Origin of the sequence: Mitsuaria sp. CC2 (assembly GCF_048957715.1) — a bacterium.
In the GTDB taxonomy this organism is placed as follows: Bacteria; Pseudomonadota; Gammaproteobacteria; order Burkholderiales; family Burkholderiaceae_C; genus Roseateles.
Map to the genome: position 1 here is coordinate 288,358 of NZ_JARVXN010000027.1, position 54,821 is coordinate 343,178.

Annotated in this window: 57 protein-coding genes and 1 pseudogene (1 of these 58 running past the window's edge); 20 read left to right on the forward strand and 38 right to left on the reverse strand. The window is 69.2% G+C overall.

All coding sequences use genetic code 11. The features are described 5' to 3' along the window. Together PV762_RS19005 and ileS are read left to right on the forward strand one after the other, a co-directional pair. Positions 1-13, forward strand: the end of a protein-coding gene (locus PV762_RS19005; RefSeq protein WP_421036561.1) for a bifunctional riboflavin kinase/FAD synthetase. It extends 1,064 nt beyond the left edge of the window; only the last 13 of its 1,077 coding nucleotides appear in the window; its start codon lies beyond the left edge, outside the window; the stop codon is at positions 11-13. A gap of 125 nt (positions 14-138) precedes the next feature. Then, a complete protein-coding gene (ileS, locus tag PV762_RS19010) occupies positions 139-2,982 on the forward strand; it encodes an isoleucine--tRNA ligase (protein ID WP_421036562.1) in 2,844 nt (947 codons plus the stop codon). Here ileS and PV762_RS19015 read toward each other — a convergent pair. The 6 genes from PV762_RS19015 to PV762_RS19040 form a co-directional block, all read right to left on the reverse strand. After that, positions 2,949-3,800, reverse strand: a complete 852-nt coding sequence (locus PV762_RS19015) for a hydroxypyruvate isomerase family protein (RefSeq protein WP_421036563.1) — start codon at positions 3,798-3,800, stop codon at positions 2,949-2,951. The genes ileS and PV762_RS19015 overlap by 34 nt on opposite strands. Positions 3,801-3,980: 180 nt before the next feature. Continuing rightward, positions 3,981-4,181 (reverse strand): YbdD/YjiX family protein, encoded by a 201-nt coding sequence (locus PV762_RS19020; RefSeq protein ID WP_421036652.1) that lies wholly within the window; start codon positions 4,179-4,181, stop codon positions 3,981-3,983. Positions 4,182-4,221: 40 nt separating this feature from the next. Further along, positions 4,222-6,300 (reverse strand): carbon starvation CstA family protein, encoded by a 2,079-nt coding sequence (locus PV762_RS19025; RefSeq protein WP_421036564.1) that lies wholly within the window; start codon positions 6,298-6,300, stop codon positions 4,222-4,224. 146 nt (positions 6,301-6,446) lie between these two features. Beyond that, on the reverse strand, positions 6,447-7,394 hold the full coding sequence (locus PV762_RS19030) for a hypothetical protein (RefSeq protein WP_421036565.1): 948 nt from the start codon (positions 7,392-7,394) through the stop codon (positions 6,447-6,449). Positions 7,395-7,598: 204 nt separating this feature from the next. Then, the gene (locus PV762_RS19035) at positions 7,599-8,309 is read right to left on the reverse strand and encodes a response regulator (protein WP_421036566.1); all 711 of its coding nucleotides are present in this window, start codon (positions 8,307-8,309) and stop codon (positions 7,599-7,601) included. Next, positions 8,306-9,724 carry a cache domain-containing protein gene (locus PV762_RS19040; RefSeq protein ID WP_421036567.1) on the reverse strand — a complete coding sequence of 473 codons (1,419 nt, stop codon included), beginning with the start codon at positions 9,722-9,724 and terminating at the stop codon, positions 8,306-8,308. Before PV762_RS19040 ends, PV762_RS19035 begins: the two co-directional genes overlap by 4 nt. A 154-nt stretch (positions 9,725-9,878) precedes the next feature. On the opposite strand from PV762_RS19040, the gene lspA reads away from it, so the two are divergent. Both lspA and PV762_RS19050 read left to right on the forward strand, forming a co-directional pair. After that, entirely contained in the window at positions 9,879-10,376 is a 498-nt protein-coding gene (lspA, locus tag PV762_RS19045) for a signal peptidase II (RefSeq protein ID WP_421036568.1), read from the forward strand. 302 nt (positions 10,377-10,678) lie between these two features. Continuing rightward, positions 10,679-12,400 carry an ATP-binding protein gene (locus PV762_RS19050; RefSeq protein ID WP_421036569.1) on the forward strand — a complete coding sequence of 574 codons (1,722 nt, stop codon included), beginning with the start codon at positions 10,679-10,681 and terminating at the stop codon, positions 12,398-12,400. On the opposite strand, the gene PV762_RS19055 is transcribed toward PV762_RS19050, so the two are convergent. Further along, positions 12,380-13,363 carry a quinone oxidoreductase family protein gene (locus tag PV762_RS19055; RefSeq protein WP_421036570.1) on the reverse strand — a complete coding sequence of 328 codons (984 nt, stop codon included), beginning with the start codon at positions 13,361-13,363 and terminating at the stop codon, positions 12,380-12,382. The genes PV762_RS19050 and PV762_RS19055 overlap by 21 nt on opposite strands. Before the next feature lie 95 nt (positions 13,364-13,458). Between PV762_RS19055 and PV762_RS19060 the strand changes: the two genes are divergently transcribed. Next, positions 13,459-14,376, forward strand: a complete 918-nt coding sequence (locus PV762_RS19060; protein ID WP_421036571.1) for a DMT family transporter — start codon at positions 13,459-13,461, stop codon at positions 14,374-14,376. 30 nt (positions 14,377-14,406) lie between these two features. Here PV762_RS19060 and PV762_RS19065 read toward each other — a convergent pair whose 3' ends face one another. Together PV762_RS19065 and PV762_RS19070 are read right to left on the reverse strand one after the other, a co-directional pair. Next, positions 14,407-15,195 carry an SDR family oxidoreductase gene (locus tag PV762_RS19065; protein ID WP_421036572.1) on the reverse strand — a complete coding sequence of 263 codons (789 nt, stop codon included), beginning with the start codon at positions 15,193-15,195 and terminating at the stop codon, positions 14,407-14,409. A 13-nt stretch (positions 15,196-15,208) separates the two neighbouring features. Beyond that, a complete protein-coding gene (locus tag PV762_RS19070; RefSeq protein ID WP_421036573.1) occupies positions 15,209-16,147 on the reverse strand; it encodes a DMT family transporter in 939 nt (312 codons plus the stop codon). A gap of 394 nt (positions 16,148-16,541) precedes the next feature. Here PV762_RS19070 and PV762_RS19075 point away from each other — a divergent pair, with 394 nt between their 5' ends. Beyond that, positions 16,542-17,567, forward strand: coding sequence for a GGDEF domain-containing protein (locus PV762_RS19075; RefSeq protein WP_421036574.1), 1,026 nt, complete (start codon positions 16,542-16,544; stop codon positions 17,565-17,567). Positions 17,568-17,634: 67 nt separating this feature from the next. Further along, complete coding sequence (locus PV762_RS19080) at positions 17,635-19,188, forward strand: ATP-binding protein (RefSeq protein ID WP_421036575.1); 1,554 nt, start codon at positions 17,635-17,637, stop codon at positions 19,186-19,188. A 47-nt stretch (positions 19,189-19,235) separates the two neighbouring features. On the opposite strand, the gene PV762_RS19085 is transcribed toward PV762_RS19080, so the two are convergent. The 6 genes from PV762_RS19085 to PV762_RS19110 form a co-directional block, all read right to left on the reverse strand. Beyond that, a complete protein-coding gene (locus PV762_RS19085; protein ID WP_421036576.1) occupies positions 19,236-19,457 on the reverse strand; it encodes a hypothetical protein in 222 nt (73 codons plus the stop codon). A 147-nt stretch (positions 19,458-19,604) separates the two neighbouring features. Continuing rightward, positions 19,605-20,225, reverse strand: a complete 621-nt coding sequence (locus tag PV762_RS19090) for a hypothetical protein (RefSeq protein WP_421036577.1) — start codon at positions 20,223-20,225, stop codon at positions 19,605-19,607. A gap of 269 nt (positions 20,226-20,494) precedes the next feature. Next, entirely contained in the window at positions 20,495-22,177 is a 1,683-nt protein-coding gene (locus PV762_RS19095; RefSeq protein ID WP_421036578.1) for an MFS transporter, read from the reverse strand. Positions 22,178-22,420: 243 nt separating this feature from the next. Further along, the gene (locus tag PV762_RS19100; RefSeq protein ID WP_421036579.1) at positions 22,421-23,062 is read right to left on the reverse strand and encodes a 2-hydroxychromene-2-carboxylate isomerase; all 642 of its coding nucleotides are present in this window, start codon (positions 23,060-23,062) and stop codon (positions 22,421-22,423) included. A gap of 11 nt (positions 23,063-23,073) precedes the next feature. Further along, on the reverse strand, positions 23,074-23,340 hold the full coding sequence (locus PV762_RS19105) for a DUF1289 domain-containing protein (protein ID WP_421036580.1): 267 nt from the start codon (positions 23,338-23,340) through the stop codon (positions 23,074-23,076). Beyond that, positions 23,337-23,942 (reverse strand): YbaK/EbsC family protein, encoded by a 606-nt coding sequence (locus PV762_RS19110; protein WP_421036581.1) that lies wholly within the window; start codon positions 23,940-23,942, stop codon positions 23,337-23,339. The genes PV762_RS19105 and PV762_RS19110 overlap by 4 nt, the downstream gene beginning before the upstream one ends. A gap of 8 nt (positions 23,943-23,950) precedes the next feature. Here PV762_RS19110 and PV762_RS19115 point away from each other — a divergent pair, with 8 nt between their 5' ends. Both PV762_RS19115 and PV762_RS19120 read left to right on the forward strand, forming a co-directional pair. Further along, complete coding sequence (locus tag PV762_RS19115) at positions 23,951-24,271, forward strand: aldolase/citrate lyase family protein (protein ID WP_421036582.1); 321 nt, start codon at positions 23,951-23,953, stop codon at positions 24,269-24,271. A gap of 99 nt (positions 24,272-24,370) precedes the next feature. After that, positions 24,371-24,856 carry a thioesterase family protein gene (locus PV762_RS19120; protein ID WP_421036583.1) on the forward strand — a complete coding sequence of 162 codons (486 nt, stop codon included), beginning with the start codon at positions 24,371-24,373 and terminating at the stop codon, positions 24,854-24,856. A 4-nt stretch (positions 24,857-24,860) separates the two neighbouring features. Here the strand turns inward: PV762_RS19120 and PV762_RS19125 are convergent, their stop codons facing one another. The 3 genes and pseudogenes from PV762_RS19125 to PV762_RS19135 form a co-directional block, all read right to left on the reverse strand. After that, positions 24,861-25,487, reverse strand: a complete 627-nt coding sequence (locus PV762_RS19125; RefSeq protein ID WP_421036584.1) for a helix-turn-helix transcriptional regulator — start codon at positions 25,485-25,487, stop codon at positions 24,861-24,863. Beyond that, a complete protein-coding gene (locus PV762_RS19130; RefSeq protein ID WP_421036585.1) occupies positions 25,484-26,797 on the reverse strand; it encodes an MFS transporter in 1,314 nt (437 codons plus the stop codon). Before PV762_RS19130 ends, PV762_RS19125 begins: the two co-directional genes overlap by 4 nt. A gap of 911 nt (positions 26,798-27,708) precedes the next feature. Continuing rightward, positions 27,709-28,116 (reverse strand): annotated as a pseudogene (locus PV762_RS19135) (VOC family protein); the annotation flags it as partial. 113 nt (positions 28,117-28,229) lie between these two features. Here PV762_RS19135 and PV762_RS19140 point away from each other — a divergent pair. The 3 genes from PV762_RS19140 to PV762_RS19150 are packed head-to-tail and all read left to right on the forward strand — an operon-like array spanning position 28,230 to position 30,253. Then, complete coding sequence (locus PV762_RS19140) at positions 28,230-28,706, forward strand: protein-tyrosine phosphatase family protein (protein WP_421036586.1); 477 nt, start codon at positions 28,230-28,232, stop codon at positions 28,704-28,706. A 33-nt stretch (positions 28,707-28,739) separates the two neighbouring features. Then, positions 28,740-29,411 (forward strand): RluA family pseudouridine synthase, encoded by a 672-nt coding sequence (locus PV762_RS19145; protein WP_421036587.1) that lies wholly within the window; start codon positions 28,740-28,742, stop codon positions 29,409-29,411. A gap of 44 nt (positions 29,412-29,455) precedes the next feature. Further along, positions 29,456-30,253, forward strand: a complete 798-nt coding sequence (locus PV762_RS19150) for an SDR family NAD(P)-dependent oxidoreductase (RefSeq protein ID WP_421036588.1) — start codon at positions 29,456-29,458, stop codon at positions 30,251-30,253. 12 nt (positions 30,254-30,265) lie between these two features. Here the strand turns inward: PV762_RS19150 and PV762_RS19155 are convergent, their stop codons facing one another. From PV762_RS19155 to rpsP, 6 genes are all read right to left on the reverse strand, one after another. After that, positions 30,266-31,255 (reverse strand): CobD/CbiB family protein, encoded by a 990-nt coding sequence (locus PV762_RS19155; protein ID WP_421036589.1) that lies wholly within the window; start codon positions 31,253-31,255, stop codon positions 30,266-30,268. A 69-nt stretch (positions 31,256-31,324) separates the two neighbouring features. Further along, complete coding sequence (locus PV762_RS19160) at positions 31,325-32,107, reverse strand: NUDIX hydrolase (protein WP_421036590.1); 783 nt, start codon at positions 32,105-32,107, stop codon at positions 31,325-31,327. Between the two features lie 133 nt (positions 32,108-32,240). Continuing rightward, a complete protein-coding gene (gene rplS, locus PV762_RS19165) occupies positions 32,241-32,609 on the reverse strand; it encodes a 50S ribosomal protein L19 (protein ID WP_421036591.1) in 369 nt (122 codons plus the stop codon). Positions 32,610-32,814: 205 nt separating this feature from the next. After that, positions 32,815-33,603, reverse strand: coding sequence for a tRNA (guanosine(37)-N1)-methyltransferase TrmD (gene trmD, locus PV762_RS19170; protein WP_421036592.1), 789 nt, complete (start codon positions 33,601-33,603; stop codon positions 32,815-32,817). A 30-nt stretch (positions 33,604-33,633) separates the two neighbouring features. Further along, positions 33,634-34,230 carry a ribosome maturation factor RimM gene (rimM, locus tag PV762_RS19175; RefSeq protein ID WP_421036593.1) on the reverse strand — a complete coding sequence of 199 codons (597 nt, stop codon included), beginning with the start codon at positions 34,228-34,230 and terminating at the stop codon, positions 33,634-33,636. 18 nt (positions 34,231-34,248) lie between these two features. After that, complete coding sequence (gene rpsP, locus PV762_RS19180) at positions 34,249-34,524, reverse strand: 30S ribosomal protein S16 (protein WP_088405407.1); 276 nt, start codon at positions 34,522-34,524, stop codon at positions 34,249-34,251. Positions 34,525-34,794: 270 nt separating this feature from the next. Here rpsP and PV762_RS19185 point away from each other — a divergent pair, with 270 nt between their 5' ends. After that, complete coding sequence (locus PV762_RS19185) at positions 34,795-35,418, forward strand: GNAT family N-acetyltransferase (protein WP_421036594.1); 624 nt, start codon at positions 34,795-34,797, stop codon at positions 35,416-35,418. Then, on the forward strand, positions 35,415-35,885 hold the full coding sequence (locus PV762_RS19190; protein WP_421036595.1) for an NINE protein: 471 nt from the start codon (positions 35,415-35,417) through the stop codon (positions 35,883-35,885). The genes PV762_RS19185 and PV762_RS19190 overlap by 4 nt, the downstream gene beginning before the upstream one ends. 10 nt (positions 35,886-35,895) lie before the next feature. Here PV762_RS19190 and PV762_RS19195 read toward each other — a convergent pair whose 3' ends face one another. The 9 genes from PV762_RS19195 to murJ all read right to left on the reverse strand — a co-directional run bounded on the left by PV762_RS19195 (position 35,896) and on the right by murJ (position 44,226). Further along, a complete protein-coding gene (locus PV762_RS19195; RefSeq protein ID WP_421036596.1) occupies positions 35,896-36,906 on the reverse strand; it encodes an inorganic phosphate transporter in 1,011 nt (336 codons plus the stop codon). A gap of 21 nt (positions 36,907-36,927) precedes the next feature. Then, positions 36,928-37,575 (reverse strand): DUF47 domain-containing protein, encoded by a 648-nt coding sequence (locus PV762_RS19200; RefSeq protein ID WP_421036597.1) that lies wholly within the window; start codon positions 37,573-37,575, stop codon positions 36,928-36,930. Positions 37,576-37,739: 164 nt separating this feature from the next. Beyond that, positions 37,740-38,093 carry a DMT family protein gene (locus PV762_RS19205; protein WP_421036598.1) on the reverse strand — a complete coding sequence of 118 codons (354 nt, stop codon included), beginning with the start codon at positions 38,091-38,093 and terminating at the stop codon, positions 37,740-37,742. Between the two features lie 42 nt (positions 38,094-38,135). After that, entirely contained in the window at positions 38,136-38,630 is a 495-nt protein-coding gene (gene folK / locus PV762_RS19210; protein ID WP_421036599.1) for a 2-amino-4-hydroxy-6-hydroxymethyldihydropteridine diphosphokinase, read from the reverse strand. A 24-nt stretch (positions 38,631-38,654) separates the two neighbouring features. Beyond that, positions 38,655-40,316 (reverse strand): polynucleotide adenylyltransferase PcnB, encoded by a 1,662-nt coding sequence (gene pcnB, locus PV762_RS19215; RefSeq protein WP_421036600.1) that lies wholly within the window; start codon positions 40,314-40,316, stop codon positions 38,655-38,657. Further along, positions 40,316-40,984: an HAD family hydrolase gene (locus PV762_RS19220; RefSeq protein ID WP_421036601.1), complete on the reverse strand. Its 669-nt coding sequence runs from the start codon at positions 40,982-40,984 to the stop codon at positions 40,316-40,318. Before PV762_RS19220 ends, pcnB begins: the two co-directional genes overlap by 1 nt. Positions 40,985-41,035: 51 nt before the next feature. Next, entirely contained in the window at positions 41,036-41,710 is a 675-nt protein-coding gene (gene hda / locus PV762_RS19225) for a DnaA regulatory inactivator Hda (RefSeq protein WP_421036602.1), read from the reverse strand. A 108-nt stretch (positions 41,711-41,818) separates the two neighbouring features. Next, complete coding sequence (locus PV762_RS19230; protein WP_421036603.1) at positions 41,819-42,595, reverse strand: SirB1 family protein; 777 nt, start codon at positions 42,593-42,595, stop codon at positions 41,819-41,821. A gap of 56 nt (positions 42,596-42,651) precedes the next feature. After that, positions 42,652-44,226 (reverse strand): murein biosynthesis integral membrane protein MurJ, encoded by a 1,575-nt coding sequence (gene murJ, locus PV762_RS19235; protein ID WP_421036604.1) that lies wholly within the window; start codon positions 44,224-44,226, stop codon positions 42,652-42,654. Positions 44,227-44,429: 203 nt separating this feature from the next. Between murJ and rpsT the strand changes: the two genes are divergently transcribed. Next, positions 44,430-44,726, forward strand: coding sequence for a 30S ribosomal protein S20 (gene rpsT, locus PV762_RS19240; RefSeq protein ID WP_067269869.1), 297 nt, complete (start codon positions 44,430-44,432; stop codon positions 44,724-44,726). Between the two features lie 71 nt (positions 44,727-44,797). Here the strand turns inward: rpsT and PV762_RS19245 are convergent, their stop codons facing one another. The 3 genes from PV762_RS19245 to PV762_RS19255 all read right to left on the reverse strand — a co-directional run bounded on the left by PV762_RS19245 (position 44,798) and on the right by PV762_RS19255 (position 47,131). Then, positions 44,798-45,604: an alpha/beta fold hydrolase gene (locus tag PV762_RS19245; RefSeq protein WP_421036605.1), complete on the reverse strand. Its 807-nt coding sequence runs from the start codon at positions 45,602-45,604 to the stop codon at positions 44,798-44,800. Further along, a complete protein-coding gene (locus PV762_RS19250) occupies positions 45,601-46,671 on the reverse strand; it encodes a M14 family zinc carboxypeptidase (protein WP_421036606.1) in 1,071 nt (356 codons plus the stop codon). The genes PV762_RS19245 and PV762_RS19250 overlap by 4 nt, the downstream gene beginning before the upstream one ends. 124 nt (positions 46,672-46,795) lie before the next feature. Further along, the gene (locus tag PV762_RS19255; RefSeq protein WP_421036607.1) at positions 46,796-47,131 is read right to left on the reverse strand and encodes a DUF3579 domain-containing protein; all 336 of its coding nucleotides are present in this window, start codon (positions 47,129-47,131) and stop codon (positions 46,796-46,798) included. A gap of 248 nt (positions 47,132-47,379) precedes the next feature. Here PV762_RS19255 and PV762_RS19260 point away from each other — a divergent pair, with 248 nt between their 5' ends. Both PV762_RS19260 and argF read left to right on the forward strand, forming a co-directional pair. Next, positions 47,380-48,600, forward strand: a complete 1,221-nt coding sequence (locus tag PV762_RS19260) for an aspartate aminotransferase family protein (RefSeq protein ID WP_421036608.1) — start codon at positions 47,380-47,382, stop codon at positions 48,598-48,600. Then, positions 48,597-49,559, forward strand: coding sequence for an ornithine carbamoyltransferase (argF, locus tag PV762_RS19265; RefSeq protein WP_421036609.1), 963 nt, complete (start codon positions 48,597-48,599; stop codon positions 49,557-49,559). The genes PV762_RS19260 and argF overlap by 4 nt, the downstream gene beginning before the upstream one ends. Before the next feature lie 73 nt (positions 49,560-49,632). Here the strand turns inward: argF and PV762_RS19270 are convergent, their stop codons facing one another. Beyond that, a complete protein-coding gene (locus PV762_RS19270; RefSeq protein ID WP_421036610.1) occupies positions 49,633-50,421 on the reverse strand; it encodes a transporter substrate-binding domain-containing protein in 789 nt (262 codons plus the stop codon). Positions 50,422-50,772: 351 nt separating this feature from the next. Between PV762_RS19270 and PV762_RS19275 the strand changes: the two genes are divergently transcribed. From PV762_RS19275 to PV762_RS19285, 3 genes are read left to right on the forward strand one after another with little or no spacing between them, the layout of a single operon-like run. Beyond that, entirely contained in the window at positions 50,773-51,531 is a 759-nt protein-coding gene (locus tag PV762_RS19275) for a metallophosphoesterase family protein (RefSeq protein WP_421036611.1), read from the forward strand. Beyond that, positions 51,437-53,077 carry a serine/threonine protein kinase gene (locus PV762_RS19280; RefSeq protein WP_421036612.1) on the forward strand — a complete coding sequence of 547 codons (1,641 nt, stop codon included), beginning with the start codon at positions 51,437-51,439 and terminating at the stop codon, positions 53,075-53,077. Before PV762_RS19275 ends, PV762_RS19280 begins: the two co-directional genes overlap by 95 nt. Positions 53,078-53,082: 5 nt before the next feature. Next, positions 53,083-53,424, forward strand: coding sequence for a YkgJ family cysteine cluster protein (locus PV762_RS19285; RefSeq protein ID WP_421036613.1), 342 nt, complete (start codon positions 53,083-53,085; stop codon positions 53,422-53,424). Between the two features lie 47 nt (positions 53,425-53,471). On the opposite strand, the gene PV762_RS19290 is transcribed toward PV762_RS19285, so the two are convergent. Continuing rightward, on the reverse strand, positions 53,472-54,707 hold the full coding sequence (locus tag PV762_RS19290) for a tetratricopeptide repeat protein (RefSeq protein WP_421036614.1): 1,236 nt from the start codon (positions 54,705-54,707) through the stop codon (positions 53,472-53,474). Positions 54,708-54,821: the final 114 nt, after the last annotated feature.

Sequence of the window (54,821 nt, forward strand, 5' to 3'; positions counted from 1 at the left end):
CGACCGAATTTGAAGGGCTGAGCCTCCCTCGATCGCTCAGCCGGCGCGCGGCCCCCGCTCTCCCGCTTCCCGCCCAGCGCGCCACCCCTCTTCTCTCGCGGCCTCATCCTGCGGCCGCCTCCTTCGATTGCCGCCGCCATGACCGACGACTCCAAGTCCGACTACCGCTCGACGCTCAACCTGCCCGACACCCCGTTCCCGATGCGCGGCGACCTGCCCAAGCGCGAGCCGGGCTGGGTGAAGGAATGGGAAGACCAGGGCATCTATCAGCGTCTTCGTGTCGCGCGCCAGGGCAAGCCGAAGTTCGTGCTGCACGACGGGCCTCCCTACGCCAACGGCCAGATCCACATGGGTCACGCGGTCAACAAGATCCTGAAGGACATGATCGTCAAGGCGCGCCAGCTCGAGGGCTTCGATGCCGCCTACATCCCGGGCTGGGACTGCCACGGCCTGCCGATCGAGAACCAGATCGAGAAGACTTTCGGCCGCGGCCTGCCTCGCGACGAGGTGCAGGCCAAGAGCCGCGCCTACGCCGGCGAGCAGATCGACCAGCAGCGCGTGGACTTCAAGCGCCTGGGCGTGCTGGGCGACTGGGACCATCCCTACCGGACGATGGACTTCAAGAACGAGGCGGGCGAGCTGCGCGTGCTGAAACGCCTGTTCGAACGCGGGTTCGTCTATCGCGGGCTGAAGCCGGTGTACTGGTGCTTCGACTGCGGCTCCTCGCTGGCCGAGTTCGAGATCGAGTACGCCGACAAGGACTCCCCGGCGGTCGACGTCGCCTTCCTGAGCGCGGAGCCGGACAAGCTGGCCGCCGCGTTCGGCCTGCCCAAGCTCGACAAGGAAGCGTTCACCGTCATCTGGACGACGACGCCGTGGACCATCCCCGCCAACCAGGCGCTGAATCTCAACCCCGAGCTGCCCTACGCGCTGGTCGACACCGAGCGCGGCTACTTCGTCGTGGCCGAGGCGCTGGTCGAGAAGTGCCTGGCGCGCTGGGGCATCGAGGGCAAACAGGTCGCGGTCACGCCGGGCAAGTCGCTTGAACTGCTGAAGTTCAAGCACCCGCTCGCGCACGTGCATCCGGGCTTCGACCGTGAGAGCCCCGTGTACCTGGCCGACTACGCCACCGCCGACGACGGCACCGGCGTGGTCCACTCGGCCCCGGCCTACGGCGTGGACGACTTCAACTCGTGCATCGCGCACGGCCTGGCGTTCAAGGACATCCTGAACCCGGTGCAGGGCAACGGCGTCTACGAGGCCGAGCTGCCGCTGTTCGGCGGCCAGCACATCTGGAAGGCCAACCCGGTGATCGCCGCGGCGCTGCAGGACGCCGGCCGCCTGATGGCGCACAGCAAGATCCGCCACAGCTACCCGCACTGCTGGCGCCACAAGTCGCCGGTGATCTACCGCGCGGCGGCGCAGTGGTTCGTCCGCATGGATGAAGGCGACGGTGTGTTCACCGTCGACAAGGCCGACAAGACCCTGCGCCAGCTGGCGCTGGACGCGATCGAGCAGACCAGCTTCTATCCCGAAAACGGGAAGACGCGCCTGCACGACATGATCGCCGGCCGCCCCGACTGGTGCATCTCGCGCCAGCGCAGCTGGGGCGTGCCGCTGCCGATCTTCCTGCACAAGGACAGCGGCCAGCCGCATCCGAAGACGCTGGAATTCATCGAGCGCGCCGCCCAGCTGGTCGAGGCCGGCGGTATCGAGGCCTGGTCCAAGCTGGATCCGGCCGAGTGGCTGGGCGCGGAGGCCGAGCAGTACTCCAAGGGCCAGGACATCCTCGACGTGTGGTTCGACTCGGGCTCCACCTTCCAGCATGTGCTCAAGGGCTCGCATGCCGGCGCGGCGCACGAGACCGGCCCGGAAGCCGACCTCTACCTCGAAGGCCATGACCAGCATCGCGGCTGGTTCCACTCGTCGCTGCTGATCTCCTGCGCGATCAACGGTCGCGCGCCGTATCGCGGCCTGCTGACCCACGGCTTCACCGTGGACAGCAAGGGTCGCAAGATGAGCAAGTCGCTGGGCAACGGCGTCGACCCGCAGGAAACCAGCAAGAAGCTGGGCGCCGAGATCATCCGGCTGTGGGTGGCGGCGTCCGACTACTCGGGCGACATCGCCGGCGACGAGAAGATCCTGGCGCGCGTCGTGGACGGCTACCGCCGCATCCGCAACACGCTGCGCTTCCTGCTGGCCAACACCTCGGACTTCGACGCCGCGACGGACGCGGTGCCGCTGGACCAGTTGCTGGAAGCCGACCGCTACGCGCTCGCGCGCGCCGCGCAATTCCAGGAGGAGATCCTGGCGCACTACCAGCGCTACGAGTTCCACCCGGTCGTGGCCAAGCTGCAGGTGTACTGCTCCGAAGACCTGGGCGCGTTCTACCTGGACGTGCTGAAGGACCGGCTGTACACGAGCGCGCCGAAGTCGGCCGCGCGCCGCTCGGCGCAGACGGCGCTGTGGCACATCACGAACGCGATGCTGCGCTGGATGGCGCCGTTCCTGAGCTTCACCGCCGAAGAGGCGTGGAAGGTCTTCGCGGGCAAGCAGGCCGGCGACACCATCTTCACCGAGACCTACTGGTCGGTCGGCATCGCGCACGACGACGGCCTGATCGCGAAGTGGAACCGCATCCACGAGATCCGCGATGCGGTGAACAAGGCGATCGAGGAAGTCCGCACCACCGGGGCGATCGGTTCGTCGCTGCAGGCGGAAGTGGCGCTGGGCGTGAATGCCGAGGACCTCGCGCTGCTGCAGAGCCTGGGCGACGATCTGAAGTTCGTGCTGATCACGTCCGCGGCGAGCGTCGCGCTGGCCGGCGAGTTGAGCATCACGGTGACGCCGTCGTCGCACCAGAAGTGCGAGCGCTGCTGGCACTACCGCGCGGACGTCGGCGTCAACCCGGCGCACCCGACGATCTGCGGTCGCTGCGAGAGCAACCTCTACGGCGAGGGCGAGACGCGCGTCATCGCCTGATTCGAAGCGGCCACCATCGCCGTCATCCAGCCAAGGCCGGCGCTGGTTCCTCCCGGAACCGCGCCGCGCCGGGGCCGGTATTCGCAGCCTATCCAACCGCCCCATCCCGTCGCCGACGCGATCTCATCGATCGCCGCGCATGCGCCCCGCCAGTCGAGCGTCCCCTCGTCCGGCTCGTGCCTATCCGGTACGCCGGCGATCTGGAAGTGCCCGACATGCCCCGTCGGCAGATACCGGCGCACCTGCGCGACCACGTCGCCCTCGACGCGTTCGCAGTGGTACAGGTCCATCTGGACCTTCAGGTTCGCGGCACCCACACGCTCGACGATCGCACGCGCCTCGTCCTGCCGTTGCAGCAGGTAGCCGGGCATGTCGACAGGGTTGATGGGCTCGATCATCAGGTCGATGCCTGATCGGGCGGCCAGCGACGCGGCCCAGTGCAGGCGCTCCTCGTAGCGCGCAAGCGCCGCGTCGCGCTGACCGCCGTTGGGCAGCAGGCCGGCCAGCACATGCACGCGCGCCGACGCCACCACCGAGGCATAGGCGAGCGCGCGCTCGATCGATTCGCGGAAGTCCCCTTCCCTACCTTCCACGGAGGCCAGACCGCGTTCCCCTGCCGCCCATTCCCCCGGCGGGGCGTTGATCAGCACGATGCTCAAGCCCAGCGCAGTGGCGCGGGCGCGCAGTTCCACCGCGGGCACGTCATAGGGGAACAGGCATTCCACGCCGGCGAACCCGTCCCGGGCCGCAGCATCGAAGCGTTCGAGGAATGGCAGCTCCTGGTACAGGAAGCTGAGGTTGGCAGCAAAGCGAAGCATCGCCGTAGTGTCACCGAGCCCGGCACAAGATCGCCCCGGGGCCGGCGGAGTGGCCGAGCCGGGGCGCCAACTCGCGCCGCTCACCTGCGGTTCGCTCTGCTCGAACAGACGGCGCCCCAAGTCAGCCCAGGGCTCGGCCACTCCGCCGGCCCCGGGCGATCTCGCGCCTCTCGCAAGAACTCAGCAGCAGCGACCCGTGCTCGCGTTGTACCTCGCCTCCTGACGCTCGCGGAAAAAGGCCTCGTAGCTCAGCGGCGCCTGGTCGGGATGCGTGCGGCCCATGTGCGCCAGGTAGGCCCCATAGTCCGCACCGACCAGTTGCTGGCGCACGCCGCGGGCCATGTAGCGGCCCGCCTGCAGCACGTCGGAGGCCGTCGACAAGGCGGCCTGCGCCGCTTGCGCCGCCACCTCCGCCGCCTGCTTAAGCATGACCGCCCGCCGTCGCGCCTTCAGGCATGCGCTCGAACGGCGTCTCGCTCACCGAGGGCTTGCGCTCCGCACGTGCCTTCAGCACCGCCTTCACGCTGTACACGAGCACGCTCACGACCACGAACATGAACAGCGCGCACAGGCCCGCGTCCAGGCGGTCGTTGAAGATCACGCGCTCCATCGCCTCCAAGCTCTTGGCCGGCGCCAGCACCTTGCCCGCCGCCAGCGAGTCCGCGTACTTCGCAGCGTGCGCCAGGAAACCCACCTTCGGGTCGTCGCTGAAGATCTTCAACCAGCCCGCCGTCATCGTGCAGACCAGCAGCCAGCCCGCCGGCAGGATGGTCGTCCAGGCGTAGCGGTCCTTCTTCATCTTGAACAGCACCACCGTGCCCAGCAGCAGCGCCACCGCGGCCAGCATCTGGTTGGCGATGCCGAAGAGCGGCCACAACGTGTTGATGCCGCCCAGCGGATCCACCACGCCCTGGTACAGGAAGTAGCCCCACGCCGCCACGCACAGGCCGGTGGCGATGAGGTTGGCGGGCAGCGATTCGGTGCGCTTGAGCGCCGGGACGAAGGTGCCCAGCAGGTCCTGCAGCATGAAGCGGCCGGCGCGCGTGCCGGCGTCCACGGCGGTCAGGATGAACAGCGCCTCGAACAGGATCGCGAAGTGGTACCAGAAGGCCATCATCGCCTTGCCGCCGATCACCTGGTGCAGGATGTGGGCCATGCCCACCGCCAGCGTCGGCGCGCCGCCGGCGCGCGCGAGGATGGTGTTCTCGCCGACATCCTTGGCCGTCTGCACCAGCATCTCCGGCGTGATGACGAAGCCCCAGGTGGACAGCGTCGCGGCCACCTGGTCCGGGGTCGAGCCCACCAGCGCGGCCGGGCTGTTCATCGCGAAGTAGATGCCCGGCTCGATGCAGGAAGCCGCCACCAGCGCCATCACCGCGACGAAGGATTCGGCCAGCATGCCGCCGTAGCCGATGAAGCGGGCGTTGACCTCGTTGTCCAGCATCTTGGGCGTGGTGCCGGAGCTGATCAGCGCGTGGAAGCCCGACACCGCGCCGCAGGCGATGGTGATGAACAGGAAGGGGAACAGGTTGCCCGACCACACCGGGCCGTTGCCCGCCGCGAACTGCGTGAACGCGGGCATCTGCATCGGCGGAGCCACGATCACGATGCCCACGGCCAGCGCGATGATGGTGCCGATCTTCAGGAAGGTCGACAGGTAGTCGCGCGGCGCCAGCAGCAGCCACACCGGGATGCTGGCCGCGACGAAGCCGTAGCCGATCAGCATCCACGTCAGCGCCTTGCCGTCGTAGGTGAACAGCGGGGCCCAGGCGGGGCTCTCATGCACCCACTGGCCGCCGATGATCGCCAGCATCAGCAGCACGAAGCCGATGATGGAGACCTCGCCGATGCGGCCCGGGCGGATGAATCTCAGGTACACGCCCATGAACAGCGCGACCGGGATGGTCGCCGCCACGGTGAAGGTGCCCCAGGGCGAACCGGCCAGCGCCTTCACGACGATCAGCGCCAGCACCGCCAGGATGATGATCATGATCATGAACGCGCCGAACAGCGCGATCACACCGGGCACCGTGCCCATCTCCTGCTTGACGAGGTCGCCCAGCGAGCGGCCGTCGCGGCGCGTCGAGATGAACAGCACGATGAAGTCCTGCACCGCGCCGGCGAAGATCACCCCGGCCAGGATCCAGAGCAGGCCGGGCAGGTAGCCCATCTGCGCGGCCAGCACCGGGCCGACCAGCGGTCCGGCGCCGGCGATCGCGGCGAAATGGTGGCCGTACAGCACGTACTTGTGGGTCGGGACGAAGTCCAGGCCGTCGTTGTGCTTCCAGGCCGGCGTCTTGCGCGTGGGGTCCAGGCCCAGCACCTTGGTGGCCAGGAACAGGCTGTAGTAGCGGTAGCCGATCAGGTACACGCAGATCGCCGCGACGACGACCCACAGCGCGCTGACCGCTTCACCGGTGGCCAGCGCCACGGTGGCCAGGGCGAAGGCCCCGAGGATGGCCACGCCCGCCCAGGCGAGGTGGCGACTCATGTTCGACATCGATGTCTCCTTTTATCGTCGCGCGGCGCGACGGTCTCGAAGGACGTCGACACGCGCGGGCTGTCTTGCGGCGGCAGTTTCCGTTCCTGTGCGATTTCGCACATCCGTTGCATGGACTAGCGCGACGGCGTGGAAATGCGTAGGCGTTAACCCCCATCCAACTCGGGATCCCACAGCGTCTTGCCAACGGCGGCGCAGTTCACGACGCGTTCGGCCACGGCGACAGCGAGGTCATGCCTCCCCCGGAACAGCGCGCGCACCTTCATCGCCTCTCCCAATTGCATCGCGGCCAGCGCCCGCATCTCCTCCACCGGACCGGGACGCACCGCCCCCGGGTTCAGGCACTGCCTGCCATGGAAGGTCAAACGCCGGTCGGCCCCGAAGGCCAGCGTCAGGGCGGTCGGACTGATCCTCAACCGGCGCGCGATCTCGCGAGGGCTGTTCGGCTGGTCGGTCCGCATCCGGTCCGCCCCCGGCTGGACCAGCGCGCTCATGACTTCGACCGGCACGCGGTAATCGGCCGCCGTGGCGTCGGCGAAAAGTCTTGCGCCTTCGGCCCGACGATTGGCGGCGATCTTGTCGGCGGATAGCCGCGGTCCGCGAAAGCCTAGCCTCAGCGGGAAGCGATTTGCCAGCGCGTCGGCACGCTCGGGACGCCCGCTCAGATGTGCCGTCAGCGCACGACTCAGGGCAGGCCCGTCCTTGCACGCTCCGGGAACCCGCCGCCCCAGCCCTTCATGGGCGCGAGCCGCCAGTCGGGCGACGAGATCGAAGACCTCCCCCGCAGTCAACGGCCGGCTCGTCTCGAGAACGGGACATGCCTCGCCTTCGACGTCGCGAATCTCGCCCGAGCCGATGCGCGCCTGACCGTCGTACTGGAAATAGCCGCTGATCCAGAGGGCGGGCCGCCGGGCGCCCTCCCCGGCATCAGGCGCGGCCAGGAGGCTAGACGACGCCAGCGCGGGCCTGTCGCGGTCAAAGAACAGCCAGCTGACCAGCACGTCGCGTTCCGCCGGAAAGACGCCGATCCCGTGCAGTTCGGTCACGAGCTCGCTCAGGAGATCCGCATACGGGCCTTGCAGACTGGTCGACAACCACGCGTCGTGCGACTCCAGGTTGGCGAGCCATCTGCACGCCAGGGGAGACGGCGGGACGGGCGCTGCGGGATCCATGGCGGCGGTCGCCGACGGCCCGTGGGAGGAAAGGGATGTGGACGGGAACAAGGACGAGCTCCTCGATGGAAACGGGGAGCCCCTTCGTCGCCCGCCTCCCGACGCCGGTTTCGTTGCCGCCGGATTTCAGACCGGATCGCGATGCAGTCCCCGGGCGTGCTCGACCGCATAGCGGATCAGCTCGGCCTGCCCGTCGAGCTCGAGCTTGCGCTTGATGTTCTGGCGGTGCGTCTCGACGGTGCGCACCGACAGGTCCAGCGCCTTGGCGATCTGCTTGCTGGATTCGCCGCGGGCCAGCGCGGAGAGGATCTCGCTCTCGCGCGGCGAGAGGATGGGCCGCGGCTGCTGGCTGCGGAACATGCGCCTGGAGACGCCGGGGCTGAGGAAGGTGCCGCCGGCCGCGACCGCATCGATCGCCGCGACGATCTCGGTCGCCGGCGCGTCCTTGAGCACGTAGCCGCGGGCGCCGGCCTGCAGCGCGCGCTGCACGTACTCGGGGTTGTCGTACATGCTGTACATCAGCACCCGCAGGTCGGGCACGCGCTCCAGCATGGTCTGGGCGAGCTGGATGCCGTTGTGCCCCTTCAGGCCGACGTCCAGCAGCACCACCTGCGGCTGCGCGGCGATCAGCATCATCATCGCCTCCTCCGCGTGGCCGGCCTCGCCGACGACGAGGTAACGCGCCTCGCCTTGCAGCCGCGAGCGCACGCCCTCGCGGACCAGCGGGTGGTCGTCGACCAGGAGGATGCGCACGGGCGCGGCCGCGCCGGCCGGGCCGACGGTGGCGGCAGCCGCGCTGGCGGGGCCCGAGGCGCTGGAGGAAGGCTCGGAGCTCATGGGACGGGATTGTCGCGCGCCAGGCGGCGGATCGCCGAGGCGGGCACGACGGCCTCGATCTGGGTGCCGTGGCCGGGGCTGGACTGCAGATCCAGCACGCCGCCGACGGAGGCCATGCGTTCGCGCATGTTGCGCAGGCCGATGCCGTGGCTCGGATCGTCGCGTTCGGCATGGGCGGGATCGAAGCCCGCGCCGTCGTCCAGCACCCGCAGCAGCACGGCGGCGCCGTCGCCTCGCCCGTCCTCCGGCGCGAAATCGAGCGACATTTCCACGCGCGCGGCGCCGGCATGTTTGGCCACGTTCGTCAACGCCTCCTGCGCGACGCGGAACAGCACCGTGTTGAGCAGTTCGGGCAGCTCGCGCGGCGAGCCGGCCACGCGCAGGGCCACGGGCAGCACGCCGGCTTCGTCGAACTCGCGCGCGAGGTGCTCCAGCGCCGCCGGCAGGCCCAATGTGTCGAGCAGCGCCGGGCGCAGGCGGTGGGAGAGCCCGCGCACCTCGATCAGGCTGGCGTTGAGCCGTTCCAGCGCGCGCGGCAGCAGCGCGGTCGAGCCCGCCTGCTGCGCCGATTCGATCAGCAGCTTGGTCGACACCAGCGTCTGGCTGACGCCGTCGTGCAGTTCGCGCGACAGGTGCGCGCGCTCGTCTTCCTGCGAGCGGACCACCTCGTGCGCCAGCGCGCGCAGCCGGGCTTCGGACTGGCGATGTTCGCTGAGGTTGAGCGCCAGCGCGCTCGCGCTGATCAGCGCCACGCCGAACACGGCGATCGCCGCGATGCCCCACATCGTGCGCGCGATGTTGGCCTGGGCCTCGCGGTCGAGCTGTTCCAGCGTCGCGCGGATGCCGTCCAGGTACAGGCCCGTCCCCAGCATCCAGTTCCAGCGCTCCATCGCGACGACGTAGCCCAGCTTGGGCGCCATCTCGCCGCTGGACGGCTTGCGCCAGAGGTACTCGACGTAACCGCCGCCCTCCCTGGCCTGTCCGACCAGCTGCTGGATCGTCGGCCGGCCCAGCGGATCGCGCAGCCCCCAGAGGTCGCGGCCGAGCAGCTCCGGCTGGCGCGAATGCATCAGCACCTTGCCCTGCAGGTCATAGACGAAGAAGTAGCCGTCCTCGCCGTAGTCGAGCGAGGACAGCAGCCGCAGCGCCTCGCGCTTGTCGCGTTCCACGTCGGCGTCGCGGGTCGTGCCCGCCCGGACGGGCGAACGCTCGTACAGCGGCTGCAGCGTGCTGACGGCCAGTTCGACGTAATGGCGCAGTTCGTCGCGGCGCGCGTCCATGTAGGCGCGCTGCACGGCGGCGTGCTCGCGGGCGAGCAGCTCGCGCTCCTGCTGACGCAACGCCACCGCGATCAGCAGCAGCGACGCGACCAGCGGCAGCAGCGCCAGCAGCAGGATCTTCACTCGCAGTCTCATGGGGCGATCATCGGCCATCCGTCGGGCGCCCGTCGCCGCCCCATCGAGGCCGGCTCATCGAGGCCGCCCCCAGCCGCTCCCCCAGCCGCACGGCGCAGCCTCGGCGGGCGCTACAGTTGCGGGTTCCGCCCGACGTCCCGATTGCGCAGCATCCATGGCCACCAAGTCCTCTTCCCCGTCGAACAACCGCCTGATCCAGTGGCTGGCGATCGCCCTGCTGGTGATCGTCGCCGATCAGTTCACCAAGGTCCTGATCCTGCACAGCTTCCAGTACGGGGACAGCCACTACGTCCTGCCCTTCTTCAACCTGGTGCGGGTCCACAACACCGGCGCGGCGTTCAGCTTCCTGGCGGGCGCGTCGGGCTGGCAGCGCTGGTTCTTCGTCGGGCTCGGCGTGGTCGCCACGGTCTTCATCGTCTGGATGCTGCGCCGCCACGGCCACCAGACGCAGTTCGCCTGGGCGCTCAGCCTGATCCTGGGCGGCGCGGTCGGCAACGTCGTCGACCGGCTGCTGCACGGCTACGTCGTCGACTTCATCCAGCTGCACTGGGGCGGCTGGTACTACCCGTCCTTCAACATCGCCGACAGCGCCATCACCATCGGCGCCATCCTGCTCATCTGGGACGAGCTGCGCCGCGTCAAGCGCGGCTGAGCAGCGGGCGGAACGGGCTCAGCGGGCGCGCGGGAGTGCGCCTGCCGTCGCGGGTCCAGCCCCGCCCCGAGCCCCTCCGACCGAGGGTTCCTCCGGAGAAACGAGGCTGGCATTCGCACGCCCGTCTGCGTAGCCTTGGTCCTGAAGAGGGAGGCCGTCACGCAGGCGCGCAGGGGTTCGGCACGCATGGGCCTTCGACGTGACGAAGTGGACATCGCCGCCATGGACAGGACACGGCCCACGGCGACAATCCGCTGCGACCAAACGTAACCAAGAACAAGGCCGACAAGGGCCTCGCTCCCATGCTCGACTTCTCCTGCCTGACCCACTATGACTGGCTCGATGTGCCCATGTGGGTCTACGACCAGGAGCGTCAGCGCAACCTCTGGGCCAATGCCGCCGCGCTGGGGTTCTGGCGCGCCGAGAGCGCCGAGGAATTCCTCTCCCGCGACCTCAGCGACATGAGCCCCTCGGTGGCGGAGCGGCTGGCGGTCACCGCCGCCGACCACACGCAGGGCAAGCTGGTCCGCGAGCAATGGACGCTCTATCCGAAGGGCCAGCCGGCCACGGTGATGCTGGTCTCCCGCGGGATCCGCACGCCCGACAAGCGCCAGGTGATGCTGTTCGCGGCGGACTCGCTGGTCAGCGGCGTCGACAAGAGCCTGCTGCGCGGCGTCGAGGCGCTGCAGCACACCTCCGTGCGGATCGCGGTGTTCTCGCTGCGCGACGGCAGCACGCTGATGCGCAACCCGGCCGCGGCGATGTGCTTCAACGGCCTGCGCAAGACCATCGGCGCGACCGACTTCAGCGCGATCTTCCCGGAACCCGACCTGGCGCGCCGCATCGTCGCGCAGGTCCGCGGCGGCCAGACCTTCGGCGCGGAACTCGAGATCAATACCGCCAACGGCCGTCGCTGGCACGCCGTCGACGCACGACCGATGCGCGATCCGGTCAGCGGCGAGGTCGTGCTGCAGCTCAACGCACGCGACATCGGCGACTTCAAGGCCACGCAGGCGCAACTCGAGGCCGCGCGCGAAGCCGCCGAAGCCGCCAGCCAGGCCAAGAGTTCCTTCCTGGCCAACATGAGCCACGAGATCCGTACGCCGATGAACGGCGTACTCGGCCTGACCGAGCTGGTGCTGCAGACCGAGCTCAACGAACGCCAGCGCAAGTTCATCGAGCTCACGCACAGTTCGGCCAAGGGGCTGATGGTCATCATCAACGACCTGCTGGACATCGCGAAGATCGAGGCCGGGCGCGTGATCATCGATCAGGCGCCGTTCAGCCTGCACGACTGCCTGCGCGAGGCGCTGCATCCGCTGCTGCTGCAGGCGCATGAGAAGGGCTTGAAGTTGCACGCCCGCGTGCAGCCGGGCGTGCCGCAGCATCTGCTGGGCGACGCGTTGCGCCTGCGCCAGATCATGGTGAACCTCGTCGGCAACGCGCTGAAATTCACCGAGCAGGGCGAAGTCCGCGTCGACATCGAGCGCATCGACGACAGCGTCGACGGCCAGCCGGCGCACGTGGGTCCGCTGCGCCTGCGCATCGCGGTGCATGACACCGGCATCGGCATGACGCGCGAGCAGATCGCGCAGATCTTCAGCCCGTTCACGCAGGCCGACGGCAGCATCACGCGGCGCTACGGCGGCACCGGCCTGGGCCTGACCATCGTGAAGCGCCTGGTGGAGCTGATGGGCGGCGAAGTGCAGGTGGAAAGCCAGCCGGGCGCCGGCTCCTGCTTCAGCTTCCAGATCCAGGTGTCGCAGCCGCTGGTGCTGGACGAGGTGCTGCGCACCGAGACCGTCGACGTCGACGTGCACGAGACCACGGCCGGCACGCTCGACGGCGAGCCCGCCACCGACTTCGGCGCCGACACCGTGCCGGCGGACCTCGACGACCTGCCGGCGCCGCGCCGCATCGTCAGCGACGACAGCGCCAACGATGCGATGCTGGACGCCGAGACGGTCGCGGCCGACCTCGATCCGCCGCTCGCCGCCGCCGGATCAAACCAGCAGCACGCCTGAACCCGTCGTCGTACGGGATTCCAGCTCGCGATGCGCGCGCTGGACTTCGTCGAACGGATAACGCTGTTCGACCTCGATCTTCACCGCCCCGCTTTCCACCGCCTGGAACAGCGCACCCGAAATCTCCTGCGTGACCTCGAGCGACGACAGGTGCACGAACAGCGACGGACGCGTCAGGTACAGCCCGGAAGCCGCCAGGGCCTTCAGCGACACCGGCGGCACCACGCCGGACGCGTTGCCGAAACTCACCATCAGCCCGAAGGGCCGCAGGCTCGCGAGCGAGCCTTCCCAGGTCGACGCGCCGACGGAGTCGTAGACGACCTTCACCCCCTTGCCGCCGGTGATCTCCTTGACGCGCTCGGCGAAGTGCTCCGTCGAATAGTTGATCGCGAACTCCGCGCCGTGGTCCAGCGCGAGACGGCACTTCGCGTCGCTGCCGGCCGTGCCGATCAGCCGCAGCCCGAGCGCCTTCGCCCACTGGCAGGCGATCAGGCCCACGCCGCCCGCCGCGGCGTGGAAGAGCACGTGATCGCCCGGCTGAAGACCGCCTTGCGGCAGCGTGCGCTGGAGCAGGTACTGCACCGTCATGCCCTTGAGCATCATCGACGCGCCCTGCTCGAAGCTCAGGAAGTCCGGCAGCTTCACGACGCACTTCGCCGGCATCACGCGCGCGGTCGCGTAGGCGCCGATCGGCTGGCTCGCATACGCGGCACGGTCGCCGGGCTTCAGATGCGTCACGCCTTCGCCCACCGCCTCGACGATGCCGGCGCCCTCCATGCCCAGGCCGGTCGGCAGCGGCAGCGGATAGACACCGCTGCGATGGTAGATGTCGATGTAGTTGAGGCCGCAGGCCGCATGCCGGATGCGGATCTCGCCGGGGCCCGGATCGCCGACCTCGACGGATTCGATGCTCAGGACTTCCGGTCCGCCAGGTTGCGAGATGCGCACGGCTCTGTCGCTCATCAGGGTTCTCCTCAAGGGGGGATGTCGCTCGCGCGTCGCCCGACGCGTCGATCGCGGCTATCGTGCCAGTCTCCCGTCTCCGGCCTCTCGCCGCAATGATGTTGACCCCACGACTGGCCCTGATGCTGACGCTGCCGCCGCTGCTGTGGGCCGGCAACGCGGTCGTCGGGCGTTCGGTCGTTTCCCTGGTGCCGCCGCTGCTACTGAACGCGACGCGCTGGACGCTGGCCTTCGGGCTGCTGGTGCTCATCGCACGCCCGGCCCGGGCGCTGCTGCAAGACCTGGCCCCGCTGCGCGCGCGCTGGGGCTACTTCCTGCTGACCGGCGTGCTCGGCATGGGCTGCTACAACGCGCTGCAGTACCAGGCACTGCACAGCTCGACGGCCCTCAACGTGACCTTGATCGCCGCGAGCCTGCCCGTGTGGATGCTGGCCGTCGGCGCCCTGCTCTACCGCGTGTGGCCGACGCGGCGCCAGCTCGCCGGCGCCGCGCTGTCGCTGGCGGGCGTGGCGCTGGTGATCTCGCGCGGCCACCTCGAACGGCTGGCGCAGGTGCAGTTCGTCGCGGGCGACCTGATGATGCTGCTGGCCGTGTTGAGCTGGGCCTTCTACAGCTGGCTGCTGGCGCGACCGCCCGCGCACATGCAGGGCGAGCGGCGCCTTGACTGGGACTGGTCCGCGCTGCTGATGGCGCAGATGCTGTTCGGTGTCGCCTTCGGCTGGGCGTCGGCGGGCGTGGAGCAGGCGGTCGGCGTGCCGCCGGTGCAGTGGGGCTGGCCGCTGGCGGCGGCGCTCGTCTACGTGGCGATCGGGCCCTCGCTGATCGCGTACCGCTGCTGGGGACTGGGCATCGCCCAGGCGGGACCGACGCTGGCCGCCTTCTTCGGCAACCTCACGCCGGTCTTCGCGGCGCTGATGTCGGCTGCGCTGCTGGGCGAATGGCCGGCGTGGTTCCACGGCGCGGCCTTCGCGCTGATCGCGGCGGGGATCCTGGTGTCCTCGGCCAAGCGTTGAGGACTCGGCTGAGGATCTCCGCTCGCCCGGTCAGAACGTGCCTGGGTACGAACCGCCGTCGAGCAGGATGTTCTGCCCGGTCAGGTAGCCCGCGTGGGACGAGCACATCAGCGCGCAGATCGCGCCGAACTCCGCCGCGCTGCCGAAGCGTTGCGCGGGGATGGCCGACATGCGCCTGGCGCGCACGTCGTCGACCGGCTGGCCCGACTTCTGCGCGCCGGCGGCCATCGTCTTCTGCAGGCGTTCGGTGTCGAAGGCGCCCGGCAGCAGGTTGTTGATCGTCACGTTGCGGCCGGCGATGCGCGACTGGCGTGCGATGCCGGCGACGAAGCCGGTCAGGCCCGAACGCGCGCCGTTGGACAGGCCCAGCACATCGATCGGCGCCTTCACCGCGCCCGAGGTGATGTTGACGATGCGCCCGAAGCCGCGATCCGCCATCGGGTCCACCGTCGCCTTGATCAGCGCGATCGGCGTCAGCATGTTGGCTTCCAGCGCTGCGAGCCACTGCTCGCGTTCCCAGTCGCGGAAATCGCCGGGCGGCGGCCCGCCGGCGTTGTTGATCAGGATGTCCACCTGCGGCGCAGCGGCCAGCGCCGCGGCGCGGCCGGCCTCGGTCGTGATGTCGCCGGCCACGGCCACGACCTGCACGGCGGGATTGAGGGCGCGCAGCTTCGCGGCCTGCGCCTGCAGCGCTTCCTCGCCGCGCGCGGTGATCACCACGTTCACGCCTTCAGCGGCCAGCGCCTCGGCGCAGCCCGCGCCCAGGCCCTTCGACGCCGCGCACACCAGGGCCCACCTGCCCGTCAGTCCCAAGTCCATGTCGATCTCCGTTCTAGGTTCGTCGCTGCCGGGCGAGCAGCCACACGCCGCCCAGCACCAGCACCGTGCCCGCGACGACCCAGCCGGTCAGCGGCTCGTCGAGGATCAGCACGCCCATCAGTATCGTGGACATGGGGCCCACCATGCCGGTCTGCGCGGCGATACCCGCCCCCATGCGTTCGATCGCCATCATGACCATCAGCACCGGCGCGAAGGTGCAGGCCAGCGCATTGAGCAGCGACAGCCACCACACCGCCGGCGCGAGGTCCGCGAGCCCCGACACCGGTCGCGTGAGCAGGAACTGCGCGATGCAGAAGCCGCAGGCGACCGTGGTCGCCAGCCCGGTGAGCCGCATGGCGCCGAGCCGCTTGACCCATTCGCCGCTGTAGACGAGGTACAGCGCGTAGGCGACCGCGCTGCCGAACACGAGCCCGCCGCCCAGCCACACGTTGGCGCCGGCCACCTGCAGTTCATGCCCGAAGACCAGCAGCACGCCGGCATAGCTGACGGCCAGCGCGCCCGCCTGGCGCAGCGTCACGCGCCGTCCGAACATCGCCCAGGACAGCAGCAGGACGATGGTCGGGTTGAGGTACAGGATCAGCCGTTCGAAGCTGGCGCTGACGTAAGCGAGGCCCGCGAAGTCGAGGAAGCTGGCGAGGTAATACCCGCTGAAGCCCAGGCCCAGCACGGCGAGCCGCTCGCGCCCGGTCAGCGCCGGCTTGCCGCGTCCGGCCCACCAGGCCAGCAGCAGGAAGAGCGGCAGCGCGAGCAGCATGCGCAGCATCAGCAGCGTGATGGCGTCGACGCCGTGCCGGTAGGCGAGCTTGACGATGATCGCCTTGCCGGAGAACCCGATCGCGCCGCCGACGGCCAGCAGCAGCCCGCTGAGCGGCACGCGGGCCGAGGCGGGATCGGCAGGGGAGACGGGCGCCGACGTGGGGGAACTGCTCATGCGCTCGATTCTAGGAATCGACGCCCGGACGGCATTCGTGAAGGGGCAATGCACGCTTGCCGCGGCGCGCCGGTGTGTCGAAGCCGGCGGAGCCGGTGCCCCTTGGAGCGAATGCCGAGCGGCGAGGAGGCGATTGAGCGGAAAGGGGCACCGGCTCTGCCGGCTTCTGCTCGGTGGTCGCGGGCGGTGTCCCCTCTCCTGTCCCTTCCTGCGTGAATAGTTGCGGCCATCGCCACCCGGATGCGGCGGCCCCCTCAAGACCTGGCCCCATGAGGCCGAAGTCCGGCAGGCGCCGACCGCCTCGAAGCGGCTGGTGGTAGTGGGGAAAAGGAAACGACAAGGGGCCGCGCGTCGACGGACGCGACAGGTTCCGGACCTGGGAGGGACCCTGCCGATGAGATACACCGAGAGCATCGCCGCGAGCGCCCAGGCGCTGCGCACCGCCTTGCCGCTGATGTCCAGGCAGCGCGCCGCGCTGCATCCGGTCACCTATGCCGTCTGGTACGAGCATGTGACCGCGATGAACGGCGCGCTGAGCCGCGAACTGATGAGTCTGACGCAGGACGGCGGCACGCTGGACGAGCCCCAGACCTGGGCGCTCTACCGCAGGCACATCGCCGAGCTCGACGAGCAGATGGCCGTCGCGCTGGCGCAGGACGTGGGCGAGGTGCTGCGCGCCGTGTCCGACTGCACCGACCAGGCGGGCCAGCAGGTGCAGCACTATGCGCACGCGCTGCTGGGCTGGGAGCGCTCGCTGCGCGAGGCGGCGCCCGGACAGCACGTCCAGGTGCTGGCCGCCGCGCTGCAGGGCACGCAGGACATGCGCCACGCGGTCCACGGTCTGGTGGCGAAGCTGGAGGCGAGCCGGCAGGAAGTGGCCTCGCTGCGCCAGGCGGTGCACCGTGCGCGCAGCGAGGCGCTGCTGGACCCGTTGACGGGGCTGAGCAACCGGCGCGGCTTCGACCGCGCGCTGGCCGACTGCCTGCGCAGCCCGGAGGCCGGCACGCCGACGGCGCCCTGCCTGCTGCTGGGCGACATCGACGACTTCCCGGCGCTGCGCGAGCGCCTGGGCGAAGCGCGTCTGGACGACACGCTGCGACAGGTCGCCAACACCATGCGCAGCGTCGCGCAGAGCCACCACGTCGCCGCGCGCATCGAGGACGACGAATTCGCGCTGCTCATCCCCGGCGCCGGCCTGCACGAGGCCTACACCCTGGCCGAACAGCTGCGCCACGGCGTCGGTCAGCTGCAGGCGGACGCCGACCGGCGCCTGAGCCTGTCGGTGGGCGTCACGCAGCTCGGTCGGGGAGAGCGCGCCCGCGACTTCATCGAGCGGGCGGACCAGGCGCTGCAGGCCTCCCGCGCGCAGGGCCGCAACCGCGTGACCGTGCTGGCGGCGGATGAGCGTTTCGCCGCATGAGGCCGTCGCCGTCGGCCCGCATAATCCGTCGTCACAAGGGTTGGACAGAGGGACGGACGTGGCCCTGATGAAGACTTCTCTGCGCAACGCCGTGATCCTGGCGTTGGTGGCGGGCCTGGCCCTGCCGACCGGCGGCGTGCTGCTGTACGAGCAGCAGCTGAGCCGCCGCGTCGTGATGGAGGACCTGCAGCGCGACCTCTCCCGCGTGTCGGAGGTATTGGCGCTGTCGCTGGCCGAGCCGATCTGGCAGGTCTCGCCCGACCTGGCCGAGCCCATGGTCAAGGCGCAGGTCGACGATCCGCGCTTCGTCTCCGTCGTCGTGACCGAGAACGCCGCGCAGCAGGCCTTCGTCGAATTCCACCGCGGCACGCCCGACGACGCGACCACGCTCACCGAGACGCGCCCCGTGCTGCGCGACGGCCGCGAGATCGCCCGGCTCACCGTCGTCATGAGCGCCGAGCCGCTGATGGCGCGCAAGCGCGACGACCTCTGGAACGCGCTGTGGCGCAGCCTGCTGACGCTGACGGTGTCGCTGGGGCTGATCCTCATCGTGATGCAGCGCCGCGTGCTGCGCCCCATCGCGCGGCTGTCGGAGGCCGCGGACGAACTCGCCTCCGGCCAGCTCGACCAGCCGCTGGCCTTCGGCGGCGAGGACGAGATCGCCCGCGTCGGCAAGGCGATGGAGCGCATGCGGCTCGCGCTGCTGAAGGCCTTCGACGACCTGCGCGGCCATGCGAGCACGCTCGAGGAACAGGTGGCGCAGCGCACCGTCGAGCTGACCGAGGCCAACGTCGAACTCACGCAGGCGCTGGCCAACCTCAAGACCGCGCAGCGCGAACTGGTCGAGTCGGAGAAGCTCGCCTCGCTGGGCCGGCTGGTCGCGGGCGTCGCGCACGAGCTCAACACGCCGCTGGGCAACGCGTTGACGGTGGTGTCCGCGCTCGAGGACCGCTGGGGCAAGCTCGACCGCATGCTCACCGACAACACGCCGATGCGGCGCAGTCAGCTGGAGGAACTCGTCAAGGACACGCGGCGCGGCCAGGACATCCTGCATCGCAACGTGCAGAAGGCGGCGGACCTGGTGCGCGACTTCAAGCAGGTCGCGATCGACCAGACCAGCGACACGCGGCGCGACTTCGAGCTCGCGCAGGTGTGCGAGGACGTGCTCGTGATGGTCGAGCCCAGCTTCAAGCACACGCCCTTCCGCATCGTCACCGACCTGCAGCCGGACCTGCGCATGAGCAGCTATCCGGGGGCGCTGGGTCAGGTCTTGACCAACCTGCTGATGAACACGCTGGTCCACGCCTTCGAGGGCGAGACGCAGGGCGAGGTGCGGGTCAGCTGCCACCGGCTCGACGAGACGACGATGGAGCTCAGCGTCGACGACAACGGCCACGGGATGGATGCGTCCATCGTGCGCCGGATCTTCGATCCGTTCTTCACGACCAAGCTCGGCAAGGGCGGATCGGGCCTGGGCATGCACATCGTGCACAACATCGTGACGAACGTGCTCGGCGGGCAGATCGAGGTGATCTCGCGCCCGGGCGAAGGCACCTGGATGATGATGCGCCTGCCGGTCGACGCGCCACTGCGCGCCGCCAGCGAGGACCGGATCGGTTGATCCGTCCCCCGGATCCGCGACGCTGACCGCGTCGCGGAGGGTCCCGCTTACTGCGAAGCGCCCGATGCGGCGACCGACGCCGCGTCAGCCGGCAGCGCCGCGGAGGCCGCCGCCATCGCCGCCGAGGCCGCATCGCTCGCGGCCTGGTCCACATGACCGCCCGTCACGTCGTGCTTCTCGCCCGTCAGGTCGATGTTGCCGCCGCTCTTCATCAGCACGAACAGCGCGATGGCAGCGAAGACGATGAATCCAACGACGATTTTCCACATGGTTCCGAGATCCTCTTGAGGTTGCCGGTCGCGACAGACTGACCGGGTCGGAGGCCATTGTGGAAAGCGAGGCTGACAGCAGGCTGAGCGCGGGCTGTATCCCGGCGTGAATCCCCGGAGGCGTGGTGTGGTGCGGTGCGGTGCGGCTCAACCGAACGGCGATCGCATGTAGCTGGGTTCACGCGCCTTGGCGCACCAATGTCCAGGCTGGTCATAGCCGGTGACTCCCCAGACGGACGCATGATGCGACCCGCAGATCAGGGGCTTGAGGTAGCGGCGCTGCTTCAAGTCGACGTCCTGAGGACGCGAACAGTTCTGCCCGTCCGTGGAGTAGCACATGACCTCGCCAGTAGGCGTCCGCGCCACCAGTGGACCGTCGGTCACCGGGCTTTTCTCCCACTTGGCGAAAAGGGTCGCGTAGACCCTGTTGCACCAATGATCCGGCTGTTGGTAGCCATCGTGGCCGCCCCACCGTCGCGCGTGATCCGCACCGCATTTGGCGGATCCCACCTGTGATGGGTCAGGGGACGCCGCAAGACCGATCTTCCGGCCCCACAGCAAGAAGCGATAGTCGGACGTGTATCTGACGCAGTTGCGACTGTTCTCCGTGTAGCAGGACAGATTGCCATCCGCTTCGACGCGAAACTCCTCGTCGTCGAAGTAGACCCAGTCCGTCGGCTCGGCTTGAGCGTGTGACAGGGTGACCAAGGGCACAACGGCGAGGATGCCGACAAGAAGGCGACGGCAGGCAGCACGACGGAAGGACATCAGGAGCTCCTGAAACGAGTGGAACCTCCACAGTGCAGCTGGATGGTCGCGCCTGCATGACAACCACATTCAAGTGCCCCCCGGCGCGACCGACGCTTAAGGCCGCGAGATCAAGGCCGCCGAGTACGCGTCGTCGGTGCTCGCCAAGGCGCAGCGGATGAAGGCCGCGGGCTGAAGATCCGCAACCATGGAAAAGGGCGGCCGAGAGGCCGCCCTTGTCGTTGGCGGCATCGGCGCCGGAGCGCCGATGCCATCGTGCCTGCGCTCGCTCAGTCGCGGGCGTAGATGTCCACGTCCTTGGTTTCGCGCACGAACAGCAGGCCGATCACCAGGGTGAGCGCGGCGATGCCGATCGGATACCAGAGGCCGTGATAGATGTTGCCGTTCTGCGCCACCATCGCGAAGCTGATGGAGGGCAGCAGACCGCCGAACCAGCCGTTGCCGATGTGGTACGGCAGGCTCATCGAGGTGTAGCGGATCCGGGTCGGGACCAGCTCCACCAGCATCGCGGCGATCGGGCCGTAGACCATGGTCACGTACAGCACCAGCACCGCGAGGATCGCGATCACCAGCGGCGTGTTGACCTTGGCCGGATCGGCCTTGGCCGGGTAGCCCGCGGCCTTCATCGCATCAGCCAGTTCCTTCTTGAACGCCGCGATCTTCTTCGCGCTGTCCTCGTCGAACTTGTGGCCGCCGGCGGTCAGCGTGGCGGTGGGCGCCTCGATGACCTTCTCGCCGATCTTGACCTGGCCGGAACCGGGCGCGCCGGACACGGTCTCATAGTTCGCCGCGGCTTGCGCCAAGGCGCGCTTGGCGATGTCGCACGGCGTCGTGAAGTCCACGTCGCGCGCGATCGGGCTGCCCTGGAAGGAGCACTGCGCCGGATCGGTCGTCAGCGTGATCTGCGCGGTTTCCTGCGCCCGGGCCAGGTCCGGGTTGGCCGCGTTGGTCAGCGCCTTGAACAGCGGGAAGTAGGTCAGGATCGCCAGCAGCAGGCCCGCCATGATGATCGGCTTGCGGCCGATCTTGTCGGACAGCGTGCCGAACACGACGAAGAACGGCGTGCCGATCAGCAGCGCGACGGCCACCATGATGTTGGCCGCGGCCGGATCGACCTTGACCACGCTCTGCAGGAAGAACAGCGCGTAGAACTGGCCCGTATACCAGACCACGCCCTGGCCGGCCACCAGGCCGAACAGCGCCAGCAGCACGACCTTCAGGTTCTTCCACTGGCCGAAGGATTCGGACAGCGGCGCCTTGGAGGTCTTGCCTTCCGACTTCATCTTCTGGAAGGCGGGCGACTCGTTCATCGACAGCCGGATCCACACGCTGATGGCCAGCAGCAGGATGGACACGATGAACGGGATGCGCCAGCCCCAGGCCGCGAAGGTCGCCTCGCCGAGCGCCGTGCGGGTGCCCAGGATGACGATCAGCGACAGGAACAGGCCCAGCGTCGCCGTGGTCTGGATCCACGAGGTGTACGCGCCGCGCTTGCCGTGCGGGGCGTGCTCGGCGACGTAGGTCGCGGCGCCGCCGTATTCACCGCCCAGTGCCAGGCCTTGCAGCAGGCGCAGGCCGACCAGGATCACCGCCGCGGCGGGACCGATGGTGTCGTAGGTGGGCAGCACGCCGACGATGAAGGTCGACAGGCCCATGATCAGGATGGTCACCAGGAAGGTGTACTTGCGTCCGATCATGTCGCCGAGACGGCCGAACACCAGCGCGCCGAACGGACGCACGATGAAGCCGGCGGCGAAGGCCATCAGCGACGCGATGAACTGCGCCGTCGGATCCAGGCCGGTGAAGAACTGCTTGCCGATGATCGCGGCGAGCGAGCCGTACAGGTAGAAGTCGTACCACTCGAACACCGTGCCCAGTGAAGAGGCGAAGATGACCTTCTTCTCTTCGGCCGTCATCGGCGCATTGGTGGTCACTGCGCTTGCAGTTGCCATGGGATTGTCTCCTCGGGATTCCCAGGGCCATCGACCGATGGCCCTTGGGAGGCGACTATCCGAGCGCGCTCTGACCCGTTTCTGACGACTTGCTTGCCTCTGGCTGACAAACCCGGGTCGAACCCTTGCTTCGGTTTTCTCGATGCGGAATTTCGGCGCCTGTGCGCCGCAGCAAAGGGTATGTCCCTACGGCGACATTCGAGGCGCTCACGCCCCCTCGCCTCCTCTGGCGCGCGCCTGCGCTCAGTCGCGCCGCACGCCCACCGGCAAGGTCCTCGCCAGGTCCCACGCGGGACCATCGAACCACGCGTCGCCGTCGAGATAGCCGGTGAGCATGTCGATCGCGTCGAGCCCCCAGAACAGCTTGTCGTCGACGGCCATCGTCGGCACGCCGAAGACGCCGCGCGCGACGGCGGCGTCGGTGGCTTCGCGCAGCGCGGTCTTGACCTCGACCGAGGCTGGATCGCGCATCGGCGCGAGCTCCGCCGTCAGTTCGGCAAGCCGCTGCGGATCGGCTGCGTCGAGGCCGCCGCGCCAGACGTGGTGGAAGACGCGTTCGACCGCATAACGGCCCGGCGTCTGCCCCACCGGCGCGGTGGCCCACAGCAGGCGCAGCAGCGGCAAGGGGTTGAAGGGGTGCGCGCCCGGCAGATCCAGCGGCACGCCGAGCCGATGACCGAGCCACGACACCTGGCGGTAGGTCCAGTCGCGCTTGCCAGGAATCTCCGCGGGTCCCTTGTTGTCGAGCGACTTCAGCAGGGCGCCGAAGAGGATGGGGATGTAGCGGACCGCAACGCTGCGACCGGCCAGCGCCTCGGGCAGCCGCTCGAAGGCGAGCGCCGCGTAGGGTGAGATCGGGTCGAAGTAGAAGTCGATCGTGACCATCGCGGCTCCGTTCAGGCCTTGGGCATCGGCTCGGTGGCGAGCGCCCCGTGCGAGGCCAGCAGCGCGCGCCGCTCGGGCAGCAGGTTGAGCAGCCGGATCCGCGACTCATCGTCGGACTTGCTCCAGCCGGCGATCTCGGGAATCGTGCGCGCGCAACCGCGGCACAGCGCGGTGGGCTCGTGCATCTTGCAGATGTTGATGCACGGCGAAGCGACGCGCCCTTCCGGCGTGCGCGCGACGTTGTCGGCGGTCACGGGCGCCAAGGTCGACGGGCTCACGATTGCGCCACCTCGATCACCGGCGCGCCGGTCAGCGCGACCAGTTGCTGCGGCGACATCAGGAACACGCCGTTCGGATGACCGGCCGCCGCCCAGATCGCGTCGAAGCGGAACAGCTCCTGGTCGATGAACAGCTGCGGGTGGACGCCCTCCTCCGCCGGCTGGAAGCCCAGGGGCGACACGCCGCCGATCGAGAAGCCGGTGCGCGCCTTCACGTAGTCGGCGTCGGCACGGCCGAGCTTGCCGGTGTGGGCTTCAAGCTTGCGCTCGTCGACGCGCTTGTCGCCGGAGGCGATCACCAGCACGGCCGCGCCGTCGGCCTTGCGCTTGAACACGACGCTCTTGGCGATCTGCCCCAGCGCGACGCCGAGGGCGTCGGCCGCCTCCTGCGAACTGCGTGCCGAGACCTCGAGCCAGCGCGGCTCGTGTTCATGGGACAACGCGCGCAAGGCGGCGCGCACGCGCTGGAAGCCGTCGGGACGGGCAGCGTCGACCGTTGCAGGGATCGTTGCAGGGATCGTTGCAGGGATCGCTGCAGGGATCGCTGCAGGAGTGGCCGCCGGATCTGCTGCGGACGTCGCGGGGGAAGTCGTGTCGCTCATGCCGCGCATTGTGCCAAGGCTCCTGTGCGCGGTCGGCGCTGGGCGAGGTCCGGTTCCTCCTGCAGATCGAGTCCGCCGCGGCGCTGCCCCGGCTCCACGAGATCGCCGCCTCGTCGCCGCGCGTGCAGTCGATGATGTTCGGCAGCGAGGACTTCTCGCTCGACGTGGGCGGCCTGCCGACGCCGGAACAGATCGCCCACGCGCGCGCCGTCATCGCCGCCTTCGCCGCCGCCGATCGCGACGGCCTCGGCGCGACCAAGCTCGGCGATCTGATGATCGACAAGCCCGTGGTGCCGCGCGAAGGCCCTGCTCATCGAAGCCGGACTTGATCCCGCGGACAAGGGCTGAGCACCCCGATCCCCGATCCCAGACAACATTAGGGCGACCGCTCTCCTGCGGCGCCCGGCCTTGCGTTATGGTCCGCGCCCATGACCGACGTGAAGACCGACGTGAACAGCCCTTTCGAGCCCGAGTTCACCACCGCGCTGTGCGAGATCTTCGAGCAGCTGATCAGCTTCAACCAGCTGCTCGGCGTGAAGATCGACGAGCTGCGGCACGAGATCGTGCGGGCGCACATTCCCATGCGGCCGGAGCTGGTCGGGCACTACGCCCACAACCGGCTGCACGGCGGCGTGATCAGCGCGACGCTCGATTCGATGGGCGGCCTGGCGGTGATGGCGGCGATCGGCGCGCGTCATCTCGACGAGCCGCCGCAGCAGCGGCTGCAGCGCTTCGCCAAGCTCGGCACCATCGACCTGCGCGTGGATTACCTGCGCCCGGCCATCGGAGCCATGTTCCGCTGTGAAGCGGAGGTGATGCGCCTGGGCAGCCGCGTCGCCAACACGCGCATGGCGTTCACCGATGAACAGGGACGATTGCTGGCCACCGGAGCGGCGGCGTACATCGTGTCCTGACCCACTACACCGCGCGGATCCGGTAAGCACAACGCCGCGCGCCGGCCAGCAGATGCTCGGTGCGCGCGACGGCGAGACCCGGACCGAGGCAGCGCTCGAACAGCGCCAGCTCCGAGCGGCAGAAGCCCTGACAGCTCTGCGCCGCCGCGCAGATCGGGCAGTGATCCTCCACCAGCAGCCAGTCCTTGCCGACGCGCTCCGCGCGCGCCATGTAGCCCTCTTCGGCGCGCAGCCGCGCGAGTTCGCGCACGCGGTCGCCGGTCGTCCGGCAGCGGTCCATCGCCGCGCGGTAGCGCAGCTCGCTGTCGCGCTCGCGCGCCAGGATCAGTTGATCGAGCCCCGCCTCGCCGAAGACCGCGCGGGCCTGCTGGATCAATTGCACGGTGAGATCGGCATGCCGATCCGGGAAGCGCCCGTGCCCCGCCGCCGTCAGCGACCACAGCTTGCGCGGCCGTCCGGCCTCGCCACGCTGGTCGTCCTGCGCTTCGACCAGCCCCTGCTCCTCCAGCCGCGCGAGCAGCTTGTGCGCGCCCATCGGCGTGATGGCGACGGTCGCCGCGAGCGCCGCCGCCGCCTGCGGCCCGCGGCTCTTCAGCTCGAACAGCAGCCGTTCCTCGTTGCCCTGGCTCATGAATGGCGCCTCGCGAAACGGATGAAGCCGATCGCCGCACCCAGACACATCGTCCCGCCCAGCAGCATGATCCAGCGCGCCGACAGCATGCCCAGCGCGCCGCCGATCAGCGCGATCAAGGTATTGGACAGGCAGAACACCGTCGTCAGCAGCCCCATCACGCGGCCTTGTCCATACGCCGCAAAGCGATCCGACATCCACGCCGGCATCAGCGCGTTGTAGAACGACAGCGGAATCCCGAGCAACGGGATCAATGCCAACCCCATCCACGACGGCGCGAGGCTCAGCGCCAGCAGCCCGATGGCCGCGACGACCGCGAAACGCGCCGCCCGGTGCAGCGGCGTCGGCCCCGAGCCGATGCGCGCCGCGAAGATGCTGGCCGCCGTCATCGCCGCGCATTGCACGGCGGTGACCAGCGCGATGCCTCGGCTGTCCAGCCCGGCCTGCTGCAGCATCCACAGCGGCGCGAATTCGTAGAGCGCGTTGACGCCCAGCGTGTAGGCCAGCTGCAGCAGCGCGAGGTGACGCAGCACCGGGTCCTGCGCGATCAGTCCCAGCGACTGCTGACGCCGCATCGCGGCGAGCATGCCGCCCTCCGGCTTCGCGACCGGACGATCGTCGGGCAGGCCGAAGCCGAGCAGCACCAGGCACGGCAGCATCACGACCGCGGCGACGATGAACGGCACCGCCTCGCCCCAGGGCAGCGTCAGGCCGCCGAGGAGCGGTCCGACCAGCCAGCCGATGTAGAGGCTCGCGTTGAGCCATGCGAAGCTGCGCGTGCGCTCCAGCTGCGGATGCCAGTCGGCCAGCAGCGCGCGCACGACGGCGACGTTCCCTTCGGTGAGCCCCGTCGCGAAACGCGACAGCACGAACAGCGGATAGTCCCGCGACGCCAGCGCGAAGGCGCTCAGTCCGTAGCCGACGAGCGTCGCGGTGATGGTGACGCTGAGCACGCGACGCCGCCCGTAGCGGTCGGACATCGGCCCGATCACCAGGCTGCCGACGAGGATGCCGGCGGGATTCACCGCCAGCGCCAGGCCCATCAGCAGCTCGGGTCGCAGCCCGAGGAAATGGGTGAAACCGTCGACCGGGCCGCCGACGAAGATCGGCGCCAGGATCGGGTACGGCAACGCGACGCCGGCGGTGCTCATCAACGCCAGCGCGCAGACGGCCCAGAGCAGCAGATGCGGATGACGCAGCGGCGCCGGCGAGGCCGCGGCGGACGCCGTCGCGCCGGTGGCCGCGGCTGCGGTCGCACCGGCCGTCGCGGCGGATTCTGAGGACTCGGAGGTGGGCAGCACGGCGCTCATTGTGCGGCCCCTTCGCGCCGCAGACACAGGGCATAGCCGGGCCAGCCGCGATGGCGCCACTCCTCGCGCGCGGCGTCGGCGACCTTGATGCGGTGATCGTTCATCGACGCGTGCAGCGACGGCAGTTCACGGGTCCAGTCATCTTCCGTCGCGTGGCCCGCATGCACCAGCGCCCAGGCCGGCGCGGGCCGCCTCTCCGACAGGTAGGTGCCCAGCCACGCACGCCAGACGTTGCGCAAGACCTGGCCCTCGTCGATGTCCACGCCGCGCGAGACGGCGGCTTCGAGCAGCACGCGGACCGCGTGCGTGCCCGTCACCAGATGCAGCGAGGCGAACTGGTGCCGCGACAGATAGGCCGCCAGCGAGGCCTCGGCCAGCGCGTCCAGGGTCAACCAGGGACGCGCCACGTACCCGTCGAAGCCCGGCAACGCCAGCGCGCGTCGCATCCGCGTCGTGATCAGCGTGCCCGGCATCGGCGGCATCGCCAGCGCGGGATCGGCGCGCACGGCGTCGATCACGTCGCGCAGGCGCTCCCGGCCCTGCCCCGCGGGCGCCGGCGCGCCGAGCGGGCTCTCCACGCCGATCGTCGTCTTCAGCGCCGCATCGAGTTCCCCGCGATGCCCCGACTGCAAGGCGTAGGCGAGCCGGATCGCGACATGAAAGGCCTGCGCCTCCGGCGCGGCGAGCACGCGGCACAGCGCGTCCTCGACGCGCGGCGGCGGCACGCCGTCGTCGTCCGCTGGCCGCGACAGCGGCGACCAATGGTCGAGGTGGCGCTGCATCGCCTCGCGCGGCGCGTCCAGCCGGGCCAGCGCGCCCAGCGCCATCGGCACATGGTTGAAGAGCGGCAGCGCCTCGGTGCCGTACATCGGGCCGAACTTCACCGACTGGTCCAACGCCTCATGCAGTCCCGCCGGCCACGGCGGGCCCTTGAGCTCCAGGACGTTGCCGTCCGGATCGAACAGGTACAGCGACGGACCTTCGCCGTCCGCGCCGTATCGCGAGCCGTAGGCATCGACGGTGACGCCCCGCGACGTCAGCCAGCGGCGCAGGGCGGGCTCGTCGAGCGTCTCGACGCGCAGGCAGAAGTGGTCGACGTTGCGCCCCTCCACACCGGGTCCCGCGCCTCCGATGCGCCCCAGCTTGCCGTCCAGCGGCACCAGGTCGATCAACTGCGCCCCCGCGCGCAGTTGCACCAGGCCGATCTCCTCCTGACGCCGCTCGACCGTGCAACCCAGCAGGTCCACGTAGAAGTGCAACGCGGCCGACAGATCGCGCACGCGCAGCACGAGGTGGTCGAGTCCCTGGATCCTGATCATGGCGCGCCCTTCTGCTTGCTGTCGTGTGGCCGCATGATCGCTCCGCCTCTCAAATTAATAAACTTTTAGTTGATTAACATCTTGATCAACAGGGAGACCCGACAATCGGCGTCATGGCTTTCCGACCCCTCCCCCTCCCCGACGCCACGCCGGGCCGGCTGTGGCTGCAGTCGATGCCGGGCCGCCGCGAGTCCTGGGGCGCCTTCCTCGACGAGGCGCGCCTGAACCAGCTCAACGTGGTGGTGTGCCTCAACCCGCTCGACGAAGTCGCCGAGCTTTCGCCCTCGTATCACAAGGCGATCGCCGAAGGCCGCCTGCCCTTCCGCTGGCTGCACGTGCCGATGCGCGATTTCGGACTCGCGTCGGACAGCGGGGCCTTCCGGCAGGGCGTGGAGCACATCGCGCAGGGGCTGCGCATGGGCGACCGCGTGCTGTTGCACTGTGCCGCCGGCATGGGCCGCACCGGCACCATGGCCGCGTGCGTGCTGAAGCGGCTCGGTACGCCGGCGGCCGAGGCGCTCGACGCGGTCACCGCCGCCGGATCGAATCCGCAATCGGCGCTGCAGTCGGGCTGGATCCACCAGTTCTGAGGTCTCCGCGACGGGCGACGCGACAATGCGCCGATGCAGGCGTCGAAGCTCCAACCCTCCCGCCCCCCGCGCTCGCTCCCTCAGCCCGTGCGGCATGCCGATGCGTGGCGCGTCATCGTCGACAAGCCGTCGGGCCTGCTGTCCGTTCCTGGCCGTGGCGAGGACAAGCAGGACTGCGCCTGGGCACGGGTGGCGGCCGAGTTCCCGGACGCGTTGATCGTGCATCGCCTGGACCAGTCGACCTCCGGCCTGATCGTCTTCGGACGCGGCGAGGCGATGCAGCGCGCGCTCAGCGAAGCCTTCGCCGCGAGACTCGTCGACAAGCGTTATGAAGCGGTCGTCGCCGGCCTCGTCGAGCAGGACAGCTTCGAGATCGACCTGCCGCTGATCGTCGACTGGCCGAACCGGCCGCGGCAGATGATCGATCACGAGCGCGGAAAGCCCAGCCTGACCCGCGTGCGCGTGCTGCACCGCGATGTCGTCGCGGGCACCACGCGCGTCGAGCTGGAGCCTGTCACCGGCCGCTCGCATCAGCTGCGCGTGCATCTGCTGGCCGCCGGCCATCCCATCCTCGGCGACGCGCTGTATGCGCCGCCGGAGGTCCTCGCGCAGGCGCCCCGCCTGCTGCTGCATGCGCGGGACCTCCGCCTGCCGGCGGTGCTGGCCGCGCCGGCGCTGTCACTGCATTCGCCGCCCGCGTTCTGAGCGCGACAGGCGCACACCCGTCATCCGATCAAGGAGCGTTTCCCATGTCCACGACCGCTTTCGACGACGCCGCCCGGCCTCGTTCCCTCATCGTCATCACCGGCAGCTCGCGCGGTCTGGGCGAGGCCCTGGCGCGCCAGTCGCTCGAGGCCGGCCATCTGGTCGTCGGCATCGCCCGCGGGCGCAGCGAGACACTGGAACGCTTCGCCCATGAGCGCGGCCTGCCGCTGCAGCAATGGCAGGCCGACCTGGCCCATCCGCTGACGATCGCCCAGCACCTGGCCGACTGGCTGCGCACGCAGCCCGGCGACTGGTCCACGGCGACGCTGATCAACAACGCCGGCGTCGTCACGACGCCCGGCCCCATCGACGGCGAATCACTGGAGAGGCTGTCCGGCGCGCTGCGCGTCGGCCTCGAGGCGACCGTGCTGCTGAGCGCCGCCTTCCTGGACGCCACCCGCGCGTGGCCGGCGGATCGCAAGGTGCTGAACATCTCGTCCGGCCTGGGCCGCCGCGCCATGGCGGGCAGCGCGCTCTACTGCGCCGCCAAGGCCGGCATGGACAACCTCAGCCGCGCCATGGCGCTGGACGAGGAACACAAGGCGGCCAAGGGCGAACGCGCCGCGCGCGTCGTCTCGCTGGCGCCCGGCATCATCGACACCGACATGCAGGCGCAACTGCGCGGCGGCGACGCGTCGAAGTTCCCGGATCGCGATCGCTTCGCCGCGTTCAAGGCCGAAGGGCAGCTCGCCAGCGCGGACGACACCGCACGCCAGGTGCTGAAGTTCCTCGCCAGAAACGACTTCGGCCAGCAGGTGCTGGCCGATGTGCGAGACGCCTGAGTGCAGGCCCGGTCAGCCGACGAGGTTGGCCAGCGTCAGCAGCGCCAGCAGCAGCAGCCACAGCACCACCGAGCGCCACACCAGGCCGACGACGCTCTGCAGATGGCCCAGCTGCGGCGGGACACCGCCGGTGGACCCTTCGGCGCTGGTCGCGTCCATGTCGCCGCCGGATTCGAAGGTCTTGCTGCGGTCCGGCGTCACGCCAGGCGCCGCGCTGCCGCCCAGCTGCACGCCGACCGCGCCCGCGGCGGACGCCAGGATGATGCCCTCGTTGTCATGCGCCCACAGCGTCGAGTCCCGGCGCCAGGAGCTCACCGCCTCCTCGAAGTTGCCGACGATGGCGAAGCCGGTCGCCGTCAGGCGCGCGGGGATGTGGTCGATCATCCCGAACAGCTTGCGCGACAGCACCATCAGGCGCTCGTTGGTCGGCGCGTCCAGCGTGCGGCTCTTGAAGGCCCAGTAGCGGCCGGCGAATTCGGCCATCCGGTACAGCACGGCCCCGGCCGGACCCAGACCCAGCGTCGAGAACAGCACGAACCAGAAAAAGACGCCGAACACATGCCGGTGCGCCGCCAGCAGCGAATGTTCCAGCACGTGTCTGAGCAGCTCGGTGCGCGGCAGTTCGCTCGCGTCCAGGTGACGCCATTCGGCCAGCAGTCGGCGGGCTTCGAGCTCGTCGCCACGCTCCAGCGCGTCACGGATGTCGGTGAAGTAGTGGCTGAACTGGCGGAACCCAAGCGTCAGATAGAGCACCAGCACATCCATCGCCAGTGACAGCAGCAGGCTGTACGGACGGACGAGCGCATAGATCGCCCCGACGAGCAGGGCCGGACCGACGACGGTGATCGTCCACACGACGGCCGCATGGTGCGACCGCCCCGCGTCGAAGTTGCGCCCGGTCCAGCGCACCCAGGCGATCATGCCTTGGTGGACCGGGTTCCCGTGCGGCAGAGGCTTGAGCTGCTCGCACACCAGCGCCAGCAAGACCGCGAAGAAGTTCATGGCCCGGGATGATAGCGGCCCTCACCCCCTTCGACGGGGGTTGGTCCGCCCTGGTCCCGTCACCAAAGGTCAGACCTGCAGGAAGCGGTAGAGATTGCGCAACATCGCCGCGGTCGCGCCCCAGATGAAAAACTCCTTCGAGGCGTCCGACGTCAGCGTGACATCGGGGTCCGCGTTCGACACCGCAAGACCTGGCCCCGTCCACGGCATCGACAGGAACTGGCGACGACCCTTCAGGGGACCGCTATCGTCGGCCCCCTCCAGTTCATAGGTGTGGCGCTGGTGGTGCGCGGGATTCATCAGGAAATCCAGCGGCACCTCGAACGCCTCGGCGACTTCGAAGGCATCCAGGCGCAGCGAGAAACCCGGACGTATCAGCCCCACCACCGGCGTGACCTCGTAGGCCGTCACCGTGCGGTAGACAGGGAGCTGGCCGATCAGGTCGACGAAGCGCTCGTCGAGGCCGATTTCCTCCTCCGCCTCGCGCAGCGCGGTGCGTTCGGGCGAGCCGTCTTCCGGTTCGGCGCGGCCGCCGGGGAAGCTGACCTGCCCGGCGTGGTCCCGCAGATGCGCGGTGCGCTGCGTCAGCAGCACGTGCAGGCCGCCGGGGCGCTCCACGAGCGGGATCAGCACCGCGGCCTGCGTCGTCGTGCGGCCCGGGAAGATGCCGCCATCGCCCGGAAGCTCTGCCTCGAGCATCGTCGGATGCAGGAAGCGCTCGCGCAGGGCGGCGGGCGTCAGATGCTCGCGCGGGACGGCGGGGAGATGCGCATCGGTGCCGATGACGGGGATGGCGCGGGGATCCTGGATGGCGGGGCGGCTGGCGGGACGGCTGGAGGGAAGCGTCGGCATGCGGCAGGAGCGTCCGGTGCGCCGGACTTGTTCGTGGGCGCCCGAGGCGCGAAGCCCCGATTGGACGCCAGAAACGACAAAGCCGCTCCGGGCAGGGCCTTGGAGCGGCTTGGGGGGTGGCTGAAGCCGAGGATCAGGCGACCGTCTTGAAGGCCAGCTTTTCCTTGATGCGCGCCGACTTGCCCGAACGCTGACGCAGGTAGTACAGCTTCGCGCGACGGACGTCGCCGCGGCGCTTCACTTCGATCGAAGCGATCAGCGGGCTGTACAGCTGGAACGTACGCTCCACGCCTTCGCCGCTCGAGATCTTGCGGACGATGAAGTTGGAGTTCAGACCGCGGTTGCGGCGGGCGATCACGACGCCTTCGTAGGCCTGCACGCGCTTGCGGGTGCCTTCGACGACGTTCACGTTGACGATCACCGTGTCGCCAGGAGCGAATGCGGGGATGGTCTTGTTCAGGCGAGCAATTTCTTCTTGCTCAAGGGTCTGGATCAGATTCACGAGGATCTCCTGTGATCTTGCCGGCGCGAATCAGGATGATTCCAGGACAGGACACCTTCGAAGGAATTCTTCGGCGCCGCCCGCGTGGGGATTCAACCAACGGTGTCAAAGCACCGCCCTTGCCCCATCAGCCCAGTAGAGGATCGGAAAACCGAAGATTATAGACGGGGTTGGACGATCGTCAAACTTCGCCCGCACCACCGCGCTATTTGCGGGGCGCCTTGCCAGGCGCAGCCTGCAGGGAGGCGAGGAACTTCTCGTCCTTCTTGTCGAGCTTGCCGTCGCGGCGAGCGGCCTCGATCAGCTCGGGCCGGCGTTTCATCGTCAGCGCCAGCGACTGCTCGCGGCGCCAACGGGCGATCTCGGCGTGATGGCCGGACAGCAGCACCGGCGGCACCGGCATCGGCCCTTCCGGCGTTTCCAGGACTTCCGGACGGCTGAAGTGCGGGCAGTCCAGCAGCCCGTCGGAAAAACTGTCCTGCTGGTGCGAGGCGGCGTCGTTCAGCACGCCGTCCTGCAGGCGGGCGATCGCATCCAGCATCGCGATGGCCGGCAGTTCGCCGCCGGACAGCACGAAATCGCCGAGGCTGATCTCCATCGTCACGTGACGGTCCAGCACGCGCTGGTCGATGCCTTCATAGCGGCCGCAGAGCAGGATGGCGCCCTCGCCTTGCGCCAGCTCCTGGGCCAGCGCCTGATCGAGCTTGCGTCCGGTCGGACTGAAATGGATCACGGCGGGCGCACCGGGATGCGTCGTTGCGCGGTCGGCCTTCACCGCGGCCAATGCGCGCTCCAGCGGCGCGGCCAGCATCACCATGCCGGGGCCGCCGCCGAAGGGGCGATCGTCGACACGACGGTAGTTGTCCTCGGCGTGATCGCGCAGTTGCCACAGGCGCACGTCGACCTGCTTGCTCTCGTACGCGCGACGCGTCACGCCGACCCTCAGGAACGGGTCGAAGAGCTCAGGGAACAGCGTGAGAACATCGAAGCGCATGGGCATCAGGCCCGGCCAGGCCCGGCGGCTTCAGTAGTCCAGGTCCCAGTCGACCGGGATGACGCGCGCGGCCTTGTCGACATCGCCGACAAACGCGTTCACGAACGGGATCAGGATTTCCTCGTCCGGCTTGACCGGCGCGGTCTTGCCGGCGGGCAGGATGCGCAGCACGCAGTGCGGGCCGGTGTCGATCAGGTCGATCACCTCGCCCAGCGTCTGGCCGTCCTTGTTGACGACGCTCATGCCGATGAGGTCGATCCAGTAGAACTCGTCCTCGGCGGTGTCCGGGAACACGCTGCGCGAGACGAAGATGCGGGCGCCCTTGAGCGCCTCCGCACCGTTGCGGTCGGCCAGGCCTTCAACCTGGGCGACGATGCCGTCCGCGTGGTCGCGGACGGACAGGACCTTGAGCACGGGGGGCACGACATGCGGCTTGCCCGGCAATGCCTTCTCGCTCGGTTTCATGAACCAGCGGCGAGCGGCGAAGAGCGCCTGGGCATCCGGGGAATGGCTGAGGATCTTCAGCCAGCCCTTGATGCCCCAGGCGTCCAGCACGCGCCCGACTTCGATGGCGTCCTCCGGGAAAGCCGGGGAACTCTCGACGACGTCGTCAGGCGCTTGCTTCATCGACTGCGATCCGGAGGATTAGGCAGCGACGGCGGCGGCCGGAGCGGCAGCCGACTTCTTGGCCACGTCGACCAGACGGGCGACGGCCGGCGACAGCTGGGCGCCGGTGCCGACCCAGTAGGCCACGCGGTCTTGCGCGACGCGCAGGCCTTCGGCATTGCCGGTGGCCACGGGGTTGTAGAAACCGACGCGCTCGATGAAGCGGCCGTCACGGCGGTTGCGGCTGTCCGTCACGACGAGGTTGTAGAACGGACGCTTCTTGGAGCCACCGCGGGAGAGTCGAATAACGACCATGATCTATCCTTCAGGTTTTGAGCGTTCCACCGCACCAGGGAGACACACAGGGGCAAGCAGAGATTGGATCGACTCTTCGTAGGGTACGCGTGCGTCGCGCATCGATTCCCAACGGCAGGTCGACAGCTGGCTCCGTAGATACGCCCCCGGTCCGTCCTTCGCCCGCATGCTCCGTTTCAGGGAGCTTCGAAGCGTGACAGCCACACCCAGGGGCCAGCGCCAAAACCAAGCATTATAAACTCGCGTTTGACGCTTTGTCCTCCTCCCCCAATGACGACGACCACCAGCAGTTCCTCCCCCCTCCTGATCCGCCCCAGCCTGGAGGGTGACATCGCCGCCATCCAGCAGATCTACGAGCATGCGGTGCTGCACGGCACCGGCACCTTCGAGACCGATGTGCCCGACCGCGCCGAGATGGGCCGTCGCCGCACCGAGGTGCTCAGCCGCAGCCTGCCCTACCTGATCGCCGAGCGCGACGGGCAGGTGCTCGGCTTCGCCTACGCCAACTACTTCCGTCCGCGCCTGGCCTACCGCTACTTTGTCGAGGACTCGATCTACCTCTCGCCCCAGGCCCAGGGCCAGGGCGTCGGCCGCCTGCTGCTGGCCGAACTGATCGCCCGCTGCGAAGCCGCGGGTGCGCGCCAGATGATCGCGGTGATCGGCGACTCGCAGAACCTCGGTTCGATCGGCGTGCACCGCAGCCACGGCTTCGAGGACGTCGGCGTCATGAGGTCCGCCGGCTGGAAATTCGGCAAGTGGCTCGATGTCGTGCTGATGCAACGCCAACTGGGTCAGGGCGACACCAGTTCGCCCACCGGAGCGACCGCAGCGACCGCCGCCGCGACCGCTTCGCCGGCTGCTCCCTCCGCGCCCGCCGAGACCCCGGCCGCATGAGCGCCGTCGCCCCTGACGCCGGCGGCGGGGCGGACCTCAAGTCCAAGACCGTCGCCACCTGGCTGAGCTTCGCGCTCGGCAGCCTCGGGGCGCACCGTTTCTATCTGCACGGGTTCGGCGACAAGCTGGCCTGGCTGCACCCGCTGCCCACGCTCCTCGGCTTGTACGGCGTGCATCGCATGGACACGCTGGGCCAGGACGACGTCACCGCCTGGTTCCTGATCCCGCTGCTCGGATTGATGATCGCCCAGAGCATGCTGGCCGGCATCGTCTACGGCCTGATGCCCGACGAACGCTGGGCCGACCGCTTCAACCGCGGGGTGCTGCGCAAGACCGGCTGGTTGCCGATCCTGGGCGTCATTGCATGCCTGATGGTCGGCGGCGCCTGCCTGATGGCCACGATCGCCTTCTCGGCGCAGCGCTACTTCGAATCGCAGGTGGAAGCCGCCCGCGAGATCAGCCAGTAGCGCGCCGCGCTCAGAACAGCGTGAAGCTGATCCAGTAGAACAACCCGGCGATGAACGCCGAGGCCGGGATCGTGAAGATCCAGGCCCAGACGATGTTCCCCGCCACGCCCCAGCGGACCGACGACGCGCGCTGCGTCGAGCCCACGCCGACGATGGCGCCGGTGATCGTGTGCGTCGTCGACACGGGAATGCCGAGCGCGGTCGCCAGGAACAGCGTGATGGCGCCGCCGGTTTCGGCGCAGAAGCCGCCGACCGGTTTGAGCTTGGTGATCTTCTGACCCATCGTGCGGACGATGCGCCAGCCGCCGAACATGGTGCCCATGCCGATCGCCAGGTAGCAGACGACGATGACCCAGGACGGCGGCGAATGTTCGCCTGCGCCCGCGTAGCCCGAGGCGATCAGCAGCATCCAGATGAGGCCGATGGTCTTCTGCGCGTCATTGCCGCCGTGGCCCAGGCTGTACAGCCCGGCCGAGACCAGCTGCAGCCGCCGGAACCAGTTGTCCACGCGCAGCGGCGAGCTGCGTCTGAACAGCCACGCCACCGCCACCATGAGCAGCGAGCCCAGCAGGAAGCCCAGCAGCGGCGAGACGAAGATGAACAGCACCGTCTTGCCGATGCCGCTCATGATCAGGCCCTTGGTGCCTGCCTTGGCGATCGCCGCGCCGATCAGGCCGCCGATCAGCGCGTGCGACGAGCTCGACGGGATGCCGTAGAACCAGGTGACCACGTTCCAGGCAATCGCGCCGATCAGCGCGCCGAAGATCACGTGGTGATCGACGATGGTCGCGTCGATCGAGCCCTTGCCGATCGTGGCGGCCACCTTCAGCTCGAAGAACAGCACCGCGATCACGTTGAAGAAGGCCGCGAACAGGACGGCCTGCTGCGGCTTGAGGACGCCGGTCGACACGACCGTCGCGATCGAGTTGGCCGCGTCGTGGAAGCCGTTCATGAAGTCGAAGGCGACGGCCAGCACCACCAGCATGGCCACGACCCAGAAGGCCACGTGCATCGTTCCCATGGGAGACGCTCCGCGACCGGATCAGGAATTCTCGAGGACGATGCCCTCGATCAGGTTGGCGACGTCCTCGCAGCGGTCGGAGATGGACTCCAGCTGCTCGTAGATCGCCTTGAGCTTGATCAGCTCGCGCACGTCCTCCTGTTCGCGGAACAGCTTGGACATCGCGGCGCGCATCACGCGGTCCGCGTCGGACTCGAGCTTGTCGATCTCCTCGCAGGCCTTGATGGCGGCTTCGGCCGTTTCGGGCTGGCTCAGCTTGGGCAGCAGCGTGACGGCATGCTTGACGCGTTCGCAGCACTTGGCCGACAGCTCGCCCAGGCGCAGCACTTCGTCGGGGATGGAGCGCACGTCGTACAGCTGCATGGTTTCGCTGGAGTCCTGCAGCAGGTCCAGGATGTCGTCCATCGCGTTGATCAGGCCGTGGATCTGCTCGCGGTCGATCGGCGTGATGAAGGTGCGATGCAGCAGCCTGTTCACCTCGGCGGTGACGCGGTCGGCGTGGTGCTCGGCGCGGTCGACCTCGGCCGCGTACTTCTCGCGCAGCGTGAGGTCGTTGTAGTTCTGGATCATGAGCATGAAGGCGCGCGCGCCTTCCACGATCTGCGTGCCGTGCTCATTGAACAGTTCGAAGAAATTGCCCTCTCGGGGCAGCAGCTTGCCGAAAAACATGGGGGGAGGCTCCGCGCCGTGCGATCCTCGCCGGATCGTCACAAATGGTTCATTTCCGTGTCACGGAAAACCCGCGAGTGTAGCCGCCCATGGCCCGTTCGAGCCATTCCCCGCTCGTCCCGAGCGGATCCCCCCCGACTCCCCCGGAGGCGGGCGCAGGAATCTCAGCCGCGGAAGATGAAGTAGACCGCCCCCATCAGGCACAGGCCGGCCCAGATGAAGTCCGTCTTGAACGGCTGGTTCATGAACAGCATCGAGAACGGGACGAACACACCCAGCGTGATCACCTCCTGCGTGATCTTCAGCTGGGCGAGCGTGAACCCGCCGTCATAGCCGATGCGGTTGGCCGGGACCTGCAGCAGGTACTCGAAGAGCGCGATGCCCCAGCTGATCAGCGCGGCGACGTACCACGGCTTGGACGCCAGTTCTTTCAGATGGCCGTACCAGGCGAAGGTCATGAAGACATTGGACAGCGTCAGCAGGGCGACCATCTGCCAGCCGGCGGCGGTTGCGAACATGAGTCGGACTCCCGGAAGAGGTTGAAGGTGGAGGGCGGGTCGTCAAGGCAGATGCAGCGGCGCGTCCTCGCGCTCGACGACTTGATCGGCGACCGAAGGCAAATGGCTCGCCAGCCTGCCCAGACCTGGTGAGGCCAATGCCGGATCGAGTTCCAGCAGCGGACGCAGCACGAAGGCGCGCTGGTGCAGCCGCGGATGCGGGACGACGAGGCGGACCAGATCGACGGTCTGGTCGCCGTAGAGCAGCAGATCGAGGTCGAGCGTCCGCGGCGCGTTGACGAACGGACGCTCGCGGCCGTGGCGCGACTCGATGGCCTGCAGGGCCGCGAGCACGCTCAGCGGTGGCAGTGTCGTCGTCACGCGCGCGACGGCATTCAGGTAATCAGGCCCCTCGCAGCCGACCGGCGCGCTGCGCCAGGCGGAGGAGACGGCCTCCAGGGTCAGGTCTTTCACGTCGGCGAGGTCGGCCAGCGCCGACTCCAGCGTGCGCCGGAGGTCGCCGAGATTGGCGCCCAGGCCGACGTAGGCCGTGATCATTCGTCCAGCCTGCCGCGTCGAGGGTTACTCGTCGCCGGACGAACCGGCCTCCGTCGACGCGCCCGCGCCGCCGGCACCACCCGCGCCACCCGCGGCCTTCGGCTTGCGACGACGGCGGCGCTTCTTGGCGGGCTGGCCGCCGCCACCGTCGTTGCCCTCGCCTTCCGCGGCGTCCACCGCCTCGGCGTCGATCGGCAGCACAGCCGCAGATTCTCCGCTGACCGGCATCGTCGAGGGCGTGCTCACCGCGCCGCGCGGCACCGAGTGCACGCGTCCGCCGCCCGCCTTGGGCTTGCTGCGCGGGCCGCCCTGGCGCTGCGTCTCGCGCGCCAGTTCCAGCAGCGCGCGGCGCTCGTCCTCGGTGCCCAGCGCGAAGTCTTCCCACCAGTCGGCCAGGGCCGGATCGATCTCGCCCGCCTCGGCGCGCAGCGCCAGGAAGTCGAAGCCGGCGCGGTAGCGCGGCTGCTCGATCAGGCGATGCGGACCGCTGCCGGTGCGACGCTCGAAGCGCGGCTGCATCATCCAGATCTCGCGCATGTCCGCCGCGAGCTTGCCGCGGCCGGAGATGTCGCCGACGCGTGCGTCGAAGACCAGGTCGATCGCCTGCTGCAAGGCCGCCACCGCGCCCTCGCCGCCGTCGATCAGGCGCGTCCAGCGCTGCTGGACCTCGCCCCACAGCATGCAGGCGAGCATGAAGCTCGGCGCCACCGATCGACCCTCTTCGACCCGCTTGTCGGTGTCTTCCAGCGCCAGGCGCACGAACTTGCCGTGCACGTTGTCCGGCAGCGCGCCGTCCTTGTCGAGCACCGCGTCCAGGATGGGGAACACGCCGCGCGACAGGCCCTGCTTGCGCAGTTCCTCGATGCTGGCCAGCGCGTGGCCGGTCTGCAGCAGCTTGATCATCTCGTCGAACATGCGCGACAGCGGCACGTTCGCCAGCAGCGGCGCCATCGCGGCGATGGGCGCGCGGGTCTTGGGCTCGATGGTGAAGCCCAGCTTCGCGGCGAAGCGCACGGCGCGCAGGATGCGGACCGGGTCCTCGCGGTAGCGGCTCTCGGGGTCGCCGATCATCCGCAGCACCTTTTTGCGCGCGTCGGCCAGACCGCCGTGGTAGTCCACCACCAGCTCGCGTTCCGGGTTGTAGTACATCGCGTTGACAGTGAAGTCGCGACGCGCGGCGTCCTCGATCTGCGGCCCCCAGACGTTGTCGCGCAGCACGCGGCCGGACGCGTCGACGACGTGCGACTTGCCTTCCAGCGCGCCCTTGGACGTCTTCTCGTTGCCCTGCACCTGCTCGGCGTCGTCTTCCTTCAGCAGCGCGCGGAAGGTCGAGACCTCGATCACCTCGTGCTCGCGGCCGCGACCGTAGACCACGTGGACGATGCGGAAGCGCCGGCCGATGATGAACGCGCGGCGGAACTGGTTCTTGACCTGTTCCGGCGTGGCGTCCGTGGCGACGTCGAAGTCCTTCGGCCGGCGACCCAGCAGCAGGTCGCGCACCGCGCCGCCGACGATGAAGGCCTCGTAGCCCGCGTCGGTCAGCCCCTTGACAACCTTGACGCCGCGCTCATCGAGCAGGGCCGGATCGATGCGGTGCTCCTCCGCGGTGACCTCCACACGCTTGCCCAGCGGCGTGGCGGTACTTTCGGGCTTGCCCAACAGCTTGTTGATGAATTTCTTGATCATTATTCGAACAGCTTCAGTATCGGCCAGCCGCGCTCGCGCGCCAGCGCCTCGAGGGCCGAGGTGGGGTTGGTCGCCACCGGATGACTGACCCGCTCCAGCAGCGGCAGGTCATTCATCGAGTCGCTGTAGAAATGCACGCGCTCGAAATCCTCCCAGCGGCGCCCCTGCGCCGCCAGCCATTCGTTCACGCGCACGATCTTGCCCGCCTGGAAGGACGGGGTCCCCTGCACGCGCCCGGTGAACGACCCGGTCGCGTCGCGCTCCAGCTGCACGGCGATCAGGTGATCGACGCCGAAGGCCTTGGCGATCGGCGCGGTCACGAATTCGTTGGTCGCCGTCACCACGGCCACCAGATCCCCGGCGTCCAGGTGACGCTGCACGAGTGCGCGCGCATTGTCGCGCAACATCGGCGCGACGATCCGGGCCATGAATTCGGCGCGGGCCGCCTCGGCCTCGGCCACCGGCCGGGCGCGCCAGACGGAAGTGGCGAACTCGACGTAGTCGTCCAGATCGAGGTCGCCACGCTGGTAGTCGGCGTAGAACTCGTCGTTGCGGGCAGCCCAGGCGGCGCCATCGGCCCAGCCGATGTCCACCATGTAGCCGCCGAAGGCGTGGTCCGAATCCTGCGGGATCAGCGTGCCGTCGAGGTCGAACAGGGTCAAGTCCACGGGTCTAGTCCTTGAAAAACCTTGAAAACGTTGCAACCGGCGGCGTCGCCCTCAGGCGTGCGCCCCCTGGTCGGCGAGCATCTGGCGCAGCAGCGGCACGGTCACCGCCCGCTTGCTGGCCATCGAGAATTCGTCCAGCCCGTCCAGCAGCGTCATCAGGTGCTTCAGGTCGCGGGCGTAGCGGGTGAGCAGGTAGTCGATGACGTCGTCGGTCAGCGCGATGCCGCGGCGGTCGGCCTCGCGGCGGAGCACGGCACGCACCTCGGCCTCGGACAGCGGCTGCAGCGCGAAAGTCGGGCCCCAGCCGAGCCGGGTGCGCAGGTCCTCGCGCAGGTCCAGGTCCACCGGCGGCGCGGTGCCGGTCGAGACGACCGCCAGCCCCAGCGTCGCCGCCTCGACGAACAGCGCGAAGGCCGCATGCTGCTGGCCCGGATCGAAGCGCTGGGCGTCGTCGAGCAGCAGCAGGCTGGGATGGGTGGGCAGCTCCCACGGGAGGGGGGTGTCGGCGTCGTACCAGCCGACCTGTGCGCCGGCCTGCTGCCAGTGCCGCGCGAGCGCGCGCATCAGGTGCGTCTTGCCGCTGCCGGGCGGCCCCCACAGGAACACCGGCGGCGCGCCCGTCCCCAGGCCCAGCACATGCGTGAGGGCCGCGGTATTGGCACCGGTGAGGAGCGTGTCAAAGGTGTAGTCGGGCTCGGGACCGAGCGACAGCGGGATCTGCTTCAAACCACTTCAGCGTTGGATGGCGGGGCGACGTCGGCCAGGGGAAGGCCGCACCCTCGGAAAGTGGGGGATTCTAAGCGTCGCCCGACGCGCCCTCCCCCGCTCGCTCCCTCAATGGAGGGTGGCCGGCCCGCCACCGGCATCGCGGAGCTGCTGCAGGCACTGCTCGAGCTCGACGCGTTCCACGCGGTCGCCGGGCAACAGGGCCACGAGCTTGCGCTGCACGGCCAGCAGCCGGGGCAGGTCCGCCTGGTCCATGTGGATCTGCTTCAGGTTGCGCAACATGCGGGCGAGGATCTGCCGCGGCGGCGCGGCCCCGAGGAAGGCGTCCAGCGACATCGGCTCCTCGGGCGTGAGGCCGGCGCGCTCGCGCCAGGGGCTGAGGAATTCGTCAAGCTCGCCGCGACCCAGCGAGCGCCCGCTGAACGGGTCCAGCACCACCTCGCCCTGCGGCAGGCTCAGCTTCATCAGGAAGTGCCCCGGGAAACTCACGCCCTTGACCCGCAGTCCGACGTGCGAGGCCAGCTCCATGTAGATGATGGCCAGCGAGATCGGAATGCCGCGCCGTGTGGCGAGCACCTGGTGGAGGTAGCTGTTGCCGACGGCGTAGTAGTCGTTGACGTTGCCCGCGAAGCCGAGCTCACCGTGGAAGTACTGGTTGAGCATGCGCAGCCGGTGGCTGGGCGGCGCGTCGGCGGGCAGGCGGTGGCGCAGCCGTTCGCCGAGCCGGTCCAGTTCGGCCATCACCTGCTGCACGTCCAGCCGGGGCACGTCGTCCAGCGCGATCGCGGTGGCGGCTTCGGCCAGGTTGAGCGTGTCGTCTTCGGCAACCAGCGTCGAGAAATAGTCCAGCGCCGACGGCACCGTCCACTGCAAAGGCGAACTCATGCGCCCAAGTCTACGCCCGCTGTCGACGCTCAAGCGCAAGCCCGGCGCCCCTGATGTCAGGCCCGGCGGGCGAACTGGCGCAGCTTCACGCCCAGCAGCAGCAGCACGCCGAAATACAGCAGCGCGGAGGCGCCCAGGCTCAGCGCCATCCAGCCGGCGCGCGCCAGCTCGAACTGGAAGCCCTTGCCGCCGACCCAGCCGAAGTAGCCGGCCAGCCACCACTGCAGCGCCCCCATGGCGGCGCTGGCGATCACGACGCGCAGCAGGAACAGCAGCCAGCCGGCTTCCGGCGTGTAGGTGCCGAGCTTGCGCAGCCCGCGCAACAGCAGCAGCGCGTTGACGACGGCGCCCAGGCCGATGGACAGCGACAGACCGGCCACGCCGATCTTGAAACCGAACACGAAGATCGCGTTGAACACCTGCGTCAGGATCAGGACGCCGACGGCGATGCGCACCGGCGTGCGCATGTCCTGGCGCGCGTAGAAGCCGGGGGCCAGCACCTTGATCGACACCAGGCCCATCAGGCCCAGGCCGTAACCCATCACGGCCTGGGCGGTGTGGGCGACGTCCGCCGCCTGGAAGGCGCCGCGCTGGTAGAGCACGGCCACCAGCGGCTCGGCGAAGACCAGCAGCGCGACCGCGCAGGGCAGCGCCAGCAGCAGGGTCAGGCGCAGGCCCCAGTCGAGCAGGCCCGAGTATTTCTGCGTCTCGCCCTTGGCCGTGCTGGCCGCCAGTTGCGGCGTGAGGACCACGCCCAGCGCAACGCCGAGCAGCGCGATCGGGAACTCCATCAGCCGGTCCGCGTAGGTCAGCCAGGAAGCGGCGCCCTCGCCCACCGCGATGGCGATCTGCGTGTTGATCAGCAGCGAAAGCTGCGCCACGCCGACGCCCAGCAGCGCCGGACCCATCTTGCGCAAGACCTGGCGCACGCCCTCGTCGCCGGCGGCGCGGCGCAGGCCGGAGAAGTTCAGCGAGAAGCGCGGCATCAGGCCGATGCGCCGCAGCGCCGGCACCTGCACGGCCAGTTGCAGGATGCCGCCGACCATGACGCCCAGCGCCAGCGAGTAGATCGGCTCGTAGCCGTGGGCCGCCAGCACCGGCGTCAGCCCGTAGCCGCAGGCCAGCGACGCGAGGTTCAGCAGCACCGGCGTCACCGCCGGCACGATGAAGCGCTTCCAGGTGTTCAGGATGCCGGCCGACAGCGCCACCAGCGACATGAAGCCGATGTACGGGAACATCCAGCGCGTCATCACGACCGCGGCCTCGTGCGCGTCCTTGGACAATCCCGCGCCCAGCGCCCAGACCAGCACCGGCGCGCCGATCACGCCTATCACGCAGGTCGCCGCCAGCGCCCACAGCAGCACGGTGGCGACGGCGTCGATCAGGTGGCGGGTGGCCTCGTCGCCATCCTTGGCGCGCGCGGCGGCCAGCGACGGCACGAAGGCTTGCGAAAACGCGCCCTCGGCGAACAGCCGCCGCAGCATGTTGGGGATGCGGAACGCCACGTTGTAGGCGTCGGTCATCGCGTTGGCGCCGAACAGCCCCGCCACCATCTGTTCGCGGACCAGCCCCGTGATGCGCGACAGCAGCGTGAAGACCGAGACGACGGAGGCGGTGCGGAGCAGATTCATTCAGGCGTCGGCGCGGAGGCAATACGGGGGACGGTTCGGGGGACGGGTTCGGGGTACGGCCCGGGGTCAGTCCGCTCGGACTGGCGCCCTGGCGAACGACCGCGCATTATGGTGTGCTGCGGGAGACGCAATGCCTCGGGTTTGGTTTTTCCAATCCTGACTGCTATACTCGCCGTCTTTGCACCAACTGGACAAATAACACAATGGCAAGCTCTTCCAAAGCCAAGAAGAAAACCGTGCGTCTGGCCTCGGGCCGCAAGCGCGCACGTCAAGACGTCAAGCTGAACGCCGCCAACTCGGCGCTGCGTTCGAAGTTCCGCACGGTCATCAAGAACGTGCAAAAGGCGATCGTCACGGGTGACAAGGCCAAGGCCGCCGACCTGTTCAAGACCGCCCAGCCCGTGATCGACTCGGTCGCCGACAAGGGCATCTTCCACAAGAACAAGGCTGCTCGCCACAAGAGCCGCCTGTCTTCGAAGATCAAGGCGCTCGCCGCCTGATAGACAGATCCAGCTCTGGTGCACGAACAAAGCCCGCCGAAAGGCGGGCTTTTTCGTTCCGGACGCGCCGGTCATAGCGGCATCGGTGTCGTGATCTGCCCCACGACCTCGCGCACGTGGAGCCAGTCCACGACGTTGCGCGCCACCCACTCCCCGTCGTCGAGCGGCAGGTCGTGCCCCGCGTGCCGGTGCAGCCGCAAGGGCGCGCCCCAGGCCCGGCTGATGGCCTGCGAGCAGCGCCAGTCGACCAGCGAGTCGCCCTGGCTGCACAGCAGCAACATCGGCGGCTCCGGCTTGGCGAGGCTGGCGCGATAACGCGCCGCGGCCAGCAGCTGGCGCAGCGCATTGCGGCGCCGCACCGGATGCTGGCGCTGGATCGAGACCCAGTCGTCGATCACCTGGTCCGGCTGACGCTGCAGGCGCGTCGTCATCTGCAGCACCTTGGCCTCGCGCCGGCGCAGGCTCAAGCGCGTCAGGCTCAGCAGCAGCAGGGACCAGTAGTTCGACGGCCGCAGCCGCCTGAAGAAGGCGCTGAACGGCCGCAGGCTGGTGTTGATCAACACGATGCCGTCGAGCTCGCGCGGATGGCGCGCCGCCCACTCGCTGGCGACCATCGCGCCCAGCGACATCGCCAGCACCTGGTATGGCGGGGGAACGCCGCGACGCCGAAGTTCCGAACGGCACGCCTCCATCATCGCGTCGACATGGGTCGGGCTGCTCTGGCGATGCTGGTCGCCGTTGCCGGGCAGGTCGAGCAGCTCCAGCCGCGCGTCCGGCTGCTGCACGCGCAAGGCGCGGATGAGCCGCGCGGGAAAGTCTCCCCAATGGCCGCTCTCGCGCGTCAGCCCGCGCAGCAGCACCCAGGTGTGGCCGCTCATCCGGCGGTCCTCCGATACCAGCGAATCAACGCCTGCTCCCCGTGATCGATTCTTGTGTCCGGCGCCGGCAGCCAGCGGAACGCGCTCTGTGTCGCGCGTGTCATGAAGTCCATCCAGGCCATGTGCCGTCGCAATACCCGCTGCTGTCGATGTTCGATGAGCGGATTGAACATGCCGTGACGCGAGAGTAGCTGGCGCGGGTTTTTCTTCACCCACAACCATGACCCCATTTCGAGCGTCATCGGCAGGAAGATCCCTCGATCAAGGGAGAGCGACTCGTCGTACAGGTGGTCCCAGAGATCGCCATGGGTCAGGTAATGCCGGCTCTGCGGCTCCATCACGTAGGGATGCGGAGACAGGCATTGATCGAGCACCTCGCACAGCGCATGGATCTCAGCGAGGTGATGCATCGGATGACGCGTGCGCGCGTACGGGAACCAGATCCGATCGCGCAGGCCGAAGCCGCTGTGGAAATCGATGGCCACGGACACCGGGCGACCCAGCAGTTCTTCGCGGACGAAGCGGCAGAGCGCGTTGCTCTCGACCTGCAGCGGCTCGTCGGCCCGGCCGCGGTAGTACGGCAGCAGTCGCGTCAGCCGATGGCCGCCGACAAGGAAGGGCACGCCTCGATCCGCGTCCTGCGGCGCGTTGCGCATCAGGTCGACGCCCTGCGGATTCGCCCGCGAACCGGCCAGCACGCCGCCGGGATTGACGACGGGCAGGAACACGAGCCGCAGCGACTCGAGCTGCTGATGCAGGCTGAGGTCCCAGCGCAGGCGGCGCACCAGGCTGCCGAGGTAGGCCAGCACGACCTGCGCGCCGATGCGCTCCAGCCCGTGGACGCCGCCGATGAATCCGAGCGCGGGCACGGACGGATCGGGATTGCCCAGGGTCACGCCTATCACGGGCAGCGTGCCGCCGGCCGTCGTGACCGTCGCGAGCTCGCGGGCGTTCAACATCGAGCCGCCCTGGTCGATCAGTCGCAGCAGCTGCTGCAGCTCCGGCAGGACGGTCGCGGCCCGGGGACCCGCGTCGGCGGTGAAGACGGCCATGTCCAGGGAGCCCATCGGGCAGGTCGCGGCGAACCCGTCAGCTTAGGCGTCGGGACGCGGCTCGGCGATGGCCCGATCGGACCACCGCGATCACCGCGATCACCGCGATCACCTCATGGGCTCGGGTCTTCTCGAAGGCTCAGGTCTTGCCGGGCTCGCGGCCGTCGGGCAACAGGCAGGCGTCGACGACCTGCAGCTTGTTGTCGCGGGCGAAGTTCATGACGAACTCCCAGGCCATCGGTTCGACGGACTTCAGCGCCTCGTTGACGATGACGCACTTGATGCCGTCGATGACGCGGGGCACGCAGTAGGGGGAGTAGCCGAGGTAGGCGTCGCGCCCGCTGCGGGTGCCGCCGGGCCGGAAGCAGGACATGGCGCCAGCCAGACGTTCGGCCCAGTCGCTCGGGCGGAAGGTGCGGCCATCCGTGGTGATCCCCTGGATGAACACTTCTCGCGGCTTGGGCTGCTCAGTCATTGGCTACGGTCTCACGCGTCCCGGCAAAAACGCTATTGTGCCCTGGATGTGTTGCGGCGCAGCACACCTGGGCTTCTGCTCGCCCCGCCGGGCGGCGGGTGGCAGGCGCCTGCTGGTCAGCCGGGCTTCCATGCCTGTGAAGGAGGAATCTCCTCGCCCGCCAGGGTCGACCCGTAGAATCATTTGCTCCCCAACCCCGGTCCGGCGCTTGCCCGGACCGCTGACCTTCCCCACGCTCTGGAGACTTGATGAACGCCCCGGACTCCTCGTTCGCCGCCCCGACCGAACCCCATGTGATGCACACCTACGGCCGCCTGCCGATCGCCCTGTCGCACGGCGAAGGCGTCTGGGTCTGGGATACGGCCGGCCGACGATACCTGGACGGCCTCGGCGGGATCGCCGTCAACACGCTCGGACACAACCATCCGAGGCTGGTGGCGGCGCTGCGGGACCAGGTGGGCAAGCTCATCCACACGAGCAACTACTACCATGTCCCGCTGCAGGAGCAGCTCGCGGCCAAGCTCTGCGCGCTGTCGGGGCTGACCAACGCCTTTTTCTGCAATTCCGGCCTGGAAGCCAACGAGGCCGCGCTCAAGATCGCGCGCAAGTACGGCCACGATCGCGGCAATGAGAACCCCGAAGTCATCGTGTTCGAGAAGGCCTTCCACGGCCGCTCGATCGCGACGCTGTCGGCGACCGGCAATCCGAAGGTGCAGGCGGGCTTCGGCCCGCTGGTGCCGGGCTTCGTGCGCGTGCCGCTGAACGACATCGAGGCCATCCGCAAGGCCATCGCCGAGCATCCCGGCGTGACCGCGATCTTCCTGGAGACCATCCAGGGCGAAGGCGGCATCCACCCCGCGCACATCGACTTCCTGAAGGCGCTGCGCAAGCTGTGCGACGAGCACGACCTGCTGCTGATGCTGGACGAGGTGCAATGCGGCATCGGCCGCACCGGCAAGTGGTTCGCGCACCAGTGGGCCGGCATCGTGCCGGACGTGATGCCGCTGGCCAAGGGCCTGGGATCGGGCGTGCCGATCGGCGCGGTGGTGTGCGGCGACAAGGCTGCCAAGGTCTTCGGCCCCGGCAACCACGGCACGACCTTCGGCGGCAATCCGCTGGCGATGCGCGCGGGCGTCGAGACGCTGACGGTGATGGAAGAGGACGGCCTGCTGGCCAACGCCGCGACCGTCGGCGCCGAGCTGAAGGCCGCGATCGAACGCGGCCTGGCGGGCGAACCGGGCCTGGTCGAGGTGCGCGGTCACGGCCTGATGATCGGCATCGAGCTGGACCGTCCCTGCGGCGTGCTGCTGACGCAGGCGATGGAGGCCGGCCTGCTGCTGAGCGTGACGGCCGACAAGGTTGTCCGCCTGGTGCCGCCGCTGGTCCTCACGAGCGCGGAAGCCGCCGAGATCGCCGCGCGACTGGTGCCGCTGGTGAAGGCCTTCCTGGCCTCCCCCCCCGCGCCATGAAACCGGGGAACACGCTCATGCGTCACTACCTGCAGTTCAAGGACCTGCGTGCGGAGGAGTACACCCACCTGTTCGAACGGGCGGCGACGATCAAGCGACGCTTCAAGAACTACGAGAAGTACCAGCCGTTGCAGGACCGCACACTGGCGATGATCTTCGAGAAGGCCTCGACGCGGACCCGGGTGAGCTTCGAGGCGGGCATGTACCAGATGGGCGGTTCGGTGGTGCACCTGACCACCGGCGACAGCCAGCTGGGCCGCGCCGAGCCGATCGAGGACAGCGCGCGCGTGATCAGCCGCATGGTCGACATCGTGATGATCCGCACCTACGAGCAGACCAAGCTGGAGCGCTTCGCCGCGCACTCGCGGGTGCCGGTCATCAACGGGCTGACCAACGAGTACCACCCGTGCCAGATCCTGGCGGACCTGTTCACCTTCATCGAGCAGCGCGGCATGGACCGGCGCGGCGCGATCGACATGGACTGCCTGAAGGGACGCGTGGTGGCCTGGGTCGGCGACGGCAACAACATGGCCAACACGTGGCTGCAGGCGGCGGAGATCCTGGGGTTCACCGTGCACGTGAGCACGCCCAGCGGCTACGAGATCGATCCGGCGATCGCGGGCATCAAGGACACGCGCTGCTACAAGGTCTTCAAGGACCCGAAGGAAGCCTGCCGCGGCGCCGACCTGGTGACCACGGACGTGTGGACCAGCATGGGCTACGAAGCCGAGAACGAGGCGCGTCGCACGGCGTTCGCGGACTGGTGCGTGGACAAGGACATGATGGCGCAGGCCAAGCCGGATGCGCTGTTCATGCACTGCCTGCCGGCGCACCGAGGCGAAGAGGTCGCGGCCGACGTCATCGACGGTCCGCAGTCGGTGGTCTGGGATGAAGCCGAGAACCGCATGCACGTGCAGAAGGCGCTCATGGAGTACCTGCTCCTCGGACGCATCGGCTGAGCGCCCTGCCCCGCCCCTGAAGTGACAAGGCCCGCCAAGTGCGGGCCTTGTTCTTTCCTCAGGCTCGGTGGCGCTACCTCGGCGCCACGATCGCCTTCAGGCCGTCCTCGTACGAGCCGGCCGGGTAATGCTTCTGCAGCGTCTTCCAGACAGTGCCGGAACGCGCATTGCGCTCCAGCGCGTCGCTCAGCACCTCGCGGTCCTTCGCCGGCAGGTGCCGCGAGAGGTAGATCCCGCTGTCGGTCCAGCCGAGTTCCGCCATCGGCTCCAGCCGCAACCGGTCCAGCAGCGGCCGCGTCCTGGCATCCTGCAGCAGCGTGCCCGCGAGGATGGACGGCGCCATCACCGTCACGTCCGCCAGATTGCGCTCCAGCGCACGCACCACCGCCGCCGCGTCAGCCTCCACCACGAGCCGGCGTTGCGCCTTCAACGTCGCCAGCAGCTGCTGGTACGTCTCGCCGTAGTCGAAGCCGCGCACCACGACCACGCGCAGTTCGCGCCGCTCGCCGAGTTCGGCCAGGCTCTCGACCGACGCGCGGTCCGAGGAGAGCGAGATCAGCATCGCGCGCGCCTTCATCATCGGGATGAAGTCGCCGTGCAGGTCGCGCTGCGTGGTCCGCGTCGCGGGCACCAGCAGGTCCGCGCCGCCGCCGGCGTACATCGCCTCGACCCGCGCCCGCGGCACGACGCCGAAATCGAACTGGCAGCCGGTTTCCGCCGCGACCTTGCGCAGCAGGTCCGGATAGACACCGCTGACCTCGCCGCCCGAGGTCACCACGCTCATGCCGATCGGCGCGATGGGGACGCGGATCGGACGCGAGCAGTCCGCCCGCGCGGCCGTCGCCGCGAGCGCCAGTCCCATCGCCACGCCTGCCCATCCCCACCCGCGCCTGCGCGCGGGCCTGTCCGGGCGCCCGAAATCCGTGATCATCTTTTTTCTCTCCCGTGCCGGAACTGCCGGCGGCGGCGCGCGCTCGTCGCCTCCCGTCCTGGCGTCCCGTGTCCCGGGCCAGATTAGCAAAGCTGCGGCCCGCCACAACGCGTCAAACCCGCGACTGGCCTTCCCCTCACCCATCCGGAGGGGTCATGCCCCCTCCGCTTCGGGGGTCTCGCGATGCGGCGCGGCGACCCCCGGCGTCCGCCCCTCGCCAACTTGCGAAGGTTGACGTCAGCCGCCCGTGGCATCCTTGCCCTTCGCACCCAAGCCGTTTCCATGAAGACCGCTCTGATCTCCGACCTGCACGCCAACCGCCAGGCCTTCGAGGCCGTCCTCGACCATGCCCGGCGTCAGGGCGCCCTGCATTTCGCGCTCCTGGGCGACTACGTCGGCTATGGCAGCGATCCCGGGTGGGTGGTCGACCAGGTGCGTGCGCTGCGCGCGGACGGCGCCATCGCCGTCGCCGGCAACCACGACCTCGGCGTGACCCAGGGGCCCCGCCCCACCATGAACGAGGACGCGCGCGCCGCCATCGCCTGGACCCGCGCGAGACTCACCGAGGACCAGGTCGCCTTCCTGGCTTCGCTGCCCATGTCGGAGGAAGAGGACGACTGCCTCTACGTCCACGCCAACGCGTTCGACCCGACCGGCTTCGCCTACGTGCAAGGCCGGCTGGAGGCCATGCGCAGCCTGCACGCCACCGAATGCCGCTACACCTTCTGCGGCCACATGCACGAGCCCATGCTCTACCACCTCTCCGGGACCGGCAAGGCGGGCGACTTCAAACCGCAGCCCGGCGTGCCCATCCCGCTGCTGCCCAACCGCCAGTGGCTGGTCATCCCCGGCGCCTGCGGCCAGCCGCGCGACGGCAACCCCGCCGCGGCCTACGCGCTGTTCGACCACGACAGCGAGGAACTCAGCTTCCAGCGCGTGCCCTACGATGTCGAAGCCGCCGCCGCCGCGCTGCGCGCCGCGCCCGGCCTGCCCGCCGGGCTGGCCGACCGCCTCGCGCAACGGCTCGTCGCTGGCCGATGAATCGATGAACGACGCCCACCCGACGCACGCTGCTCCTCCCGCTCCGGTCCCGATCACCTCGCCGCTGCAGCCCGGCCAGGTGCTGGACGGTTTCGTGCTCGAGGCGCGGCTGCACCAGGGCGGCATGGCCAACCTCTGGCAGGTGCGGCGCCAGGATCCGGCGCCCCCCGCGGACCCGGCCCCTTCCGTCGAGGACTTCCCGCTGATCATGAAGGTCCCCCGCATCAAGGGCGGCGAGGACCCGGCGAGCATCGTCGGCTTCGAGGTCGAGCAGATGATCCTGCCGGCGCTGAAGGGTCCGCACGTGCCGCGCTTCGTCGCGCGAGGCGACTGGCGGCGGCAGGCCTACATCGTCATGGAGCGCATCGAGGCCGAGAGCCTGCGCCCGCGCCTGGACCTCGCGCCGTTGCCGCTGGTGGAAGTCGTCGAGATCGGCATCCAGGTCGCGCATGCGCTGACCGATCTGCACCGCCAGCACCTGGTCCACCTCGACATCAAGCCCAGCAACATCCTGCTGCGTCCGGACGGCACCGTGGTGCTGGTGGACTTCGGCCTGTCGCGGCACGACTTCCTGCCCGACCTGCTGGAGGAGGAATTCTCCCTGCCCATGGGCACCGGCCCGTACATGTCGCCGGAGCAGGTCCAGTTCGTGCGCAACGACCCGCGCAGCGACCTCTTCGCGCTGGGCGTCATGCTGTACCACCTCTCCACCGGCGAGCGCCCTTTCGGCCAGCCGACCTCGGTGCGGCAGTTGCGACGCCGGCTCTACGTCGATCCGATCCCGCCGCGCGCGATCCGGCCCGAGCTGCCGCCCTGGTTCCAGGAGATCGTGCTGCACTGCCTGGAGGTCCGCGCCGAGCGCCGCTACCAGAGCGCGGCGCAGCTCGCGCTGGACCTGCAGCGTCCCGACGCGGTGCCGCTGACGGCGCGCGCGCACAAGCTGCAGCGCAGCGGCATGGTGCGGCGCTTCAAGCGCTGGTTCCTGGCGATGGGCGAGGAACCGCATGCGCCCGCCTCGGTCGGCGCGCAGGTGGCGCGCAGCCCGGTGATCATGGCCGCGGTCGACGTGCTGGGCGCGACGCCGACGCTGCTGGAGGAACTGCGCGAGATCGTCCGCCGCCTGATGCAGACCGAGCCCGGCGCGCGGCTCGCCTGCGTCGCCGTGATGAAGACCAACCGCATCGGCATGGACGAACTCACCGACGCGCAGGGCCGCAGCCATCATGTGCAGCAGCTGATCGCCCTGAAGAACTGGGCGCATCCGATGACGCGGGAACTGGCGCTCGAGGACGGCCGCCTGACCTTCCACGTGCTGGAGGCGCCGGATGCCGCCGACGCCCTGATCGAGTTCGCCGCCAAGACCGGCGTCGACCACGTCGTGATGGGCGCGCGCGCCAGCTCGATGATGCGGCGCTACCTGGGCAGCGTGTCGGCGCAGGTCGTCTCGCAGTGCGCCTGCACCGTCACCGTCGTGCGCGAGCCGGTGCTGCCCGACGACACGCCGCCGTCCGACAGCACGCTGATCAGTCCGTCGGCATCGAACTGAACGTCATGTCCGCCTTCGCCGACAACCCCTGCACCCGCTGCGGCGCCTGCTGCGCGAGTTTCCGCGTCGACTTCTCGCGCCAGGAACTGCTCAGCGAAGGCGGCACCGTGCCGGACGGATTGACGGTGGAGGTCACGGACTCGACCTGCCGCATGCGCGGCACGGATCACGCGCGACCGCGCTGCGCCGCCTTGCAGGGCCAGGTCGGCGAGCGCGCCGGCTGCGGCGTCTACGAATGGCGGCCGTCGCCGTGCCGAGACTTCGGCATGCGGTCGCCGCTGGGCATTGGCGACGACGCCTGTACACGTGCCCGCGCGCGTCACGGTCTGCCGCCGTTGAACAGCTGAACGGCTGAGCCGCTGAGCGTCTGAACGCACGGCGCCCCAGCCGCGGGCTACCGCATCTGAACCTTGGCAGGCTGCATCTTCGCCTTGAGGCTCTCCAGCTTGGCCGCATAAAGCTGTCGCTGCGGCGCGGTGACGCTGTACTCCTGGGCCTTGGCGAGTTCGGTGCGCACGACGTCCCACCTGCCCAGACCCACGTTGGCCAGGGCCATCCAGAAATGGAACTCGTGATAGTAGGCCGAGCGGTCGATCTCCCTGGCGAAGAGGTCGCGGGCCTTGGCGTACTCGCCCGCCTTCATCGCGGCGACGCCGAGGTCGAAGAACTTGAACGGCGGATACGGCTGCAGCAGCGCCAGTTGCGCCTCGTACTTCTGCGCCTCGGCGAGCTGCCCCTGCAGGCGCAGTGCCTGCGCCAGGTTGGCCATGGACTGCACGTTCGCCGGCTCATGCGCGAGCACGAAACGGAAGGCGCGCTCGGCCAGCGCGATGTCGCCATGCCGGCGGTAGATCACGCCCAGCGTGTTGAGCGCCGTCAGCAGCCGCGGGTCGTGGAGCCACGCCGCGCGGGCCCACCAGTAGGCGCGAGCGATCTGCGCCTGCGCCATGAGTTCCGCAGCCCGGTTGTTCATGTACATCGCGACGATCGCGCGCTCGTCCACCGGCATCGCGCGCTGGCGCGAGATCTGCGCGCCGGGCAGGAAGTCGACCACCAGCGAGGGCTCGTCGCTGCCCACCACGCGGAACTCCGTCCGCCGCCGGCCCAGCGCGATGTTGACGTGGCCGGAGACGACCTGCAGGTCGCCGACACGGCTCCACTGCTCCTCGTCGTAGATCTGGCGGAAGACGAAGGGCAGCCCCATCTCGCGCGCGAACACCGCCGTCATCATCGCCAGCGACAGGCAGTTGCCGGCCTTGGCGTCGAAGGCCTCGGCGGCGGTGCGCGTGGTCTCGGCGTCGTACTCGAGCTGCAGCTCGTTGCGGTTGTAGAGCGCGTCCAGCAGCAGGTGGCGCAGGTCGCGCGTGTCCATCATCAGCGCGGTGCCGCTCGCATTCGGGATGCGGCCGCGGATGAACTCGCGCATCTTCGGCGTGATGGCCATGACCCGCTCCGGGTCGATCACGTCGCGCGACGGCGGGAACAGCTCGTCATGGATCAGCGGGGCCGTGTCGAAGGTCGGCGGCGGCTCGGGCGCCGTGGCGCATCCGGTGAACGCCGTCGCGCACAGCAGCATCGCGCCCAGCATCAGCGCCTGGCAGACCGAGTGGAAAGCCTGGATCGTTCCCATGACCGTCTCCGATGCGGCCTCTGGCAGGGCCGCTGACGAATCATGCTACTCCGCCGCGCCGCGTGTGCGCCCCCGTGCGACGGAGAGGGTGTTCCCGGGCTTGAAAGCCGCCCG

Bases quoted from the DNA above. Each gene is read 5' to 3' on its own strand.
- PV762_RS19275 (WP_421036611.1), top strand. From the start codon at position 50,773: ATGAAGACCGCTCTGATCTCCGACCTGCACGCCAACCGCCAGGCCTTC.
- murJ (WP_421036604.1), bottom strand. From the start codon at position 44,226: ATGAATCTGCTCCGCACCGCCTCCGTCGTCTCGGTCTTCACGCTGCTG.
- PV762_RS19230 (WP_421036603.1), bottom strand. From the start codon at position 42,595: ATGAGTTCGCCTTTGCAGTGGACGGTGCCGTCGGCGCTGGACTATTTC.
- PV762_RS19090 (WP_421036577.1), bottom strand. From the start codon at position 20,225: ATGTCCTTCCGTCGTGCTGCCTGCCGTCGCCTTCTTGTCGGCATCCTC.
- lspA (WP_421036568.1), top strand. From the start codon at position 9,879: ATGGCCACCAAGTCCTCTTCCCCGTCGAACAACCGCCTGATCCAGTGG.
- PV762_RS19080 (WP_421036575.1), top strand. From the start codon at position 17,635: ATGAAGACTTCTCTGCGCAACGCCGTGATCCTGGCGTTGGTGGCGGGC.
- PV762_RS19130 (WP_421036585.1), bottom strand. From the start codon at position 26,797: ATGAGCGCCGTGCTGCCCACCTCCGAGTCCTCAGAATCCGCCGCGACG.
- PV762_RS19035 (WP_421036566.1), bottom strand. From the start codon at position 8,309: ATGAGCTCCGAGCCTTCCTCCAGCGCCTCGGGCCCCGCCAGCGCGGCT.
- PV762_RS19040 (WP_421036567.1), bottom strand. From the start codon at position 9,724: ATGAGACTGCGAGTGAAGATCCTGCTGCTGGCGCTGCTGCCGCTGGTC.
- trmD (WP_421036592.1), bottom strand. From the start codon at position 33,603: ATGCGCTTCGATGTTCTCACGCTGTTCCCTGAGCTCTTCGACCCGTTC.
- PV762_RS19140 (WP_421036586.1), top strand. From the start codon at position 28,230: ATGGCTTTCCGACCCCTCCCCCTCCCCGACGCCACGCCGGGCCGGCTG.
- PV762_RS19285 (WP_421036613.1), top strand. From the start codon at position 53,083: ATGTCCGCCTTCGCCGACAACCCCTGCACCCGCTGCGGCGCCTGCTGC.
- PV762_RS19095 (WP_421036578.1), bottom strand. From the start codon at position 22,177: ATGGCAACTGCAAGCGCAGTGACCACCAATGCGCCGATGACGGCCGAA.
- PV762_RS19060 (WP_421036571.1), top strand. From the start codon at position 13,459: ATGATGTTGACCCCACGACTGGCCCTGATGCTGACGCTGCCGCCGCTG.
- PV762_RS19270 (WP_421036610.1), bottom strand. From the start codon at position 50,421: ATGGGACTGGCGCTCGCGGCGACGGCCGCGCGGGCGGACTGCTCGCGT.
- PV762_RS19055 (WP_421036570.1), bottom strand. From the start codon at position 13,363: ATGAGCGACAGAGCCGTGCGCATCTCGCAACCTGGCGGACCGGAAGTC.
- PV762_RS19075 (WP_421036574.1), top strand. From the start codon at position 16,542: ATGAGATACACCGAGAGCATCGCCGCGAGCGCCCAGGCGCTGCGCACC.
- pcnB (WP_421036600.1), bottom strand. From the start codon at position 40,316: ATGATCAAGAAATTCATCAACAAGCTGTTGGGCAAGCCCGAAAGTACC.
- PV762_RS19100 (WP_421036579.1), bottom strand. From the start codon at position 23,062: ATGGTCACGATCGACTTCTACTTCGACCCGATCTCACCCTACGCGGCG.
- PV762_RS19110 (WP_421036581.1), bottom strand. From the start codon at position 23,942: ATGAGCGACACGACTTCCCCCGCGACGTCCGCAGCAGATCCGGCGGCC.
- PV762_RS19120 (WP_421036583.1), top strand. From the start codon at position 24,371: ATGACCGACGTGAAGACCGACGTGAACAGCCCTTTCGAGCCCGAGTTC.
- PV762_RS19085 (WP_421036576.1), bottom strand. From the start codon at position 19,457: ATGTGGAAAATCGTCGTTGGATTCATCGTCTTCGCTGCCATCGCGCTG.
- PV762_RS19290 (WP_421036614.1), bottom strand. From the start codon at position 54,707: ATGGGAACGATCCAGGCTTTCCACTCGGTCTGCCAGGCGCTGATGCTG.
- rpsP (WP_088405407.1), bottom strand. From the start codon at position 34,524: ATGGTCGTTATTCGACTCTCCCGCGGTGGCTCCAAGAAGCGTCCGTTC.
- PV762_RS19205 (WP_421036598.1), bottom strand. From the start codon at position 38,093: ATGTTCGCAACCGCCGCCGGCTGGCAGATGGTCGCCCTGCTGACGCTG.
- PV762_RS19125 (WP_421036584.1), bottom strand. From the start codon at position 25,487: ATGAGCCAGGGCAACGAGGAACGGCTGCTGTTCGAGCTGAAGAGCCGC.
- PV762_RS19025 (WP_421036564.1), bottom strand. From the start codon at position 6,300: ATGTCGAACATGAGTCGCCACCTCGCCTGGGCGGGCGTGGCCATCCTC.
- PV762_RS19190 (WP_421036595.1), top strand. From the start codon at position 35,415: ATGAGCGCCGTCGCCCCTGACGCCGGCGGCGGGGCGGACCTCAAGTCC.
- PV762_RS19200 (WP_421036597.1), bottom strand. From the start codon at position 37,575: ATGTTTTTCGGCAAGCTGCTGCCCCGAGAGGGCAATTTCTTCGAACTG.
- PV762_RS19260 (WP_421036608.1), top strand. From the start codon at position 47,380: ATGAACGCCCCGGACTCCTCGTTCGCCGCCCCGACCGAACCCCATGTG.
- folK (WP_421036599.1), bottom strand. From the start codon at position 38,630: ATGATCACGGCCTACGTCGGCCTGGGCGCCAATCTCGGCGACCTCCGG.
- PV762_RS19065 (WP_421036572.1), bottom strand. From the start codon at position 15,195: ATGGACTTGGGACTGACGGGCAGGTGGGCCCTGGTGTGCGCGGCGTCG.
- PV762_RS19050 (WP_421036569.1), top strand. From the start codon at position 10,679: ATGCTCGACTTCTCCTGCCTGACCCACTATGACTGGCTCGATGTGCCC.
- rpsT (WP_067269869.1), top strand. From the start codon at position 44,430: ATGGCAAGCTCTTCCAAAGCCAAGAAGAAAACCGTGCGTCTGGCCTCG.
- PV762_RS19015 (WP_421036563.1), bottom strand. From the start codon at position 3,800: ATGCTTCGCTTTGCTGCCAACCTCAGCTTCCTGTACCAGGAGCTGCCA.
- PV762_RS19185 (WP_421036594.1), top strand. From the start codon at position 34,795: ATGACGACGACCACCAGCAGTTCCTCCCCCCTCCTGATCCGCCCCAGC.
- PV762_RS19250 (WP_421036606.1), bottom strand. From the start codon at position 46,671: ATGGGCTCCCTGGACATGGCCGTCTTCACCGCCGACGCGGGTCCCCGG.
- argF (WP_421036609.1), top strand. From the start codon at position 48,597: ATGAAACCGGGGAACACGCTCATGCGTCACTACCTGCAGTTCAAGGAC.
- PV762_RS19145 (WP_421036587.1), top strand. From the start codon at position 28,740: ATGCAGGCGTCGAAGCTCCAACCCTCCCGCCCCCCGCGCTCGCTCCCT.
- PV762_RS19255 (WP_421036607.1), bottom strand. From the start codon at position 47,131: ATGACTGAGCAGCCCAAGCCGCGAGAAGTGTTCATCCAGGGGATCACC.
- PV762_RS19245 (WP_421036605.1), bottom strand. From the start codon at position 45,604: ATGAGCGGCCACACCTGGGTGCTGCTGCGCGGGCTGACGCGCGAGAGC.
- rimM (WP_421036593.1), bottom strand. From the start codon at position 34,230: ATGAAGCAAGCGCCTGACGACGTCGTCGAGAGTTCCCCGGCTTTCCCG.
- PV762_RS19280 (WP_421036612.1), top strand. From the start codon at position 51,437: ATGTCGAAGCCGCCGCCGCCGCGCTGCGCGCCGCGCCCGGCCTGCCCG.
- PV762_RS19195 (WP_421036596.1), bottom strand. From the start codon at position 36,906: ATGGGAACGATGCACGTGGCCTTCTGGGTCGTGGCCATGCTGGTGGTG.
- ileS (WP_421036562.1), top strand. From the start codon at position 139: ATGACCGACGACTCCAAGTCCGACTACCGCTCGACGCTCAACCTGCCC.
- PV762_RS19070 (WP_421036573.1), bottom strand. From the start codon at position 16,147: ATGAGCAGTTCCCCCACGTCGGCGCCCGTCTCCCCTGCCGATCCCGCC.
- PV762_RS19150 (WP_421036588.1), top strand. From the start codon at position 29,456: ATGTCCACGACCGCTTTCGACGACGCCGCCCGGCCTCGTTCCCTCATC.
- PV762_RS19155 (WP_421036589.1), bottom strand. From the start codon at position 31,255: ATGAACTTCTTCGCGGTCTTGCTGGCGCTGGTGTGCGAGCAGCTCAAG.
- PV762_RS19160 (WP_421036590.1), bottom strand. From the start codon at position 32,107: ATGCCGACGCTTCCCTCCAGCCGTCCCGCCAGCCGCCCCGCCATCCAG.